At 57.1% G+C, this 57,671-nt stretch carries 42 protein-coding genes and 15 pseudogenes (1 of these 57 running past the window's edge); 11 read left to right on the top strand and 46 right to left on the bottom strand.

What is annotated here, in order from left to right; genetic code table 11:
- Positions 1 to 401 carry the 5' portion of a carboxymuconolactone decarboxylase family protein gene (locus NXC14_RS23495; protein ID WP_085780460.1) on the bottom strand. 136 nt of this gene lie to the left of the window's left edge, so the window shows 401 of its 537 coding nt (coding positions 1–401); its start codon is at positions 399 to 401; its stop codon lies off the left edge, out of view.
- 12 nt (positions 402 to 413) lie between these two features.
- Positions 414 to 1,739: an aspartate aminotransferase family protein gene (locus NXC14_RS23490; protein ID WP_085780604.1), complete on the bottom strand. Its 1,326-nt coding sequence runs from the start codon at positions 1,737 to 1,739 to the stop codon at positions 414 to 416.
- A 227-nt stretch (positions 1,740 to 1,966) separates the two neighbouring features.
- Between NXC14_RS23490 and NXC14_RS23485 the strand changes: the two genes are divergently transcribed.
- Positions 1,967 to 2,851 (top strand): MurR/RpiR family transcriptional regulator, encoded by an 885-nt coding sequence (locus tag NXC14_RS23485; RefSeq protein WP_085780459.1) that lies wholly within the window; start codon positions 1,967 to 1,969, stop codon positions 2,849 to 2,851.
- A gap of 381 nt (positions 2,852 to 3,232) precedes the next feature.
- Here the strand turns inward: NXC14_RS23485 and NXC14_RS23480 are convergent, their stop codons facing one another.
- The 3 genes from NXC14_RS23480 to NXC14_RS23470 form a co-directional block, all read right to left on the bottom strand.
- Positions 3,233 to 5,005 (bottom strand): ABC transporter permease subunit, encoded by a 1,773-nt coding sequence (locus tag NXC14_RS23480; RefSeq protein WP_085780458.1) that lies wholly within the window; start codon positions 5,003 to 5,005, stop codon positions 3,233 to 3,235.
- A gap of 18 nt (positions 5,006 to 5,023) precedes the next feature.
- A complete protein-coding gene (locus tag NXC14_RS23475; protein ID WP_085780457.1) occupies positions 5,024 to 6,118 on the bottom strand; it encodes an ABC transporter ATP-binding protein in 1,095 nt (364 codons plus the stop codon).
- A gap of 136 nt (positions 6,119 to 6,254) precedes the next feature.
- Positions 6,255 to 7,358 carry an ABC transporter substrate-binding protein gene (locus NXC14_RS23470; protein ID WP_085780456.1) on the bottom strand — a complete coding sequence of 368 codons (1,104 nt, stop codon included), beginning with the start codon at positions 7,356 to 7,358 and terminating at the stop codon, positions 6,255 to 6,257.
- Between the two features lie 581 nt (positions 7,359 to 7,939).
- On the opposite strand from NXC14_RS23470, the gene NXC14_RS33565 reads away from it, so the two are divergent.
- A complete protein-coding gene (locus NXC14_RS33565) occupies positions 7,940 to 8,191 on the top strand; it encodes a ribosomal protein L16 (protein WP_245362177.1) in 252 nt (83 codons plus the stop codon).
- A gap of 285 nt (positions 8,192 to 8,476) precedes the next feature.
- Here the strand turns inward: NXC14_RS33565 and NXC14_RS23460 are convergent.
- The 6 genes and pseudogenes from NXC14_RS23460 to NXC14_RS23425 form a co-directional block, all read right to left on the bottom strand.
- Positions 8,477 to 9,190, bottom strand: a pseudogene (locus NXC14_RS23460) (IS66 family transposase); the annotation flags it as partial.
- Positions 9,191 to 9,307: 117 nt separating this feature from the next.
- Positions 9,308 to 9,739, bottom strand: coding sequence for a transposase (locus NXC14_RS23450; protein ID WP_157131484.1), 432 nt, complete (start codon positions 9,737 to 9,739; stop codon positions 9,308 to 9,310).
- An 823-nt stretch (positions 9,740 to 10,562) separates the two neighbouring features.
- Positions 10,563 to 11,609, bottom strand: a complete 1,047-nt coding sequence (locus tag NXC14_RS23440) for a C45 family peptidase (protein ID WP_085780454.1) — start codon at positions 11,607 to 11,609, stop codon at positions 10,563 to 10,565.
- Between the two features lie 903 nt (positions 11,610 to 12,512).
- A complete protein-coding gene (locus NXC14_RS23435; protein ID WP_085780453.1) occupies positions 12,513 to 14,105 on the bottom strand; it encodes an IS66 family transposase in 1,593 nt (530 codons plus the stop codon).
- A gap of 73 nt (positions 14,106 to 14,178) precedes the next feature.
- Positions 14,179 to 14,523: an IS66 family insertion sequence element accessory protein TnpB gene (gene tnpB, locus NXC14_RS23430; protein ID WP_010003750.1), complete on the bottom strand. Its 345-nt coding sequence runs from the start codon at positions 14,521 to 14,523 to the stop codon at positions 14,179 to 14,181.
- Positions 14,423 to 14,857 carry a transposase gene (locus tag NXC14_RS23425; RefSeq protein WP_245362176.1) on the bottom strand — a complete coding sequence of 145 codons (435 nt, stop codon included), beginning with the start codon at positions 14,855 to 14,857 and terminating at the stop codon, positions 14,423 to 14,425. Before NXC14_RS23425 ends, tnpB begins: the two co-directional genes overlap by 101 nt.
- Before the next feature lie 586 nt (positions 14,858 to 15,443).
- Here NXC14_RS23425 and NXC14_RS23420 point away from each other — a divergent pair.
- Positions 15,444 to 16,670, top strand: a complete 1,227-nt coding sequence (locus NXC14_RS23420) for an ATP-grasp domain-containing protein (RefSeq protein WP_085780452.1) — start codon at positions 15,444 to 15,446, stop codon at positions 16,668 to 16,670.
- 371 nt (positions 16,671 to 17,041) lie between these two features.
- A pseudogene (locus tag NXC14_RS32650) lies at positions 17,042 to 17,291 on the top strand (transposase); the annotation flags it as partial.
- Between the two features lie 2 nt (positions 17,292 to 17,293).
- On the opposite strand, the pseudogene NXC14_RS23410 reads toward NXC14_RS32650, so the two are convergent.
- A pseudogene (locus NXC14_RS23410) lies at positions 17,294 to 17,671 on the bottom strand (integrase core domain-containing protein); the annotation flags it as partial.
- 89 nt (positions 17,672 to 17,760) lie between these two features.
- Here NXC14_RS23410 and NXC14_RS23405 point away from each other — a divergent pair.
- Positions 17,761 to 19,311 (top strand): annotated as a pseudogene (locus tag NXC14_RS23405) (ISL3 family transposase).
- Positions 19,312 to 19,441: 130 nt separating this feature from the next.
- Here NXC14_RS23405 and NXC14_RS23395 read toward each other — a convergent pair.
- The 8 genes and pseudogenes from NXC14_RS23395 to NXC14_RS23365 all read right to left on the bottom strand — a co-directional run.
- Positions 19,442 to 19,561 (bottom strand): annotated as a pseudogene (locus NXC14_RS23395) (ATP-binding protein); the annotation flags it as partial.
- Between the two features lie 3 nt (positions 19,562 to 19,564).
- Positions 19,565 to 19,660 (bottom strand): annotated as a pseudogene (locus NXC14_RS32645) (IS481 family transposase); the annotation flags it as partial.
- A 64-nt stretch (positions 19,661 to 19,724) separates the two neighbouring features.
- Positions 19,725 to 20,972 (bottom strand): ATP-grasp domain-containing protein, encoded by a 1,248-nt coding sequence (locus NXC14_RS23390; protein WP_085780450.1) that lies wholly within the window; start codon positions 20,970 to 20,972, stop codon positions 19,725 to 19,727.
- Positions 20,973 to 21,468: 496 nt separating this feature from the next.
- A complete protein-coding gene (locus NXC14_RS23385) occupies positions 21,469 to 22,422 on the bottom strand; it encodes a cupin-like domain-containing protein (RefSeq protein WP_245362175.1) in 954 nt (317 codons plus the stop codon).
- Between the two features lie 247 nt (positions 22,423 to 22,669).
- Positions 22,670 to 23,557: a MurR/RpiR family transcriptional regulator gene (locus NXC14_RS23380; protein WP_085780449.1), complete on the bottom strand. Its 888-nt coding sequence runs from the start codon at positions 23,555 to 23,557 to the stop codon at positions 22,670 to 22,672.
- A 561-nt stretch (positions 23,558 to 24,118) separates the two neighbouring features.
- Positions 24,119 to 25,186, bottom strand: coding sequence for a radical SAM protein (locus tag NXC14_RS23375; protein ID WP_157131482.1), 1,068 nt, complete (start codon positions 25,184 to 25,186; stop codon positions 24,119 to 24,121).
- Positions 25,173 to 26,615 carry a hypothetical protein gene (locus NXC14_RS23370; protein ID WP_198175539.1) on the bottom strand — a complete coding sequence of 481 codons (1,443 nt, stop codon included), beginning with the start codon at positions 26,613 to 26,615 and terminating at the stop codon, positions 25,173 to 25,175. The genes NXC14_RS23375 and NXC14_RS23370 overlap by 14 nt, the downstream gene beginning before the upstream one ends.
- Positions 26,616 to 26,962: 347 nt before the next feature.
- Positions 26,963 to 27,204, bottom strand: a pseudogene (locus tag NXC14_RS23365) (hypothetical protein); the annotation flags it as partial.
- Here NXC14_RS23365 and NXC14_RS32640 point away from each other — a divergent pair.
- Positions 27,183 to 27,385, top strand: a pseudogene (locus tag NXC14_RS32640) (hypothetical protein); the annotation flags it as partial. The pseudogenes NXC14_RS23365 and NXC14_RS32640 sit on opposite strands and share 22 nt — an antisense overlap.
- Before the next feature lie 15 nt (positions 27,386 to 27,400).
- Here NXC14_RS32640 and NXC14_RS23360 read toward each other — a convergent pair.
- The 3 genes and pseudogenes from NXC14_RS23360 to NXC14_RS23350 form a co-directional block, all read right to left on the bottom strand.
- Positions 27,401 to 28,225, bottom strand: a complete 825-nt coding sequence (locus NXC14_RS23360) for a LuxR family transcriptional regulator (RefSeq protein WP_085780446.1) — start codon at positions 28,223 to 28,225, stop codon at positions 27,401 to 27,403.
- A 390-nt stretch (positions 28,226 to 28,615) separates the two neighbouring features.
- Positions 28,616 to 29,341, bottom strand: coding sequence for a response regulator transcription factor (locus tag NXC14_RS23355; RefSeq protein WP_085780445.1), 726 nt, complete (start codon positions 29,339 to 29,341; stop codon positions 28,616 to 28,618).
- 576 nt (positions 29,342 to 29,917) lie between these two features.
- A pseudogene (locus tag NXC14_RS23350) lies at positions 29,918 to 30,699 on the bottom strand (IS3 family transposase); the annotation flags it as partial.
- A gap of 158 nt (positions 30,700 to 30,857) precedes the next feature.
- Between NXC14_RS23350 and NXC14_RS23345 the strand changes: the two are divergent.
- Both NXC14_RS23345 and NXC14_RS33560 read left to right on the top strand, forming a co-directional pair.
- A complete protein-coding gene (locus tag NXC14_RS23345) occupies positions 30,858 to 32,495 on the top strand; it encodes an MFS transporter (protein WP_085780444.1) in 1,638 nt (545 codons plus the stop codon).
- Positions 32,496 to 33,100: 605 nt separating this feature from the next.
- A pseudogene (locus NXC14_RS33560) lies at positions 33,101 to 33,306 on the top strand (IS66 family transposase); the annotation flags it as partial.
- 330 nt (positions 33,307 to 33,636) lie between these two features.
- On the opposite strand, the gene NXC14_RS23335 reads toward NXC14_RS33560, so the two are convergent.
- The 9 genes and pseudogenes from NXC14_RS23335 to nifH all read right to left on the bottom strand — a co-directional run bounded on the left by NXC14_RS23335 (position 33,637) and on the right by nifH (position 42,959).
- On the bottom strand, positions 33,637 to 34,629 hold the full coding sequence (locus NXC14_RS23335; protein WP_157131480.1) for an IS481 family transposase: 993 nt from the start codon (positions 34,627 to 34,629) through the stop codon (positions 33,637 to 33,639).
- Positions 34,630 to 34,678: 49 nt separating this feature from the next.
- A pseudogene (locus tag NXC14_RS23330) lies at positions 34,679 to 34,896 on the bottom strand (CCE_0567 family metalloprotein).
- Positions 34,896 to 35,381, bottom strand: a complete 486-nt coding sequence (locus NXC14_RS23325) for a NifX-associated nitrogen fixation protein (protein ID WP_085780443.1) — start codon at positions 35,379 to 35,381, stop codon at positions 34,896 to 34,898. Before NXC14_RS23325 ends, NXC14_RS23330 begins: the two are co-directional and overlap by 1 nt.
- Before the next feature lie 3 nt (positions 35,382 to 35,384).
- Positions 35,385 to 35,879: a nitrogen fixation protein NifX gene (gene nifX / locus NXC14_RS23320; RefSeq protein ID WP_085780442.1), complete on the bottom strand. Its 495-nt coding sequence runs from the start codon at positions 35,877 to 35,879 to the stop codon at positions 35,385 to 35,387.
- Positions 35,876 to 37,234 (bottom strand): nitrogenase iron-molybdenum cofactor biosynthesis protein NifN, encoded by a 1,359-nt coding sequence (gene nifN, locus NXC14_RS23315; protein ID WP_085780441.1) that lies wholly within the window; start codon positions 37,232 to 37,234, stop codon positions 35,876 to 35,878. The genes nifX and nifN overlap by 4 nt, the downstream gene beginning before the upstream one ends.
- Positions 37,235 to 37,243: 9 nt before the next feature.
- On the bottom strand, positions 37,244 to 38,728 hold the full coding sequence (nifE, locus tag NXC14_RS23310; RefSeq protein ID WP_085780440.1) for a nitrogenase iron-molybdenum cofactor biosynthesis protein NifE: 1,485 nt from the start codon (positions 38,726 to 38,728) through the stop codon (positions 37,244 to 37,246).
- A gap of 59 nt (positions 38,729 to 38,787) precedes the next feature.
- Positions 38,788 to 40,329, bottom strand: a complete 1,542-nt coding sequence (gene nifK, locus NXC14_RS23305) for a nitrogenase molybdenum-iron protein subunit beta (RefSeq protein ID WP_085780439.1) — start codon at positions 40,327 to 40,329, stop codon at positions 38,788 to 38,790.
- 122 nt (positions 40,330 to 40,451) lie between these two features.
- Complete coding sequence (gene nifD, locus NXC14_RS23300) at positions 40,452 to 41,954, bottom strand: nitrogenase molybdenum-iron protein alpha chain (protein ID WP_085780438.1); 1,503 nt, start codon at positions 41,952 to 41,954, stop codon at positions 40,452 to 40,454.
- A gap of 111 nt (positions 41,955 to 42,065) precedes the next feature.
- Positions 42,066 to 42,959, bottom strand: a complete 894-nt coding sequence (gene nifH / locus NXC14_RS23295; protein WP_085780600.1) for a nitrogenase iron protein — start codon at positions 42,957 to 42,959, stop codon at positions 42,066 to 42,068.
- 706 nt (positions 42,960 to 43,665) lie between these two features.
- Between nifH and NXC14_RS23290 the strand changes: the two are divergent.
- Positions 43,666 to 43,973 (top strand): annotated as a pseudogene (locus NXC14_RS23290) (IS30 family transposase); the annotation flags it as partial.
- Between the two features lie 63 nt (positions 43,974 to 44,036).
- Positions 44,037 to 44,740, top strand: a pseudogene (locus NXC14_RS23285) (IS6 family transposase).
- 57 nt (positions 44,741 to 44,797) lie between these two features.
- Here NXC14_RS23285 and NXC14_RS23280 read toward each other — a convergent pair.
- From NXC14_RS23280 to NXC14_RS34005, 5 genes and pseudogenes are all read right to left on the bottom strand, one after another.
- Positions 44,798 to 46,276 carry a radical SAM family RiPP maturation amino acid epimerase gene (locus NXC14_RS23280; RefSeq protein ID WP_085780599.1) on the bottom strand — a complete coding sequence of 493 codons (1,479 nt, stop codon included), beginning with the start codon at positions 46,274 to 46,276 and terminating at the stop codon, positions 44,798 to 44,800.
- Positions 46,277 to 46,369: 93 nt separating this feature from the next.
- Entirely contained in the window at positions 46,370 to 46,729 is a 360-nt protein-coding gene (locus NXC14_RS23275) for a Nif11-like leader peptide family natural product precursor (RefSeq protein WP_085780598.1), read from the bottom strand.
- 360 nt (positions 46,730 to 47,089) lie between these two features.
- Positions 47,090 to 47,611: pseudogene (locus tag NXC14_RS23270) on the bottom strand (IS6 family transposase); the annotation flags it as partial.
- Between the two features lie 43 nt (positions 47,612 to 47,654).
- Positions 47,655 to 47,834 (bottom strand): annotated as a pseudogene (locus NXC14_RS23265) (transposase); the annotation flags it as partial.
- A gap of 498 nt (positions 47,835 to 48,332) precedes the next feature.
- On the bottom strand, positions 48,333 to 48,563 hold the full coding sequence (locus NXC14_RS34005) for a hypothetical protein (RefSeq protein ID WP_348630263.1): 231 nt from the start codon (positions 48,561 to 48,563) through the stop codon (positions 48,333 to 48,335).
- Positions 48,564 to 49,401: 838 nt separating this feature from the next.
- Between NXC14_RS34005 and NXC14_RS23255 the strand changes: the two genes are divergently transcribed.
- Positions 49,402 to 50,157 (top strand): IS5 family transposase, encoded by a 756-nt coding sequence (locus NXC14_RS23255; protein ID WP_085780436.1) that lies wholly within the window; start codon positions 49,402 to 49,404, stop codon positions 50,155 to 50,157.
- Positions 50,158 to 50,211: 54 nt separating this feature from the next.
- Here the strand turns inward: NXC14_RS23255 and NXC14_RS23250 are convergent, their stop codons facing one another.
- The 9 genes from NXC14_RS23250 to NXC14_RS23215 all read right to left on the bottom strand — a co-directional run bounded on the left by NXC14_RS23250 (position 50,212) and on the right by NXC14_RS23215 (position 57,622).
- Entirely contained in the window at positions 50,212 to 51,309 is a 1,098-nt protein-coding gene (locus tag NXC14_RS23250) for an LLM class flavin-dependent oxidoreductase (protein WP_085780435.1), read from the bottom strand.
- Positions 51,310 to 51,586: 277 nt separating this feature from the next.
- Entirely contained in the window at positions 51,587 to 53,164 is a 1,578-nt protein-coding gene (locus tag NXC14_RS23245) for an SDR family oxidoreductase (RefSeq protein ID WP_085780597.1), read from the bottom strand.
- A 56-nt stretch (positions 53,165 to 53,220) separates the two neighbouring features.
- Positions 53,221 to 53,772: a nuclear transport factor 2 family protein gene (locus NXC14_RS23240; protein WP_085780596.1), complete on the bottom strand. Its 552-nt coding sequence runs from the start codon at positions 53,770 to 53,772 to the stop codon at positions 53,221 to 53,223.
- A 206-nt stretch (positions 53,773 to 53,978) separates the two neighbouring features.
- Positions 53,979 to 54,221, bottom strand: coding sequence for a ferredoxin (locus tag NXC14_RS23235; protein ID WP_085780434.1), 243 nt, complete (start codon positions 54,219 to 54,221; stop codon positions 53,979 to 53,981).
- A 35-nt stretch (positions 54,222 to 54,256) separates the two neighbouring features.
- The gene (locus NXC14_RS23230) at positions 54,257 to 55,435 is read right to left on the bottom strand and encodes a cytochrome P450 (RefSeq protein WP_085780433.1); all 1,179 of its coding nucleotides are present in this window, start codon (positions 55,433 to 55,435) and stop codon (positions 54,257 to 54,259) included.
- 202 nt (positions 55,436 to 55,637) lie between these two features.
- Complete coding sequence (locus tag NXC14_RS32635; RefSeq protein ID WP_157131479.1) at positions 55,638 to 55,865, bottom strand: hypothetical protein; 228 nt, start codon at positions 55,863 to 55,865, stop codon at positions 55,638 to 55,640.
- A gap of 444 nt (positions 55,866 to 56,309) precedes the next feature.
- Entirely contained in the window at positions 56,310 to 56,915 is a 606-nt protein-coding gene (locus tag NXC14_RS23225; RefSeq protein WP_348630262.1) for a transposase, read from the bottom strand.
- 99 nt (positions 56,916 to 57,014) lie between these two features.
- On the bottom strand, positions 57,015 to 57,407 hold the full coding sequence (locus NXC14_RS32630; protein WP_157131477.1) for a hypothetical protein: 393 nt from the start codon (positions 57,405 to 57,407) through the stop codon (positions 57,015 to 57,017).
- Complete coding sequence (locus NXC14_RS23215) at positions 57,389 to 57,622, bottom strand: transposase (RefSeq protein ID WP_085780431.1); 234 nt, start codon at positions 57,620 to 57,622, stop codon at positions 57,389 to 57,391. Before NXC14_RS23215 ends, NXC14_RS32630 begins: the two co-directional genes overlap by 19 nt.
- Positions 57,623 to 57,671 lie beyond the last annotated feature (49 nt).

Raw genomic sequence — 57,671 nt, 5'->3', positions numbered from 1 at the left:
GCAGCAATAGCTTGCTCGAGATGCGAAGGCAGACGTGCGCCGTCAAATAGCGCGTCGACAGCACCGGCAAGTACGCCGTCTTCGCCATCGGGAGTTCCAGCCATACTCCGGATTCGCGCATCGGAAATACCAAGGGCGCGAGCGCGGCTTACATGGTGGGACCACTCATAGGTGGAGCCCATACGATGTGCCGCGCGCAAAATCACGAGCTCGGACCGGACTGGTCCTAACGCACTATCTTTTACGATATGCTGCCGCAGCGGAGCCCACGCTCTCAGTAGCGCGGGATGATGAGCCATGGTGCGATAGACGTTCAGCGCGCCGGCGAAGCCCGTTTTCATGTCCGCGATCTCAGCGGGCCAGTTTTCATCGGCGATAGGCGGACAGGACGATGTTGTCATTACGCGAGAACCTCAGTCTACTACTGCGGCGCGGATGGCGTCGGAAAGCCGTTCGACAATCAAATCGATTTCTTCAGCCTGAATGATGTAGGGTGGTGCTAGCAGCACGTGATCGCCCTGCGCTCCGTCAATCGTGCCACCCATTGGGTAGCACATCAGGTCTCTGCGCATGGCTTCCTTCTTGATGCGGGAATGCATCTTGCGGGCCGCATCGAAAGGCTTCTTGGTATCTTTGTCGGCCACGATCTCGACGCCGCGGAAAAGACCACGACCACGGATGTCCCCGACATAGGGTGATTGTCCAAGTGCCTCATTGAGCCCGGCCTGGAGGCGCTCGCCCATCCGGATGACGTTTGCCATCATGTCCGGGCGCGTGATGATTTCAACCACCTTACTGGCTGCCGCTGCTGCTATCGGATGTCCGATATAGGTATGTCCATGCTGAAACAGACCCGACCCGTCGGCGAACGCACGGTAGATCTTTTCGGAGAGCAATACCGCTCCGATCGGCTGAAAGCCGCCGCCCAGTCCCTTCGCAATCGTGACCAGATCCGCGACAATGCCTTCCTGCTCCATAGCAAAGATCGTGCCGGTGCGTCCCATTCCGCACATGACCTCGTCGAGGATCAGCAAGATGCCATACTTGTCGCATATCTGCCGAACCCGTTTGAAATAGTTCGCAACCGGGCCAACGGCGCCCAGCGTCGCACCGACCACCGGCTCGGCGACGAAAGCCATAACCTTGTCCTCTCCGAGTTCAAGGATTTTGTCTTCCAGTTCCACAGCAAGACGCTCGGCATAAGCCTCCGGCGTTTCGCCCACCTGCAGGTCGCGGTAGGCATAGCAGGGAGAAACATGATGCGTTTCAGGCAAGATCGGTTTGAATTGGGCACGGCGCCAGGCATTGCCCCCTGTTGCCAAGGCACCGATCGTATTGCCGTGATAGCTCTGCCGACGAGCGATGATGTGGCGCCGCTGCGGCTGCCCGACTTCGACAAAATACTGGCGCGCCATTTTGAGAGCGGCCTCTACCGCTTCTGAACCGCCAGACACCAGATAGACATAATCGAGACCTTCAGGCGCAAGACCGACCAATTGCTCGGCAAGCCGCTCGGCGACGTCGGTCGTGAAGAAGGACGTGTGGGCGTAGCTGATCCGACCCATCTGTAGCTTCATTGCGTCAAGAACTTCTGCATGATTGTGCCCGAGGCAACTAACGGCGGCGCCCCCCGACCCATCCAGGTAGCTCCTGCCCTCGCTATCCACGACGTAGATGCCCTCCCCCGCAACCGCGGTTGGCAGAGTTGTAGCGATTGTTCGATGGAGAATTTTGGTCATGGTCATCTCGGGGTGCTTATCCGTCCGGCTTTCGAACGGTTCCATCCATTGATTTGCAGGTTTTGCCAAAATATGCAACAACTGTTTTATAAATTATGTTTTGACGCATTTGTTCTCCTTCTCTCAAGTTGTGGAGCGGTTGTGATGTGAGATAGCCACCAGCTGTTTGACTTTTTGGCTTCCGAGAGAGATGGTCCAGGTGAATTATGACATCGTATGTGAGGCAAATGTTGCAAAAAGGCCCATTACACGCTCGGATCATCGAGCGATTCGACGACATGTCCGAGCAGTTGCAGCAAGCGGCTCGGCACATATTGGAACATCCGCAGGAGGTGGCGCTCGTTTCGATGCGCGAACTCGCGCGCAACGCCGGCGTTCAGCCATCGACAATGACGAGGCTGGCGAAGTTTCTTGAATTCTCAGGGTATGAAGATTTCCGAGAGCAACACGCCGACGTCATCAGGGTGAGCGCCGACGGATTTGCGGCCAGGGCTTTACAAAGAGAAGAAGGGGCCGCGAATGGTGAGGGCTTGGCTTATAGGATGCTCCAAGGTCTCTCCGCGCAGATCGATCGGCTCCGCGACCCTGATACGATTTCGCGCTTGGATACAATGGCGGAGCACCTGGCAAAAGCAAGGCGGATCTTTGTTCTCGGCTTGCGCTCTTGCCATTCGGTCGCGTGGCATTTTCACTACGTCATGACCTTGCTCGGCGAAAAGACTATCCACTTGGACGGTCCGGCGGGAACAAGCGGCGACCCCCTCATCCGCGCAACTCATGAGGATGTGCTTTTGGCGATTTCCATCAATCCCTATTCGCTTCAGACGCTTGAGCTTGCCGAGGCCGCCCGTGAGAAGGGACTTTCCATTCTGGCGATCACCGACAGCGAAGTGTCTCCCCTGGTGACGATCGCAGCGCACGTTGTATTCTTTCCAACTGAAAGCCAAACATTCTTTCACACGCTGGCGCCGGCGCTGGCCGTCTCTGAAGTTCTATGTGGCCTGCTGGCGAGCCGAGACCGTGCGGCGGCGTTGAAAGAGTTGAAGCTCGCCGACCGCCATCTTTCTGCGATGAACACATATGCCACGTCCATTCCGCGACGGAAGATATAGCGGCATTGACGAGCCGGCTACTGGCGGAGTCGTCATCGTTGAGCGACCTCTCGCCTCGGCCACCGGGACCGACGTCACCTGGACGTCAGTCGATGTCCAATCAGAAAACCTCGAGGTTGCGGCCGAATTAATCCGCAAACTGGGATGACGGAAAAAGAAGCGCGCCGTTACGGGCGGGATGGACGTCTGATGCGCCAGTGAGCCCAGAGCTTGCCGAGAAAGCCACATTGATGCCGGCATCAAATCACGATGCGATGGTGAGATCCGTTACGCACTAAATTTGCCGGGCGATCGTCGAGCCAAGAGCCTGTCCCAGAGTTCGCTCTGGGGCAGGCAGTCTTTCACGGCCGCGAGCTACGGAGGCGGCATGAGTATCATGACTCAGGTCGCGGCGACCGGAGCACTCTTCAACGCCCCTCTCCCGCGCCAAAGCGTAAAATAAAGCGCAACCAGCCAGACGATTGGCAACATTGTCAACAAAGCGCCAACGGCAGCGATCGTCGGGTCAAGTTGCTGCTTCAGGTTTTCCAGCATTTTCAGTGGCAATGTGGGGATCGCATAGCCGCTGACAAACGACGTGATGATGACCTCGTCGAAGGACGCCAAGAACGCGAACAACGCGCCACCGATGATACCCGAGCGGATCAACGGGAGGGTAACCCGCATGAAGGTCTGGGTCGGCCCGGCGCGCATGCTCATTGCCGCCTGTTCCAGCTTCCTGTCGAACCCTGCGAGTGTCGCCAGAACGATGACAACGACATAGCCGATGGCTCCGATCGTCTGGCCCAGAATGATCCCGGTATTCGTTCCAACCAGCCCTAGTTTGGCCAGACCGGTATAGACGGCAACACCAACAACAATGACAGGAAAGGTGATCGGCGTCAGGATCACCATGGTCAGACCCGAGCGCAGCCGCGACGAGCACCGGCTGAGGCCAAATGCTGCCAATGTGCCGACTATGGTGGATACCACGCTGACAATCACGCCGAACTGGAAGCTGTTCCACAATGCACCGATCCACGAGGAGTCGTTGATGAACGAATAGTACCATCTGAGCGAAACAGCCTTAGGCGGAAACTCGAGGAACTCCCCTGCATTGAACGAGACAATAATCACAATGAAACCGGGCGCCAACAGATAGATGATAACGACCGCAAGGAATGCTGCCCCCGCAATCTTCGACCATGGGGTTGCCCGCTGCGCTTGATGGAGCTTTGCTGCCCAGCGTCGCGCTCGATATGGAACGAGAAACTCATTGAGATACCGGGACGCCTTGTCGAATGACAGCAGTTTACGTCGTCGAACGGTCTGCTCACTCGATACAGGCTGTCCATGCGTGCCGGCGAGATTTACGCCCGCTACGGAAAGAACCGCGAGCGCCATTGCCAACAGTATAAAGGCTGCCGCGGCGGTCGCCGCCATGTTCAACGATGTTGTAAGCTGGGAGTTGATGAGGGTTGAAAGCATGGTGTCGCCCAAGCCGCCCAATGCTTGTGGCGTAATGTAAAAGCCCAGGCAAACGACAAAAACCAATATGCAGCCGCTTCGAACGCCCGGGATACTAAGTGGAACGAAGACCCGGAGGAAGGCGGTGAACGGCTTTGCTCCCATGCTGCGAGCAGCTGCCATCAATGACGTATCAATGCTCATCATCACACTGACAATCGGCAAAATCATCATGGGCAACATGATGTGCACCATACCAACGTAAACAGCGAAACGATTATAGATAAGGGACAGTGGGCTATCGATTATGCCCGAATTGAGCAACACGCGGTTGATCAATCCACTGTCACCCAAGACGACAGTCCATGCGTAGGTCCGAACCAAAGCACTCGTCAGCCAAGGTAGGAAGACAAGCACCAGGAGGATTGGTCGTGCACGGCCGGCGATCGTAATCAAGTAGGCCGTCGGGTAGCCGATGATCAAACAAAGTGCCGTGGCTATGAAGCTGATCTTGAACGTCTGGATCAGGATCAGGACAAATGAGCGCTGTTCGAAAAAAGCGACATAATTCGCAAGAGACAGATTGGGCGGATTGAGGCTGGTCGCGAAAAGAAGGAACATGGGTATGCCGAAAATCGCAAACAGCACAGCGAACGCTGGCAAAGTGAGCAATATCGGCGTGGACCGGATTCTCTGAAGTGTTGTCATGGATGCTGTCCTTCCGCTTTACGCAGCGACAAACCGGACGTCGGACCGAAGCCAATCAAGGCGAACCTCTTCGCCCGGACGGAAGACTTGCTGGCCCGATGCGACGTGTTCGCGCGCGATGAGCGTCGCGCTCCCAACCCGCACCCGGTACTTCCTCAATGGTCCAGCATAGATCATATCGTCCACGATCCCCGAGACGGACTGTCTATGGTCCGCATCTACGCGCCTTGCTGCTGAAGGCGCAGAGATGCAAATGCGCTCAGGCCGAAGCATTGATACCATACCGGAAGAAGGAACAACGTCGGATTCAATCTTGAAATCAACGGATTCGAGGATATTTGCTTCACCCAGGAAGTTGGCGACAAAGCGCGTTTCGGGGCGATCGTACAAGGCCTCCGGTGTATCGATCTGCTCGATCTGACCGGCGCGCATGACAACGATGCGGTCCGACAGCGTGAGTGCTTCTTCTTGATCGTGGGTGACGCAGATTGTCGTTTTCCCAAACTCCTTGTGCAGCTCTTTGATTTCCACTTGCATCTGCTCGCGCAGGTTTCGATCGAGTGCGCCAAGTGGCTCATCCAGCAGCAAAATCGGTGGATCTGCAATCAAGGCGCGCGCGACGGCCACGCGTTGTTGCTGACCCCCACTCAATTGTGATGGAATGCGCTCGCCAAACTCACCCAGGCGAACGCGCTCAAGCATTCTTTTGACCCGCGACGCTCGGTCAGAGGCCTTGATGCCGCGCATTTCGAGGGGGAATTCCAAGTTGCGATGCACCGTGAGGTGCGGAAAAAGTGCATAACTCTGGAAGACAATGCCTTGGTCGCGGCGGTAAGACGGGACCTCGGACACGGACTTGCCCGAAATGAGGATGTCTCCTCCGGTCGGCGTCGTGAACCCGGCGAGCAGCATCAATGCTGTCGTTTTGCCAGAACCGCTTGGTCCAAGAATCGTAAGGAACTCGCCGCGCGAAACAGAAAGGGAGATATCCTTAACCGCAGCAACGGCCCCATACATCTTGGTAACATTGCGAAATTCAATTTGAGCGGTATCCGGAAGCTTCTGCAACACTTCGTCCTCGGCAGGAAGATTATTTTTCAGAGTCAAGTTCATACGATACTCCAGCAGGACTGATGAGCAACTTCGGCATGCAGTCCCGTAAGGCAGGTAGTGGGATGAGGCGGCGCTGTCCTTTGACGGCCCGAGCCGACTGGACGAGCGCCACCGATAGATCGTTGGGGACAGAGGATTATTGAAGAATCCACTCATTCCAACGCTGCACGAGCCGCTCTTTGTTCGACTTTCCGTCCGATCCAACCTCGGCATACCATTTGGCGTTCATAGCGAAGCTGATCGCCTCGTAATCGGGATGCGACGCAAGTTTTCGGGCAATATCATCAGGGATCAACTTAAAGGCGTTCTTGTTCGTTGGACCCTGCGCAATCAGCCTGGCAAACTCGGCCTGTCGGTCCGGGCGGCTCGTCAGCTCGATGAATTTTTGAGCATTTTCGGTATTTGGGCTGCCCTTCGGAATGCACCAATAGTCCGTTGTCAGCTTCGCCTGGTTGCGGTTGATCTCGATTGGCCCACCTTCATCAATAAGGGTAAGTGCGCGCGCGTCATAGGACTGCACGATGTCGGCGATGTTGTCTCGCATGATCTGCAGAACTTCCGACCCGCTCGTCCACCACTTGCGAATATGCGGCTTGATTTTGTCCAAGCTTGCGAACACGCGGTCGATATCCATCGGGTAGAGCTTGTCCATCGGAACGCCATCCGCGAGCAACGCTTCCTCCCAAGGTCCACTTCCATATTCGCCGGTATTGATTGAGCGAACGCCAGGAAACTTCTCGACGTCCCAGAACTCGGCCCACGTGGTCGGCCGCGGCTTGTCAGCGGGGAACTTCTTGGTGTTCCACACCATATTGATCGAATAAACGTATGAGGCAAAGCCGTTTGGCTGTTTTGCGTAGGCGGCTATTGCCTCCAACTCATCCTTCTTCCACGCGGAATAGTCGATCTTTTCAAGGTAGCCCTTGGCGGTGAGCGGATCGACGTTGGTTTGACCCAGGTTCACGACGTCTGCCGAAACGTTTTTGGTGTCGACCATCATCGCAATCTGTGTCGATGAGAAGTCCGCATTGACGCGCGTCACCTTGACTCCGGTCTCGGCCTCAAAGGGCTCCACGTAAGCCTTCATCACCGCATCGCCCCAGTTGCCGCCGCTCATGTTGACTTTAAGCTCGCCGGTAGATGCGGCCGTTGCGCGGCCGGCCGCGGAAGCTAAAGCACCTACCGCAATTGCCGTCGAAGTAGCCTGCATGAACCGCCGGCGATTTATCAGAATGCTCATTTCGTTCTCCCTCTGTTAGTCCCTTGCTCATGGCGCAAGGAGATCTCACTTCGTCAGCTTACCGCGAACACGCCGCCGGCGATGTGAGGCCAACGCGCGCGGGTTCCTGCGTTTCCACTCGGTCCCGCTTTCCACCAAGGAGGTGCCGCACAAACGGTTGCAGTGTTCGGGCAGCAGCCTCCTCGACCGCTACCATCTATTTCCTAGCGCAACATGATGAGGAATGCAACAAATGTTTTATAACGCTCAATATGCATCAACCGTATTATTGAGAAGTCGGACTCCGTGCTCCCTGTGACGGCGTTTTATCGTGCTCCAAGTGGCTCATTGATACGCCCGCGACTCATATGTTTCATGCGATTTCAAAGAGGCTGATTCAGCGGCGTGAACGCGATCGCTGATCGGCATCCACTCACTTCAATCGAATGCATCTTGTGCATGAATGGCCGAAGATGGTTGCCGAAAAGCTACGGAGTGCAGGTCTCGGGAGAGGTCGCATTGGGACCGATGTTGCCGGCGGTCCATTGCAGAAGGCATTCGCGCTGCTCCGAGAGGCCCGTCCTCTACAAGAGATCGCACTCATGCGCGAGATAGCAGGTTTAACCGACTGGTTACAGGATCGCTACCAGGAGAATATCCGTCCGGGGCGGCTTCTGATGGAACTGGACATGATGATGGGAGCCGAGTTCGCTCGGGAGGCCGCACGACGCCTTCCAGCGCAGGACGTCGCCTTCATCCCGGATGGGGATGACATGGCTGTGGTGGATCTGAACTATAACCTGAACGTCCAAGGACGATATTTTCCTCGTCTATTTGGAAGCGGTGAAACCTGACGGGACTTCTTGCTACCTACAGCAGGTCAGTTACGTGCGCGTCATAGGAAACTGTGGCTGCCTCGCCCCTGCAGCGCTCACCACAACAAGCTATCTGAAAAGCGGCCGCACTGCCCGCGCCAAGTGAACCGACCAGATTGGCGTTTATGTTGCGCCCCTGTCGGCGCGCATATTCAAGATACCGCTTGAGGGTTTGTCTGGAGGCGAGAGCACGAGCTTGGCCAATGTACCCGCTGACGGAGCACCGCCGCAGATCACGTTCCATCTCGGTCCTCACGGTTATTTAGTGAGCAACAGACTGTAGATCACTGCGCTGGCCTTGGCTCCGTCGGCGGTGTCGCTGAACAGCCACGATTTTCTTCCGGTGGCAAAAACTCTGATTTCGCGTTCCAGAATGTTGTTATCGATCGGCATCCTGCCGTCGCTGGTATAGCGTGTCAGGTAATCCCATTGGTTCAGGGTGTAGGCGACGGCGTCGCCGAGCTTGGTATCCGGCACGACCTTCGGCGCGATGGCGTCGAGCCACGCCTTTAGGGCGTTCAGGACAGGCAAGCTGTGCTGTTGGCGGAAACGGCGAATGCAATCAGCCGTCGTCTCACCGGCATCCGGGGTTTTGTCTCTTGCCTGCTTTTCGATCCGGTATAGCGGTTCGAAGAACCGGAGTGCCTGTTCCGGCGGTCCGCCTCCATTCTTCCGGGTTTTGAGAGCCTCGACGAAGCGCCGTCGTGAATGAGCCATGCATCCGACATGGGTTGCGCCATGCAATGTGCGCCACGCGGTGTAGCCATCGCTCACCAATATGCCGCGGTAGTCACCGAGGAAGGTCTGGGGGTGGATCTGGCCTCGGCCGAGCTGATAATCGAGCAGTACGATTGGCTGGTCACTATCCTCGCCACTGCGATAAGCCCACATATACGATGTGCTGGTGGCCTCCTTGTCCTTTTCCTTCAGGACCTGGACTGTGGTCTCATCGCCGTGAATGAGAGGCTGCGATTGCAAAAGGCAAAAACCGCAGGAGCAAAGGGATCCAGCGCCATCGTCTCCTGGACCAGGACAGCAAGGCTGTTGATGCCGGCCCGAAAGTCGATCGGCTCGCGATGCAGGTAAACCTTGAGATCAGCCCCAAGTCTGAACATGACCCAGCGCTCCGATGATTGCCGTCAATGCATCTACGTCACCGCATTCCAACGTCAGCTTCACGCCGTTCGGCAGTGACGCGCTCACCTTCGCTGGAGAGGGCAGCGGCCGGTTCCTCTCTGCTTTCCGAGGCAGCTCTTCACCAAACTCAAACTCGTCGCTGGCCGCGGTGATTTGCACCGGAATAAAAGACGATGTCGAAGACGGCGGCGACGCAAGCGGCTGGGTGTGCTTCCGTATCCATTTCCAAACGAGGTTCGCGTTGACCCCGTGTTCGCGCGCGAGTTTCGATACCGATGCGCCAGGTTCAAGGCAGGCCGCAATAAGGCGGTCTTTCGAACTTTGATCGAAACGGCGTCTCCCATTCCGACCGACCAGCCGCACGGCAAGTTTTTGACCTTCTTCCATCACTTGGTGTCCACCTATTTTGGTGGACACCTCATGCCAAAGCTCACTCATTGCAGAAGGTGCGGGGAAAATCGCGCTTACGGCGCGAGAGTCTGCGCGTATAGACCTGCGAGATCGCACATTTCGAAGGTATAATGTTCGGCAGCATCCAAGAGGTCGATCCAACCGATGACCTGGTTCCGCCAAACGACAGCGGTATTCAATACACCCACGAGGCCCATTTTGATGTTTCGTGGTCGGCAAAGTAGCGCTTCATGTCTTCGCTATCTCTGCCCAGAAAGTGACGACCAGCGCCGACACGCCTACTCCACTCGTCATCGGCGAGGGACTTCGTTCCTCCGAGGGGACTGTAATTGAGATCGGTCGAGTAGATACACCGCATAACGCCTGCAGCTCTATCAACCTTGAGGAGGGTAAAGAGCTTATGGCCAAATTCTTCCTGGAAAGCCTTCTCTGCCAATGGCATTAAGTCTTCGGAATTCGACAGGCCGCCGGCGCGCTCGTGGAATGCGACCAGCCGTTGACATTGATCGTCTCTCAGATGAAGCTCATATCATTCCTTGCAATTTTTCTGATCGGCTTCGTGGGATTTCTCACCTGACGGGGCCGTGAACAAAACCCAGTGCGGTTTCTTAAAGCGGCTGATTGTCCTATCCGGCAACGATTGGACAGTGGAGCGGGGCCGACCCTCATCAATGCCGATGTGCCGGCTGTCGCAGCGAAGCAGGCAAGAGATGCTCAGACTTTTCTCACCCGGATCTACGCACCCATGGGCCGCCGATCGCCGGACGAAGCTAGCGCTCCGCTCGGCGATCAAAGAGCCACATTAGACGACGCGCATGGTTCCGCTTAGTGCGTTTCGCTCGTCAGGAGTCGCATGTATCCTCCATTCGACGCGATCTGGGTAAAGTTCGAAAATGCTCGTCGCGAGAGTTCGAGACTCTTTCCAATTTTTAAAAATTGGAGTTGTCTCGTCGAACAGCACCGCCTCGGCCCCACCGCCTAGCGCGCCCTCCGCGATCATTCGATCCGCCGCTTCTTGTCGGTCGCGGGAGGAAGCACCAATGGTCTGCCTCAGCCCGCTGAATTCGCTAGAGAGCAGATGGTTCGCATGAGCTCGTGGCTCAGAAACCTTTACAACAACGCAGCCGGAGGCCGGCGCCTCGACAGACAGTACGGTGCGGGTCTTCGCATCCCCTAGAGTGTGATGAAAGCCACAGGACCGATCATTCCGCTTCAAAACGCCAACCGCTTCCTCCAGGCTTGTCATGCTGAGAATGGCACGGCAGAGAACCTGCCGTGGTATGCCAGGTTTGAGGTCGTTCGGCGTGATCTCGTTAATCGTCTGCACAAGGCCGCTCTCATTTAGGCCAAGGGTGCCGCCGGGGAGCATGCCGGGAGTCATAAAGCTGCTCCAGGCCGGCCCATCATCGGGCTCTATCTCGACCCAGAAGTTGGCACCGAGAAATTCGGGTTCACCGTCCTCATTATGGGCGATAACGGCCGGACCATCGCCTCGGGCTGGAATTAGAACAGTCGTGCAGCCCATTCCGGCAACGGCGTTTGGCCCCGAGGCTGCTTCTGGAATTTGCAGGTCGGCTTGGCAATTCAACAGGAATATGGTCTCGAAATCCTTGCCTGCCCCTTCTGCGATCCCCTCGAGTTCACGCACGCAGCGGGGAAAGACTGTACGGGCTGCGGCCTCTAGATTCTTCAGATACTCCGAGCCCCGCCAGCGGGCATCCAGGGCGCGAAATTGGTCAGTGCTAAGTCTATACTCGAGGAACCTTGTGGCATTGGCCTTTCCAAGCGCGCAGCCAATTGAAAAGGCATCGCCCTTGGCGAACAACCGCGTAATGGCATTTTTTGTCATTGAATCCTCTGCTTTCAGTCGCTGTCTATATTTTCTTACCGGCTGGCGGCCCTGCGATCTCGGATTCCGAGCAAAATCAGTCAGACCCGAGAAAGCGTGGTTGCCGTGCACGCTGCTACATAGACGCAAGAATTTCTTAACTTTGGGCGCTTCTCCCACCAGCCAATCCAACTCATTTGTTACATACTATATAGAAATGAGTCAACTGTTTCATTGCGTGGTAGATTTCATAGACTTAATTCGCAATGGAGGGGGTTCGCCGGAATGCACCAGAGGAAGCGCAGGTAAACGCATTCAAAGCAGGTACCTCCATAGGATCGCTCGGCAGCACCTATCGACGACGGCATTGGGCTTATTATTGATGAAGCAATAAGCTCGTTCCGCGGTAGCAGAGCTTGCCGTAAAAATCGTGTAGCGTCAGGTGTCAGCTGCCAAGTTGCTATCAATTCCGGATATCGCGGCCATCGAGGTAGCGCGCGTGCGGCTGTCTGGCGGGCTGCAACTTGCTGGTGCCGGTGCGGTAGGCGAAATCTGCGGCGTGTTGACGCCGCCGCGCGGGCGGGATGCCCCCATTTTGTGCGCACAGGGAAAAGTCTGCGCAGCATGCCGCCGGCTTCAACACGCAACTCGGGCTGTAGTGCATATGCTTCAGGCAACGGGCGACATAAGCAAGTTAGCGCTGTGGCTCGGTCAAGCCACTCTCCAGAGTACAGAGATCTACTCGGGTGCCGGCGAGCGAAAACCCGAGATGGTCGACGGTTTCGCGCAGCCTCGGCGGCTCTGAACACTGCTGCGAGCTCAATCCGGTCCACCATGAAACCAGCTTCCCCTGCCGCGCCATTGCCCGGCATGAAGAAAGGTGGTTCGGTTTCAACCCATACGTAAGCGGCAAGCCGAGGCCGTTCAGCCGGCGTAGTTCCACGGCATAAGTGCGTCGATTTCGCTGCTCGGCCAGCCATTGGCCATGCGCTCGAGCGTTTGGGTGAGCCAGGCGAGCGGATCGACGTTGTTCAGTTTTGCCGTCTGCAGCAGCGTCGCGATGGTCGCCCAGGTCCTTCCGCCGCCGTCGCTGCCGGCGAAGAGTGAGTTCTTTCTCGTAATGGCCTGGTGCCGGATCGCGCGCTCGACGATGTTGGAGTCGAGCTCGATGCGGCCGTCGATCAGGAAGCGCTCGAAGATGGCGCGGCGCGAGATGGCATAGCGGAGCGCCTCGGCGAGCTTCGATTTGCCGGAGACCCGCGGCAGGGTCTTTTGCCAGAGGGCAAAGAGGTCTGCGACGACCGCCGCAGAGGTTTGCTGACGCGCCGCGACACGGACCTCAGGGCTTTTGCCGCGGATGGTCTCCTCAATCTGCCAGAGCTTCGCCATCCGCTCGACCGTCGCCGTTGCAATCTCGGAGCTTTTGCCGACATGCAGCTCATAGAACTTGCGCCGACTATGCGACCAGCAGCCAGCCAATGTGACGCCGTCATTGCCGCCATCGGAGCGGACCAGCTTGTTATAGGCGGCATATCCGTCGACTTGCAGGATGCCGCGGTAGCCCTTGAGATGACGGGCGACGCACTCGCCGCCCCGACTGTCCTCAAAGCGATAGACGACCATGGGCGGACCGCTGCCGCCAAATGGTCGGTCATCCCTGGCGTAGGCCCATAGATAGGCTGTCTTCGTCGATCCGGACCCGGGAGCGAGCGTCGGCAAGGTGGTTTCGTCGGCGAAGATCCGTTCGGCTTTCTTGATCTCATCAAAGAGGTAGTCGGCCAGGATCTCCAGCTCAAAGCCGAGCTTGCCCATCCATTGCGCCATCAGTTTGCGGTCGAGCTCGACCTTGTCGCGGGCGTAAATCGCCTCCTGCCGGTAGAGCGGCAGGCCATCGGCATATTTGGAGACGGCAATCTGGGCGAGAAGTGCTTCCGTCGGAATGCCGGCTTCGATGATGTGTGCCGGCGCCGGTGCCTGGACGACGCCGTCCTCATTTTTGAAGGCATACTTCGGGCGGCGGGTGACGATGACGCGGAACTTCGCCGGCACCACATCCAGCCGCTCCGAGACGTCCTCGCCGATCAGCACCTTCTGCTTGCCGGCATGCTCCGACCGCTCCTCCGGCTCTATTACGACTTCGACCCGCTCCAGGTGGGGTGCGAAGCCCTTGCGCGGCCGCGGCGGACGTTTGCCTTCTGGGCGCTCGCGGCCCTTGTTGACCTGTGCCTTGATCGCGGCGATGCCGGTCTCGATCTCCTCAAAGACAAAGGCCTGCTGCTCGTCGTCAATGGGGGGAGAGCCGAGCTTTTCCGATCGCCGCCCGAAGCGGGCGCGATCGAAGGCCTTCAGGATCTGCGTCAGCCGCTCGATGCGCTCATCGGCATCGGCATTGCGCGCCTTGAGATCTGCGACCTCGCTCTCCAGGGCGTCGGCCCGCGCCGCCTTTTCGGCCATGGCAAGCACCATGGCTTTTAGCGCTTCTACGTCATCCGGGAGTTTGAGATCGGGCGGCGTCATCGACCCGACCAGAGCACATTTTGCTCCGGTTTTCCTGCCCTTTCAGGCCGCTGATTCACTTCGCCGCAGGGCTTTACCCAACAATCTCCGGCGGCTTGACCGGCACGGATCGAACCCGCTTCCAGTCCATGCCATCGATGAGCGCCAGAAGCTGGGCATGGTTGAGCTGAACCCGGTTATGACCGATGCGGGGCCAGCAGAACTGCGATTTTTCCAGCCGCTTGGCATAAAGGCAGACGCCGGAGCCGTCCCACCAGACGATCTTCACTCTATCCGCTCGTTTGGCCCGGAAGACGTAAAGTGCACCGTTGAACGGATCATTGCCGGCATCCCGCACCAGCGACAGCAAGCTGTCCGGGCCCTTGCGGAAGTCGACCGGATGACTGGCCAGGAACACCTTTACGCCGGAGGGGATCATGCCAACGCGCCGCGCGGATCACCCGCTGCAAGTGCGCCTCGTCAACATCTGCGCCGGCGCGCACGACAATGTCGCCAATGACAACCTCGATCACCGGGGCAGCCGGGCGCGCCGAGGCGACTTCGCCAGCCGAACGCGAGGCGGCATGGTCCAGAGCGTCACGACGACAGGCGAAGAGCTGCGACGGACGAATGCCGATCCGATGGGCGATCGCCGATACGCTCGCGCCCGGCTCCAGCGCCTCGGCCACCGCCTGCGCTTTGAACTCATCCGACCAGCGCCGGCGCAATTGCCGTGGAGCACCCTCAAGTCGCTCGGCGACCGCTTCGATCATATGGAAGGTTCTAGTTCCAGAACTAGGCGCAGACATAGAAGCTCACTTCGGCTCACAACGTGCGCTACCGATATCCGACCGCTAACCCTCTACGCCAGACGGGGTCTCCTTGCCGCTTACACCCATACGCCTATGCCACCTCGTGCAGGGCGAGGGCTCTTCAAAACGATCTGCGCCTCGATACCACCCGGCCGGTGCCAGTGAACCTCCAATGTACTCCCTTTGCTCGTCCATAAGAGGCGATCATACATAGGGTGGCGAGAACAACGTGGCTGTCAAACAGAAGGCCTGGAAAAGCCAATAGCGAAGCCATGCCGAAGCTGACGTTGATAGCACTTCAAGCGAGCGATCCAAGTAACTAATGGCGGCTCTCTTGCCACTCAGATGATCTGTCGATTTGATTTAGCCTTTGAGACTACGAGTCATCTGTGGCGTGCGCATGCGATATCACCCTAAAAATATTTACAAGATCTTTGCAACTGCAACTGCCTGGCAATGGTATCATCACCAACTGAGGCTGGGCCGGTGGCAAGACCGACGCCATTTTGCGATCAGCCAGGTATCCACAACAGAGGATGAAAAAGCAATGAAAAAAAAGGCGCTCATTCTGATCGAAGGCATCGGACCCGGTACTGGTCCGCAATACGTGCAAGCGGCTGAACATTTAGACCTTCATCCGATTACTCTGTCGTCCACCAAGGTTAAATATGACAATCTTTCCGGGGACAGGATAGAAGTGCTTCAAGTGGATACTGGCAATCTCGGCGCACTGATTCGCGAATGTTCCCGACTGCAGGAGAGGTATGAAATTGCTGGTATCACCAGCGCTGAGGAAAAGGTCTATGCGACCGTGGGAAAGCTTTGCCGACATTTCGGACTACCCGGACCGAACCCTGATTCGGTTGAACAATGCTGCGATAAATTCATTCAACGTAAACTCCTCGCAGAAGCCGGCGTTCCGATACCCGCGTACCGCTTGGCAACGACCGCGGCCGAGGTTGAGATCTGTGCCGCCGAAATCGGCCTACCGGTGGTTCTCAAGCCAGCCGTCGGGGGTATCGGCAGCATTGGTGTTAGACTGTGCCGCAACATCGACGAATTGGTGCAACATACGGCTTTTTTGTTGCATGCTAAACAGCTATGGCGGTCCTCGCCGAGGATCCTAGTCGAAGAATTTGCACACGGCCCATTTTACGAAGCTGAGACAATGGGAAACGAGGTCATCGGAATTAGTACCGCGGAGTTCGATAACCCGCCACTCTTTCTATTTCGGGAGAGCATCTTTCCGGCCATGCTGACTAGTGCCGAGCAGGAACGCCTCAGCAACGTAGCGCTAAGCTGCTTGGAAGCTCTCAGTATCGGTTGGGGGCCTGCGAATATTGAGATGCGGTGGACGACACGTGGCCCAGTGGTCATCGAGGTCAACCCCCGTATCGCGGGTGGAACATACCCTCGACGGGTTCAAATGGCCTACGGTGTCGATCTCGTCGCCGAACATGTCAAGCTTGTCATCGGCGCCGAGTGGGACTTGCGCAGAAAGTATCGGCAGACCTCAGGTGTGCGGTTCTTGATCCCGGATCGCGATGGCACACTCGACTGGGTTGTTGGTGACATTGAGGCGGCTGCCGTATCGGGCGTCGCGGAAATCGATCTGTACGTTGCCCCCCCCGCGTCGATCGTCAGGACAGGTGATTACCGAGACCGCATCGGACACGTCATAGCCGCGTCTCCTAGCTTCGCTCAGACGAAGGCCATACTTCAGCATGCGGCCAGCCTCATCAATTGGTCGATCAAGCCCTTTTCTGACGCTTAGCCAGTCAAAGCCCGCGTCTCTATCACTCCAACTGTCAACCTGTTCCGGGTGGACGTTGTCGGACCTGAGAAACGAGTCTGCAGCGCTAGGGCACGCCTGCGGAATGCCCTTCTATATGGTCAGGCAGGCAAGGCGGTGCGCCGCGATACCTGTGACAGCAACGCCTTGCCGGACAATAACGAAGGTGGGAGCCGAAGCGGTGATCCCTTTCAACTGACCTTGCCCCGTTGAAATGATCCCTTTTGAAGGAAGCTCTGGCCTATTGCGATCTGAGTGATCTGAACTGATCTGAACTTTTCAAACTGGATCAGTTTTGGTCAGAGTTTCCGGTGCATTTTCCTGGCTGGGAAGGAACGGAAGACGATAAAGGCATCGCATTTTCGGACGCCCAGAAGGCGTTCATTCTGAAGCAAGGCGACGAAGGTGTGCCGGTCGCAGAGATCTGCCGCGAGGCGGGGATCAGCCAGGCAACCTATTTCAACTGGAAGAAAAAATATGCCGGCATGTTGCCGCCGGATGAAGAAGCTGAAGCAGCTCGAGGACGAGAACGCACGGCTGAAGAAGATCGTCGCGGACCTGACACTCGACCGCGAGATGCTGCAGGATGTCATCCGCCGAAAGCTCTAAGTGTGGAGCCTCAACAGGTTGTCGTTGGTCAGACCGAGCCTGCTGATTGGTGTATTATATTTTAGGCTGCCATGGGGTCGATGCCAATTGTAGCGATGGAGCCATTTCGGCAGTTGGTCGGCTCGCATGTCCGAGGTGGGGTATGCGACGGCATAGGCCCATTCCCGAAGCGCGGTCTGAATGAAGAGTTCGGCCTTGCCATTGGTTTTTGGCGTATAGGGTCTTGTTCGGACGTGCTTGAGGCCAAGTTCGCGGCAGGCGCGGGCAAATTCGCCTGAGGCATAGTAGGGACCGTTATCGGTCATGACGCGCTCGACGGTAATGCCCAGGTTATTATAGTAGGTCAGCGCTGCCTTGAGAAAGGCAACCGCGCTGTCTGTCAATCGGCGTCCAAAATTGGCTCTGACTCAGTTTTGATGCAGTTGTGACGATGCTGCTTGCTGGTTTCCATAAAGGAATCAGCATGAGCACCAAGTTTCGCCCCTCTGATTTGGTACCAACTGGCTTCATCGCCGAGCGCATCACCCACATTGACGATGAGACCTGCATCTTGCTTTCCCGCGCCGGCGCTACCGCGGCGTGTCCGGCATGCGGACGAATGTCGCGAACGGTTCGAAGTCGCTATCGCCGCCAAGTCGCCGACCTTCCTCTCTCTGGGAAACGCGTCAGGCTGCCCGTGCAGACACGAAGGTTCGCTTGTGATGCCGTGCTCTGCGGCAGGCAGATATTCGCCGAGCGGTTTGGCGATGTGCTGCCGCCCTATGCCAGACGAACTGGGCGTCTTGAGCATGTCGTCCACCATTTGGCGCTTGCGCTTGGAGGACGCCCGGCGGCGCGTTTTGCCCAGCGGCTGATGCTTCCCGTCAGCAACGACACCTTGCTTCGCGTCATCCGCAGGCAAGGACCACCATCGTCGACCCCGCCCTCGGTGATTGTCATCGACGACTGGGCTTGGCGGCGCAATCATCGCTACGGCACGATCGTGTGGGACCTGGAGCGTCGGCGGCCGGTCCGTCTGCTGCCGGATCGTGAGCCGGCGACGGCGGAAGCTTGGCTACGGCAGAATGCCCAAATCCAAATCATTGCCCGCGATCGTGGCGGCGCTTACGGGCTGGCGGCCGCAAGGGCATTGCCCGATGCAGTGCAGGTCGCTGATCGATGGCATTTGATGGAGAACGCCAGCCGTGCGTTCCTGGACGCCGTTCGCAAATCGATGCGGCAAATCCGCAAGACGCTCGGAGCAACGCGCGTCAATCCCAAGCTGCTGACTGCGGCCGAACGCCTTCAATACGAAGGCTATCTCCGACGCGAACAGACCAACGCGGCCGTCATGGCGCTGACAAAGGACGGCATGACGATCAAAGAAATCGTGCGCCGTACCGGTCATAGCCGCGGCTTGGTCCGCCAGGTGCTCAGAGGGCAACGAATCGATGTCTTTCGGTCCAGAGAAAGCTCGTTGGAGAGCTATCTTGAATGGCTCGACGCGCAATGGGCTGCCGGCAAGCGGAACGGCACTGAGCTATGGCGGCGTTTGAGAGCAAAGGGTTTTCGCGGTTCGCGCCGGGTCGTGAGTGAATGGGCCACGCGGCGGAAGCGGGCCGACAAGGCGGATGCGGAATCGTTGACCCGCACCCCCTCCAGGACGATCGCTCGCCTCTTAACAACCAGCAGAGACAACCTGACGAAATCCGAGACCGTTACCATCGCCGCGATCGAAAGCGGTGTTCCCTTGCTCATTACGGCTCGCGATATCATTGCCGACTTCCATTTGATGATCCGGCGCAAGGCGGAAAGCCAGCTCGCGTCGTGGATCGACCGTGCCCGCGACAGTCTGGTTTCCTCCTTCGGGAACGGCGTGGTGAAAGACATTCAGGCAGTCCGGGCAGCGATCGTCTCTCCGTGGTCCAACGGACAAACAGAAGGGTAGATCACCAAGCTCAAGCTGGTAAAGCGCCAGATGTACGGACGCGGAAAGCTTTATCTTCTTCAAGCTCGCCTGATTGGCGCAACATGAGAGAATTGCACCAAATCTGCGTCAGAGCCCAATTTTGACCCCCTTTTGATGTAGATCAGCGCTTGGCCTGCCCGGCGCTGGCCGGGGTTGCAGAGGGTAGGCCAAGTGCGGGTGATGGGGTTCTTCGACTTCAGCTTTGAGAGCGGTTCTTGAAGCGCCAGGACTCGTTTCCGGTTTCGACAATCTCGCAATGATGGGTCAGACGGTCGAGAAGTGCTGTCGTCATTTTGGCGTCACCAAACACCGTCGGTTAACGCTTCGAAAGCGTCCTCAGGCTCTCTTGACTATGTTGTATCGCTCGACGGATTGCCTCTGTCGTCGTGGCGCTCCCATGAGGAACCTGGCCCATAACGCATCCTTTGATTCGACAAGGATGCCCCATTAAAGCCTGGGATCAAACATCTAAACATCATCTAGCCGTCGCGATCAGACGGTTTCTCGGGGAATGGCGCGATCGACCACCCGATTAAACTCACAGCTTCCTCGAGTATCGCCTCGGTCCGGACGAGAGTGGGTGAAGCAGCGATCACGTGCCCAATCAAGTCTCGATCATCGCCTTTCCTGGTAATCTGCATACCTGGTCTCACGTACAACGCGACCTCTGCCACGCCGTCCTCGGCCGCTGCCCGGCGATCGCCATCTATCCAATCCAAGATGCCATCTCGATTGGGGACCAGGAATTGTAAGGCCGCTGTCTGCAAGTGCCGTTTTGGCGAAGCCCATTCTTGACCTGTCAGGAGCTTGATGTGCCCGGTGATGAGATCAACGCCTAATGCGAGCTGGATCAGCTGCGGCGTGGAGCACCCAGGAAGCCGAGGATTGATTTCAATGACAACTGGCCCGCGTTGAGTCCACCGAACTTCAATGTTCGCTGGACCCCAATCGAGCCCAACGGCTCGTAAACAACTTAGCGAAACACTAGCGATTTGCTGATATTGGTCATCTGGAAGAGGCGCTGGAAAGATACTCTTCCGGGCGACAAAATGCGGCGGACGACCAAACTCTACCGAACCAATAGCAACGACTTCATTGCCCATTGTGTCAACACTGAAATGTGGGCCGACAACAAATTCTTCGATCAGGATTTTTTGCGAAGAGCATGAAGCGTACTTGGTGCACAACAGACGGGCCGTATGTTCAGCCAACTCATCGGCGTTGCGACACAATTGAACACCCGTGCTTCCGCTTCCTACAACGGGTTTGAGAATGACCGGCAGGCCGATTTCCGCAGCAAAATTTGTCACGTCCACAGCGTTCGTTGCCACGCGGTAAGCAGGCGTGGGGACGCCGGCGCATGTGAGGAGTCGGCGTTGCGCGGACTTGTCGGAGCACCTTTCGATCGAAGCGGGATTTGGCCCGGGCAAATTAAAGTGGCAGCAGAGCTTGCTGACCGTGAGATATATCGATTCGTCGCGACCAGCGAAACCGGTAATGCCAGCGATGCAATATGACGACTGCAATTCGTAGCATTTGCGGATTAAACTATCGAGATTGCTCGTGTCAATTTCTATAACCTCAGCCTTTAGCCGCGCCAGGTATTCATAACCGGTCGGGTCATCAGTCAAGGTGATTGGATGAAGTCCAAGGCGCCGCGCTGCCTCGACGTACAGCGGCCCATTACTCCGATGACCTTCTATTAAAATAAGTGCTTTTTTTGCCATTTGTATCTTTCTCTAATCGTTTGCTCCAATTTCAACCCAATTAAATAAGACGTGGATATAGATAACCGGCCGTCTAGTTGTGGCGTCTTGCTTGGCCGGAGATGTCTACCGATGCCCACACCAGGTCCTGCAAGTGCCGCCTAAGCCGCTTTATCTGCCGCCCGTGCAGGTGTACCTTCCAGCCTATAGTGTGTTGTCGTTCGCCCTTGCGTGACGCGCTGTTCCTAGATTCACTCGACCGTCGTTAGCGGCAGCCCGGTTGAGACATGCATGCTGGCTAAGACAGGTGCAGATTGCCTTTCCTCGGTAGGGCGCCTAATGCGGTTGCATGTCGAAGGTCCGACTTTCGTTTTCTACGCGCTCCTGAGAATCGGAGACATCCCGACCACAACAGCTTCCCGAGAAAGCAGATTGAAATCCATAGGCGCACGATGATCGCCCATGTCGGACGAACCAACTGAACTGTCACTTGCTCGAGCTGCTGCGGCTCCTAGGCTCAACTTACATAGCTCAGGTATGGCTGGTACAACGGAAAGGTGATGGCCTCCGGCACATTGCCAATTTCCCCTAGCGCGGTGACAGCATTGTAGAAAACTACCTCCTTCGGCATGCCCTTGGCTGATTGCGCCAGCGCATCTAAAACGCTCCTGGTTGTTTGAAAATCGATATTGAAGGATATCGAAGGCGACAGGCTGCGAACATGATGAAGTGTTCCCGGCGGCATATATAGCATGTCGCCAGCACCCACCGTCACGACGATGGGCTTCGCTTGCTTATACAGCGGAAATTGCACGTAGTCTGGTTGCTCGGGGTCGACGTCGAACCACCGCCAACCGCGACGGCCACAGTAGGGGGCCTGTCTGGGCGGGATAATGGTGAACTGCTTCGAACCGAATATTTGGAAAAACAGGTTGTGGCTAAGCAACGTGTCGAAGTGGAGCGGGGTAACCGTTCCTTCCGGACCCATAAAAAACTGCGAATATCTCCACCAATGCCGACGATAAGACGGACTGATAAAGTCTACTGGAAAGGGCCGGCAGTCCTCCGCCAAACTCTCAACTAAGCCGAGCAGTGGTACATCGTGGCAGTACGGCACTGCTCTTGCATTCGATGAACTGGCCTCAAGTGACGGGTCCATCAAGAAACGGGCATATTTCGCTAGCTCCCAAGACGCTACCTTGATGTCGCTACCGTCGAGCGATTTAATTGGCACTGTCAGCGATCCCGCGACTTCAGCAATATACTCTGGCGACCAACGCTGGCATGCGCTCCAGGCTGAACAGCCGCCGCTTAAGACAACCGGCCGCATTGCGTCTCTGTAATCGGTCGCAAATTCCAAGTTTGAGAGTTTTGTGATAATAGGAACCGATGACCAACCTGAGTCGCGTAGCGGCGAAGACGACAGATCCGCTGAAAAATCCGAGAGTGTCACTGCTTCGACTTCAATCATCTTGATCTCGCTTGACGCTTGGAACGGTTCACTGAAGCTCTGCGAGTGAAGAGGTAATTAGCTCGCGCTACATCATATGAGCTTTAGGCAAACAGGTAGTTGAGTTATGCAATCTCCGTCAGTTTTTATGAGGATATCCGGTATTCGCCCATTCACAACTATCGGTCCTGGTAGTTGTCCCCTTAAGCCGAACTCGTTATGCCGCCCTGATTCGGCGGGAGACGGACCAGATTGCGAAAAGCCGAAGTCATATTTTGCGCTTGCGTGATGGCCTAAGGACGTATGTACCAAACTCTGCGAGATGTTCCTGGTTGGCCGTTAAAGCATCTAGTGCGCAGCTACCGCGCCTAGCCGCGATCAGTCCCACAAGGCATTCCACCACGGCGATGGCCGGAGTCACGGTGTGAAAGAATGAAGGCGTTTCAATCTGAACGCCGATTACGATCTCCGAAATCTTAGCGATCGGAGATAAGTCGCTGTCCGTCAATGCGATTAATTTCGCGCCATGGGAAACAGCGAAGTCGGCGACCTCCATCGTGTGGCGACTGTATGGACTGACTGTAATTGCGAAAACAACGTCTCCTGGAGCGACTAATCTGAGTGCATCGTTCGCCGTGTCTCCTGAACCGTCAATCAATATAGTTGGAGACCCAAGCATTGAGCCGACGTAGTGCATCAAGTGGGCCGCAGGAAAACTCGACCGGAGGCCTATACAAAAGACTTGGTTCGCCACCGCCATGAGGTCAGCGGCTGCCGCCAGCGCGGCAATAGTGGCTGGACGGGTGATCGCGCTAAGATGGCTCTTCAAAGAATTAATTGTGCCGCCGATGAGGACGCCATCGCCCTCAACTTCTCTTCGTGCTACCAGTTCTTCCACATGACCCGAGAAGGCTTCTGCTCCTTCCCTGAAGCCGTGGGCGAATAGTTCCTTCATTTTATCAAAGCCGTCGAAACCAAGGCGCTTGGAAAGCCGCGTTAGCGTTGCCGGAGGCACTTGTGCTCGGCGCGCCTGCTCCCTCATTGAAAGAAGTGCGACTTCAGCAGGATGCTCAATCAGCCAACGAGCCGCAATCTGCAATTGGGGCGGCAAGCCGTCGTACCTAGCCTTTATGAGACGTGCGATAGGGAAATCCATTATGGTTCACTTCCTCGAATTGACAAAGCAATAGCTGGGAATCAGCAAACCCAATGGGGAGTAGCAATCAAACTCAACCACTAACGTTCCGCGGTACGCGGATATGAAACAAACATAAGGAGGGCGGCGACGCACAAGAGAATAACCTAGGTGCCATTGTTTCGGACTGCAAAAGATCATGTCAACGGCCGCTAGTCATGAGATGATTCGAATGCGCAGGCGCTTGATCACCATGGCGGCTGCTCTCCGCAGTCTAGCTGATTTAACGTTTGAGATGAACTCCACCTTTTCAGGTCAGCCGGGGACGGGATCGAAAGCAGTTCGCATGGGATTTTCTCGGCAATCATTGCTGGCACCGATTGGGAGACGCCGTATCCACCAGAGCGTGGAAACGAGGTCAACCGACGACGCATATTCCTGATGTGCTTTACGTGCTGTTTAACGAGTTTCATTGCGCTGATGTAGGACGTAGTGCCTTTGCACGAGAGAGCAAGGCTGCTAAGGGCTTCTCACCGCCTGGGATGGCTAATGGCACTAGCTTTGTGTAACTCGTTTCCGCCATCAAACTAAGTTAGTTGGTGCGTCACGTAATTCATCTAACCAGCAGGCGCCTTCGGAATATGGGCGCGAAAAAATCTTGCCAATCTTCTCTGTGCCGGTGCTATGATGATAGCGCATGTACAGTCGTCCATCGGCGCCAAGGTCGAGGATCTCAATCTTTCCCGTATAGTGCGACATGATGTATTTAAAGGTCTTTTGAATTCCGCTTAGACGATGATTGGCGCCGTGTACAATCTCAAGGGCTCGTCGGAATGGAACCTGAAAATGCGACGCGCCCTTCACCGGCCTGCCCTGAAAAAGATAGTATGGACGGACGCCAATTTGATGGCATTTAGCGAACGTTGCAGCCAAGATTTCCACGCTATCATTAACCTTTCCTAGGAGCACTGACTGATTTAGGAACTGCACGCCGTGCTCGCGCAATAAATGAATGTTTCGATCCGCATCGGCAGAGATTTCGCCTATGTGATCGAAATGTGTGACAACTACTGCGGCCTTGCCGGCACTTTGGATTCGTTCAAATAGTGTCACCAAAGCGGGATCCTCGAATCGCTTAGGCTCATATGCGATCATCTTTGTGCCAAACCGGATGGACTCCAAGTGCTGGAGCGGCAGCAGATGATCAAGGATTCTATTGAGCTTGGCGGTGCTAAGCATGAACGGGTCGCCCCCTGAAAGTAACACGTTCGTCATCTCCAGGTGACGCCGGATGTACTCGGCAATCTTCTCGAAGTCCACTGCGGTTTCGTCAGAGTCCTTTCCGACGATTCGCTTTCGGAAACAGTACCGGCAATATGAAGCGCACTTGTCAGTCACCAGCAGCAACCCAGTTCGGGGATACTTGTGTTGAAATCCTGGGACTACCGTGTTGTCGTGCTCTCCACTTGTATCCAAATTTCCGGGACTGCCGAACTCATCCAATGACGGCTCTACGATGTGTTTTAACTGGTCATAATAGCCACTGTTGGTGATGTGTTCACGATAAAATCTTGTGACATGATAGCGCGTGATATCGTTGGCTTGCAGTTCATCGTCAGTAACAGTGCGCTGACCTTCAATGAAATTCATGATCATGGTCCCGTGTGGCTGATCCGCGTCTAGGGGCGATGACGGGATAGCGAGGTCGCCGCTCCTCGAAACTAACCAGCGTGTTCAGCTCACCGTAGCTACTGCGGGCACGGGCACTCGCGGCATCCCAATCCAGCTGCGCAAATACTGCCAAAGTACGCAGGTCCTGAGAGCCGTCCTTTTTGGGAGGAGGCTCCTCCGCCAGAAGAGGGGATTTTTTCTCGCCCCTAAGTGCCACCGCACAGACCCGCTGCTCAAGGTCGACTGAGATCTGCGTCAGCGGCTGCCCCAGATAGCGCATAATATCTTGCTCAAACAGCTTGGTCGCGTAAATAGGTTTCTGCTGGATTACGCCACCGACTTCACCAAATTCAAGCGCAAGATCTGGTCGCCCCGGGTAATCCGCAACGAATACTAACTTCACCTTAAGCTCCAGCAAATCCACAGGCGTCGCATAGTAATTGCAGGCAGTTATAGCTGGAAACATCGCGGCATAGCCTTTGATGGGGAGCCCGAGGACGGACTCAACAATCTGGCCGAACAACAGTTCCTGGACCGCGATGGCGGAAAGCGCAACACGCACCAGCTTCAGCAAGGTCTCGAACGTGGATCCTTCTGAAAGCTCAAATCGGGCAAAGACAATCGACCAGCTCGATAAGATTGTCGCGAGCAATTTGGTCCCAGAACATCTGCTTTGCGCCTTGAGCCACGCTGCCAGCGGCTCGTGCAACACAAGGTCGACGTGAGCACCCTCCCCATTTTGTCGAAGTGGGCGCGACCGGCCCGTCGGCAAAATGAGCCCCACTAGAGCGCTTAACGGCCTTCCAGCCGGTTGACCTTCCAACGGTACACGCACAAGCGCACGACGCTGCCAAATGTCGTATTCCGCGCACTGCACCCGCAACGGCGACAGCTGCTCGGCGCGGTTCTCGTGGAACGCAGTGTTGGTCAGAGAGAATTCGCGCATTATTCTACTACCTAACTGATGATCCGAGATGTTGTGCACGGTGATCAGCGGTAGGTGGTCGTCCACTGCCAAGCCCAACAGGCGAGCACGGATCAGCCGTCCGGTGTCCAAGTTCAACGTCATCTGCGCTCCGTGACCAATGAGTTCAGCCACAATCGCCTCGAAATCCGCCACCGCCCTCAAATCGTCGCGGTTTACCCTCAGGCCGACGTTCGCCCGAAATGGCTCTCCGTCAACCAATCCGAACGGGGTGCGCAATGGTTCGTGGCACGCCACCAGCAGGTCCAGTTCAGACTGAAGAACTGCCTCATTAGGCTTCCCGTGAAGACTTAGCCTCACCTGAACCTGTTCGGCTGGGAAGGCGTCAGCGAGACGCGATGAATACCACAGCCCGTGCCGGAGGAATGACAAAGGCGCTCGCCATGACGGCGGCGCAGCTTCAATTGGTGGGGCGGCGCTCAACGGGGCATTCTCGCTTGAAATTGGAGGACCTGAGCAAATGACCATAGTAAACACCTTCGGTCGGAGACGGCAGGATCGCCACGGTCGCAATTGACCTTGTTGTTTGCCCTGCATTCTGCGTGCCATCGCAACCAGTCGAGCAGCGGCCCAAACCCAAGGGATTTGCGCGCCGCAATGGTAATTTTGCGTTAGGTATGTCACGTTCAGGACACTAGCTTGTCGAAAAACAGACGCACGCTGTTATCGAAATCCAGCGACTTACATCAACGCATAGACAACCATGCTATCGGCAAACGGCCGAGCACAAATTAAAAGGCGCTTGCAAATCTCGCGATTAGACGACTGTCTTACCGTAGGCATCCGGTGGGGAGCGCAACTCGGGCGGCTTGAGCGTTCAGCATCTTGGGCGTCCAGTCCATGGAAGCAATTGCTCCAGCAGACTGATCGGCGCGTCCAGAATGTTGGCGAGCCAGGCATGTGGATCGACGTCGTTGATTTTTGGGCTCATGATTAGCGCGGCCATGGATGCGGCACGATGAGCACCGCGATCCGGCCCGGCAAAGAGCCATGACTCGGTTCGATGTAACGCATCTTAGATGCGGGATTTTCATCCTTCTGGCCGGTAAGGAGGCCGGTCTGAATGGCGAGACCTTTTCGAATGATCTGAGAGAGCGTGTTGTCGGGGCGGTAACGCAGGAGGGACTGTCGTGGCTGCGTCCAAACGCTTCGGCATTGGCATCAGCACTGCGATCGATTGGGTGCGGCGGTTTCTTGGAGGATAGCTCCTACAATTCGATAATGCCAAAATCTACTGCTTTCATAGCAGCGACTATTCTGCTGGTTACATCGAGCTTTTGCATAGCATTTTTCACATGGAAGTCGACCGTATTGTGAGATATTCCTAATATAGTGCCAATATCCCAGGATGATTTACCTCGGGCCACCCAGGAAATACATTCCTTTTCTCTTAGGGAAAGGCTGGGGGTGCCAACTGCACAGCTTGAATCCACAGTGGCAACCTTTGAATGGAAATGTAAAGCAGCAAGTTGCAGGTAGGTGATTGTTCTGTTGTCGAATTCGAACTCCGAAGGCTTAGCAAAGCTCATGACGGCAAAGCTCGATTCTGGACCATGCATCGGAACACTGATGCCTGACCTCAAGCCGAAACTCGCGGCCTCGTCGAGTACGAGCCTCTCGATTTTAGTCGTGCTTGCGTCGCTGTATACTTCACTCCAACGAAAGGCGCGCACCCGCTTTCGGCTCTTGTTGATGATGGGGTCTATTCTGTCATAATCCATTTCGGAATAACGTTTCAGCCACTCATCAGGATAGTTCAGCATCGCTTTCTGACTGCATCGAGTGGGAGTTGAAAACTTGTGGTTCGGTTTTAGAGGACGATAAGCAACCCATGGACAACCGAAATTTAAAGCAAAATCAGACAACGAGTCAAACAGCTGTTCGGAGCGGGCAAGTCCATCGGTCTGGTCGAGAAAGCGGCATAACTCTACAGCCTCCGTCTCGGCCTTCGACGGGACGAGAGAAAACGAGTCGGACACTCTTGTTGCTAGCCCTCTAGCTTTAGCGGCCGCATTCGTGTGTGGGCCTTCCATGGTCGCTCCTTAAGCGCGCCAAATGTTGTCACTCGTGCATGAAGCTCTCCAGCTGTCGGGTACGGTTCAGCCGGCTTTCTGCGAGCAAATAGCACTTCACGCAAAGCTTGCGCTTAGGATGTCACATCAGGACGGCAGGCCGAGACCAGCGACGATAGAGCTTCAAAGATCGTGCCAATTGGAGGCGACATCCTCTGTGAACAATGCTCTTCGTGTTTTCCAATGACATAGGCTATGCCGCGGCAGCATCAGCTTGATATTCACCACTTGTCGGATCCGACAAACCCGACAGTAACTGTAGGTTTCCAGCGTTTTTGTCGTCATCCCAATTTCCATACACCGGTTGATCTGAACCCTTCAAACTGGACCAGTTTTTAATGCCTGCTATACTTAATCAGAAAGAGCGTAGCCGACGGACCATACGGTGCGTATTAGACGCTGTCCGCCAGCCGTATTGAGAGCCGCGCGCAAGCGGCCGATGTGAACGTCGATGGTGCGGGGCCCAACATGAACAGCGTGCAGCCAAGCGGCGTCCCGCAGTTCATCTCTGGAGTACACCCTATGCGGACTCTTCATGAGATGGTGCAACAGGCGAAACTCGATTGGAGCGAGGTGGATCGTGCAACCGTTCCGTCGCACGCGATGTCTACTGACATCCAGTTCGAGATCGCGAAAGGTCAAAGATTCTGGGGAGCAGGGGGCGAGATTCCCATTCGCGTCGTGCCAGATCGCACCAATACTTGCCATAAGGATCTCGGGCGAGAACGGTCTGGTGAGGAACCGGTCCGCGCCGGCATCGAGCATATCTTGCCCGCTCGCGTCGTCACCTTCGGCCGCAAGCGCGATAATCGACATTGACCGCGTCCGTTTGTTCAGGCGGAGGCCTTCACAGAGTGTCTGCGTCTTGACACCGGGTATACGTGATTCGAGAAGCAGCAGGTCCGGCGCCTTTGTCTCGAGGCGCTTCGCAAGCGCCTCGCCACCGCTCACACCCACAACAACAAGGCCCTCGCTTCTAACTGTATATTCCAGGAACGTACGAAAGCTATCATCTGCTGCAGCAATCAGTACCGTTGGCGGTGGCGGGAAATTCGGGTTACTAACCTCATTTGACATCGTGTTGATTCTTCAGATGTGCGTACAAGCGGTCGCTCCTATTTTCGTGCTGTTTTTAGATGCGAACAGCAGTGTGCTGCGACGGATCAGCCCACGGCGCTTTGATTGCTTAGACTTGCGTGCTCGTTTTTCGGCCAACACTATCGTCAATGTGCCAGTTCGTGGTGCGAGTCGTTACACCTTTTGTAGGCTCCAGCAGTCGAGCCGAGGCAACAATGCATCGGTTGATCGTGAATTTGAATTGATCAATCCCAGATCCCGCTCATCAATCGCATCTTCCAGATGGCGCCAACTGCGATCATTGGTCCGGGACCAGGCATTTGCGAGCCCAAAGTATTGTCGATGGGTTGTTGTCATGGGAGCGATCCCTCCTAGGCCTTGACGGGTATCTGCTTGATCATGCATGTACCATGCCGAAGTCGGCGCCGTTCTACGAGCTGTTTTCGCGTGTATGGCGCCTTGGAAAAGTCGGACTGACCTGCTACTGAACTTTCATCCAGCCGCGACTAGATGTGGAGCCTCAATTGAACCGCCCCAAACGTTGGACCAGCGAAGGCTGGAGTTTTCCGGCTTCTTTCATGGAGGCGGGCTGGTTGCGCTTCCCGAATTTATCAGCGATATCGGCACCTTGTTGCCGATCGCGCCATGAGGCCGTTCTTCGTTATAGTATCTACGCCAATCCTCCATCTTTTCGCGGGCATCCGCAAGGGTCAGAAACCAGTGTTGGTTCAGGCATTCGGCGCGGAAGCGGCCGTTGAACGCTTCTATAAAGGCGTTGTCGGTCGGCTTGCCTGGGTGTGAGAAGTCCAACGTGACGCCCTTGGCACAGGCCCAGAGATCGAGATCGCGAGACACGAACTCGGTCCCCTGATCGACACGGATCGTCTTGGGATAGCCAACTTTCACCCGTTCCAAGGTTTGCACGACATCTTCACCTCGATAGCTCTGACGCGGATCGAGCACCGGCACATAGCGTGAGAAGGTATCCACCACCGTGAGCACTCGTAATTTCTTGCCGGTCGCGAGTTCGTCGTGAACGATGTCCATCGCCCAGACATCGTTCGGACCGACTGCCATTTGCCGATCTTCCCTCAGCTTGGCTTTGACCTGCGTCTCGGTGTCTTATTACGCAATTGCAGGCCCAAGTCCCTGTAAATGCGGTAGGTCCGCTTGATGTTGGTACTCCAACCCTCGCGTTCCAACAGTACCTGCACACGACGATAACCGTGGCGGACACGGGTCTCACAGATCTCACGGATACGACGTTCCAGACCGGCCTGATCGGCACGACGAGAGGTGTAGCGGTAGGTTGACCGATCGAAGTTCAGCGCCCCACAGGCACGCCGGATCGAGATCGCATTCTGGTCTTGCCGTATTGCGTCTTCGTAAGGTTGGCCGACCTCTTGCATGTAGCTTCTCCGACGCTGGCGGTGAACGTCGGCACGACAAACGACCCACCACCATGACACTATTCGGCCGAAACCAAGTCGTCCCGCCGAAAAGAGCCTAAATCGACATGGACCCGATTCATAAGCGAGCATTCTGGGGCCTGTTGTTGCCGCTGAAGAATTCGACGTTTCGTTCGCTCTTCCTTGCGTCCCAGCTTTCGAGCCTCGGTTGGCTGATGCAAACGGTGGCTCTCAGCTGGCTCATGGCCACCGTTTCCACCTCGGATGTGATGGTTGCTCTCGTCCAGGCCTCGTCCGCTCTGCCGGCCTTTTTTCTGGCGATCTTCGTTGGCGCTATCGCGGACAACTATAGCCGGCGCATGGTGATGATCGTCGGACGAAGCCTGATGATGACGGCCTCGGTAATGCTAACGATCCTCATGGCCTTCGGAATTACCGATCCATGGATGATCCTCGCATTCACTTTTCTGGACGGTTGTGGCATCGCGCTCAGCGATCCTGCCTGGCGCGCTTCTCTCGGCGACATATTGGAGCGCCGTCATTTACCGGCGGCCGTCACCCTTCTCAATGTCGGGTTCAATATGGTCCGTAGTGTCGGCCCTGCCCTTGGCGGGATCATCGTTGCCGTGTTCGGGCCGCTTTTAACTTTTGCGCTGACTACCTTAGGCATCGTCGTCCCCCTTGCAGCCTTATGGCGAAACAAATGGAAGGTGCAGGTGTCGCCTCTTCCGCGGGAAGCGCTCACGACAGCGATCTATGACGGCTTGCGGTTCACGGCGATATCCTCTGAAATCAAGGCGACCATAGTGCGCGGGACGCTGTTCGGGTTGGCCGGCACCTCGGTATTGGCGCTCCTGCCCCTGATTACTCGGGACCTTTTGAACGGCAGCCCGATAGCCTACGGCATACTCATGGGCGGTTTCGGCGCAGGTGCACTCGTAGCAGGATTGGCAAATCCGTCGCTTAGACGCGCCTGCACGCAGGAACTGCTGATCGTGCTTGCTTGCGCTGCATGCGCGGCATGTGCCTTCGCACTTTCGCTGACGCCTTCCCTCTTCATCGCGACAGTCTGCCTTGCCTTCGGGGGCGCAGGCTGGCTGACAGGCTGGTCTGGTTTCGGCGTCAACGTACAACTGGCAAGCCCGCGTTGGGTGGTAGGTCGCACCATCTCCATCTATAGCGCCTTCACCTATGGGGGCATCGCGGCAGGCAGCTGGCTGTGGGGAGCTATCGCGGAAAATCATTCTCTCTCCATGGCATTGGCATGTTCTGCTGCCGCATCCTTGGCGGTCGCGGTCCTTGGGCTCAAGCTGCCGATCAGCAACCGCCTGGAGTCGGAACTCGATGCCTCCGACACTTTCGATGCGCCAGTGCCGGCACTCGATCTGAAGCCGAGAAGCGGCCCAATTCTGGTGACAACGGAATATGCGATTGCCGAAGAGAACGCCGCTATCTTTCTTGAGATCATGCGCAGACGGCGGCATGTTCAAAGCCGAGTTGGTGCACGCCAATGGACTCTCACGCGCGACGTTCAACAGCCGTCACGGTGGCTCGAGACTTTCCGGACGCCGACCTGGGCCGATTACCAGCGCCTTCATCACCGCCTCACGGCAGCCGACAAGCGCTTGGACGACGAGCTCAAGGCTTTGAGCGTGGCATCCGACCTCCCGCGAACCATCATTCTGGTCGAGAGCTACACGGCTGCGAGCAAATCCCCGCCCGTTCCCTACGTTTCACAGAAATAAGCCAACTGTCTTGGTTCCAAGCGGCCATTCCGATCAACCGCTTATTCGATTAACACACTGATAATTCGCCCCCTGCAAATCGCATCCCTGCGATGGATAACCCAAGGCATAACGTTTGAAGAGGTCTTCCCAGATCGAAGGCCGAAAAGTGGCCGAAATCGGCCGATGCGGAGACTGAACCGATGACGCCGTCGGCGAACTTGTCATAACGCGTCAGATCGAGGAGATTGGTCCTCATTTCCCCTTCGCCTCCGCGTACGCACAACGCCTCGGCCGATTCCTCTCACTTACAGGATCCGTCAGAAAGTAAGCGCGAATTTCTGTGGACCGTCTGAAGCGCAGTGCTCTGAGGCATAAAGTGTCCACCAAAATAGTTGGACACTAAATCAGGGGGTGCAGATGCTGCTAAACTGCAGGTGCGGCATGTTGGTCGCGACGGCCGCCGTAGATATGATCCTAAAGCCGTTGAAAGAGTGCAGCCTTATCATCGCGTGTGACCAGCCTGTTCAGATGAATCAGCGCCGCAAGATTAACGCGTGCCATGCCTATTGCACGCCGGCACACACCACAGGATCGTCGACATGGGCTGAATGAAAGGGAGGATGGCTACCGGAAGAAGATCATGGCTGTTCAGCGACATCGCTGACTGAATACAGCGCAGTAATCTGCAGTTTGATGCTGACTTGTCGCGCCTGGTGGCGCCGATCCACTCACCGGGCTGCGCCATGTGATCACTGAGTTCCCAGCTGACGAGACCGCCGACATCGGCGACCTGCTACCGTGCAACTTCTCGAAAACCTCTGCGGCCTAATGAGGGGCTCTCCCCGCTGACACCATCCGCAGGTGCGTGTCATGTTCCCTCAGTGTCGGTTTGACATAGCCGCCGATCTTCGCCGGCAGCAGGCCTTTACCTGAACGATCGAGCTGTCCGATCCGTACCGCTGTCGCAGCCAATATGCCGAACCGCTCCGCTGCCTCCCGAAACCGTCATGCCATCATTCAACGCTGTAGCAATGCGCGTTCGCAAATCCAGAGAAAGAGGTCGCACCATCATTGCTGGGCTCCACACCAGCTATGATCTTGAATCCCAAAAACAAAGGCAAGGGAATCTCAGCACGATTCCGATTAGCGCTGACAGACTCTAATTGTTTAGTCCCGGGAAATGATGGGTTGGATCGAGGTTGAATCGTTCGGGCTCGTTTGTCCAGCATTTGCAGATGTATTCGTAGGGTGTGAGGCCTTTGAGGGTCTTGAGGCGGCGACCGAAATTGTAAGCTGAGATGAAATCAGCAAGGTGCTGGCGGAGTTGATCGTGGCTCTCGTAGTAATAGCGTTTGACGGTGGCCTCCTTGATCGTCCGGTTCATCCTCTCGACCTGGCCATTCGTCCAGGGGTGTTTCGGCTTGGTTGTTCGGTGTTCGAAATCAGCCTTGGCGCAGCCATATTCGAAGGCATGTGCCCAGATGATTTCGCCGGCCGCCATCGCTTCCTTAATCAGGGGGACGGCCGAGCCGCCGGCGCCGGGCGTGGTGAACTGAATGCCGTTGTCGGTGAGAACGGTATGGACCTTATAGGGCACGGCCTTGAGAAGGCGGCGTAGAAAGTCTGCCGAAACGGCTGTTGTCGCCTTCTCACGCAGCTCCACGAAAGCAAACTTCGAGGTTCGGTCGATGGCGACGAACATGTGCAGTTTGCCTTGTTCGGTGCGCACCTCGGCGACATCGATATGGAAATAGCCGATCGGATAGGCTTTGAACTTCTTGCGGGCAGGCTTGTCGCTGTCGACATCGGCAAGCTTGGAAATGCCGTGGCGCTGGAGACAACGATGCAGCGAGGACCGGGTCAGATGCGGAATGGTCGGCTGCAGCGCGTAAAGGCAATCGTCGAGAGGCAATAGCGTATAACGCCGGAACGCGACGATCACTGCTTCCTCCTCGATCGACAGAACCGTCGACCTGGGGTCTTTCGGACCGGTCACCAAGTCAGTCGTTGAAGTTCGTTTCTTCCATTTGGCAACGGTCTTCTGATTGATCCCATACCGTTTCGCGAGAGCCCTCAGGCTCTCTTGACTATTTTGTATTGCTCGACGGATCGCCTCTGTCGTCGTGGCGCTCCCATGCAGAATTTGTCCCATAGCGAATCTCTCCAGGCTTGCGAGAAGATTGCACCATCAAAATCCGGGATCAAACATCTAATGCGCCAAGCTCTCTCGTCGCAGCGTCCAACTCAGCAAAAATGTCGAACTTCTTCTCGGCGACCGCCCTAATCTCCGACAGTTAATCGAAAGGTCCTCGGCAAGAGCGTGCAACTCCATTGTGGCGGCACGCGCCTGCAGCTTGCGGACCTTCTTCCGCAGTTCCTCACGGTTCGACCTGAATCCTTCCTTAAAAGCCGGGCCCATCACGCACGCGCCACGTCAGGATAGGTTTCGATAACTGCGATCGCATCCTCAACCATTTTCGTGCCTGATTCAGAGAGCCTGCCAAGCGTTTCAAAGCCGAACCGGTGGACATCGCGCAGGGTCTTCGACAGAACAACCAACCGTCCCGTCGTGAGAAGCACGCGGCCAAAGCCCTCATGGCTGATCGTCATAATCGGCGATGCCAACAGCCCTGTGCGCTCCTCGATCACAAGTCCCACACAACTATAAAAGTTCTGGAGCCTCCACAGCACATCCGGATCGGGATCGCCGATGATCGGGATCTCACGGCGCTGCTCCTTAGTGAGGATGAAGTCGGCCAGCAGGTCAGGCTGCGATTTGCCTTCCCACGCCCCATGGGTATCCTGAGCCCGGATGAGCCTGATAAGGCATTCGAGGAAAGGGGTCGCGAGATCCCAATCCTCATTGTCAGCAGGGCCATCGGTAATGCTTGTCATTGTGGCCATGTCTTAGTCCTCCTCGTCGAAAGGTTTCTTTTCGGTGGCGCCTGCTTCGGTTAGCACCTTGCGCAACCATGGGGGCGGCGCTGTTCTAAGCATTGTCCGTGTTCTCGACAGCACGTCTTCTATTGATTGAGGGTCGGGTACTTTGATCGGGTGGATTTTCGCCGAAACAACCTTGGCTGCCGAAGGCCCACCGATCGCCAGACAGAACAACAGGTGACAGCCTTTCAACGCCTCCACCTTCGGGGCAATGCGATCGTCACCCTCGGTGCGGTGCTTTCCGCTCTCGTCGGAGACCTCTTCGAAGGACAGGACTTCCACGAGCTCCCAGTCGTCGGCACTCACGTCATAGACGGCGAAACGTTTGGCAGAGCCGAAATGGGCGTCGAGAGATCTCAGATCCTGGGTGGCGATTGCTACCCTCAATGCACCGACTTTCCGTTTCGGAGCTGATGAGCGAACCCTGTCAGGGACGATGGAAAGGCGACGGGCACCGGTCATCTGGGCGTTTCTCGGTTGCGAAAATGATCAAGTGATGCGGGAGACGCGCAATGTCTGGCCTGGAAAAGGTTGGCAACATCGAAGATCATGTCGCGCGTTCCCTGATAGAGAATTGTGAGCTTGTGCTGGCTGCCCAGCCGATCGAAGATCGGAAAGCCAACCCTCATTAGCGGGACGCCAAGCCGCTCGGCTGCCTGACGGCCGTGGGAATGAGTAACAATCAGGTCAACGTTCGCGAGACGCGCCATGCTCTCGAGATCGGAAAGATCGCCAATTTGGACGGCGTCTGCCGGCACCTTCGTAAGAATGCCACTAGTGCCCGTGGTCGACACGGCGGCAACGATGTCAGCACCCATGCCCTTGAAAAAAGTCGCAAGTTGAAGGAGGTGGTCTGGCTCTGCGGCTATCGCGATGCGTCTGCCCCCGAAATGGAAATGGCCGTCGAGCAGCGCGTCCTGCAGTTGCGCCCGGCGACGGCGGATCGAGACCGGCACTGGGTTGCCGGCAATCATCGACAGCATACTCATAAAACGATCTATCACCTTCATACCGACAAGCTGCTCAAAGAGCGCATAAGGCACGCCGGCTTTTGCCTGCAGCGCCTCAGCGGCCCCGCGCATATGCTCGCCGATCGCGACGGCCTGGAAGCAGGTGCCGAGCTCCCGGATTTCGTCAATTGCTGTGCCGCCATAGGTGGTGGGCACCCAACGGTCGTCGGGTACAGTACCATCGAGCGAGCCGGAAATGTCCGGCAGGATTACCGGCTTCAGACCAAAGCTTTCGACCGTTTCGCGCAGAAGCTCGATATCGGCGACCGTCAAATGCCATCCTGGCAGGATTGCAATCTTCTTCTGATCGCGCCTCTGCTCGCCTGGAGTGGTGATGCCCTCGATCAGAGAGGTGACGGCCTTAGCCCATCCCTCTTCAATCGCTCCCTCGAAATCCGGCGTGCTCGCCAGCACGATCTCCGTACCCGCGAGCTCATCGGCACGATCCCGCTTGATCTTGGCGAGATCGCCTGCGAAATCTTCGCCGCGGGTTTCCACCAGGGCTGTCGTGCAAATTCCGATCAACGTGGGTTTTGCGCGCCTCTTGAGATTGAGGATTGCCTCTTCCAGATTGCCTGCGCCACCGAGGATCGTCGCCACTCCGTCCATCGCCGTGGTCTGCAAGGGAATGGCCTCTTTGAAATGACGCACGAACAGCACCAGCGCGAAGCTGGTGCAGCCTTGACTGCCGTGGAACAGCGGTATTGCACCCCCGACTCCAAGATAGGCCAAGGCCGCGCCGAGCGGCTGCGACGACTTCAGCGGATTGACCGCTGCGGACTTGGTCTGGGGAAGAATGCATGCCATCAGCTTTCCTCACCTTATGGAAGCAACCGGGGCTGGTGACGACGGCGGGCTTGCAGGATGGAAAGTTTCGACCTCGTTTTGACTGCTTGGCACACCTTCCGTCTTGGGCTGACACTCCCACGGTGCCGGCTCCCGCACCTCAGTCCAGATCGGGTTGTGAATGGCAAGATCGATCTGCCGAACGAGCTCCACCATGCCGTCATAGCCGGCATAGGGGTGGTGGCGTTCCTGGTTGATATCAAGCCAAGGTGTCTTGGCCTTCAGCGCGATGAATTGCGTGCGCCCGCCAGACAGCATGATATCGGCTTTATCGTCCGCGAGCATGTTGTAAAGCTCGCGCGGCGCCATCGTTTCGAACACGTGGTTTTCGTCTTTCAGGAGTTGCTTGATGCGCTCCTTGTCTTCAGGCGTCGATTTCTTGATCGAGGTACCGACGATCTCCATGCCAACCTCCATCAGTGCATGGACAACCGACCAAGACTTCACACCACCGGTGTTGAGTAACACGCGCTTACCTTCGAGCCTCGGCCGGTATGCAGCGAGTTTCTTCCAGGCAACCGCCTCCTCCTCCTCGATCAGTGCCTCGGTGCGCTCGAGGATCTCTGGTTCCGCACCCTTCGTCACGAGCAGTTCGGCGATCTGCCTAAGTGCTTCCGAGGTGTCACTAATGCCGTAGAAGGAGCCTTCAAAGAAGGGGATGCCCCAACGTTCCTCCATTTTGCGTGCGAGATTGACGAGTGCTGTCGAGCACACCAACATGGACGCCTTGGCACGGTGCGCAGAAGCAATGTCAAGATATCGGGCGTCGCCTGGAATGCAGGCCCGAACTCTGATCCCGAGCCGGTCAAGAAGCGGTTTCACCAGCCAAAACTCGCCGGAGAGGTTGAACTCACCAATGATATTGATGTCGTAGGCGCTCGCGTCATCGGGCTCTACCGTGCCGATCACATAATCGTGCAACGCCTCACCGGCGAGCTTATTGCCAAGGTTCTTGGAACCGGCGAAGCCCGGCGCATTCACCGGCACGACCGGCAGCCCGAATTTTTCCGCAGCGCGCTTGCAGACCGCCTCGATGTCGTCGCCAACGAGCGCCGTCACGCAGGTCGAATAGACGAAGATTGCCGGCGGAGCATACGCCTCCTTGATCTCACGGATCGCTTTGAAAAGTTTGCGCTCGCCGTTTCCCATCACCACGTCGAGTTCGGTAAGGTCGGTCGTGAAACTCGTGCGCCAGAGCGTCGGACCTGACGAAGCCGATCCGCGGTTGTCCCAGGAATTGCCCTCACAGGCGAGAGGCCCATGGATCAAGTGAGCCACGTCGGTAACCGGCTGCAGCACGATCTTGGCGCCGTCGAAAGCGCAGCCGCCGGCTGCCGCCCCGGGGATCAGCGGCTTCGAACAGCCGTTTTTACGCGCCTTGGAATCCTTGCTGCGGTTCTTCTCGCAGGCGGGCTCTTCGAAGACATCCTGAATTTTAGCCTTGAGCGACGGCATTGCGCGTGTCTCCAAATTCGAATGAAGTCGGCCGGCCTGAGCAAGGCCGACCGCCGCTCCTAACGGGTCAGGTCGTAAGAATAGTCCGTCACACCCGGCTCGCTGGTCTCGCGGTCGAGCTTGTCGAAGATTGTGTCGAGGATCGTCGTCAGGACGCGCAGTCCACCCTGGTAGCCCATGAGCGGGAAACGGTGGTGATGGTGCCGGTCGAAAATCGGAAAAGTCAGCCGAATCAAGGGTGTGCCGGTATCGCGCTCGAGATACTTGCCATAGGAATTACCGATCAGCAGGTCTACCGGTTCGGTGAAGAGGAGCGAGCGCAGCGCCCACAGATCCTTGCCCGCCCAGACCTGGCAATCCTTGCCGAAGGGCGAGGATGCGAGCAACGCCTGCATCTCGGCTTCCCAGGCCGACGTGCCGTTGGTGGCGAGGCAGTGGGTCGGCTCACCGCCGGTTTCCATGACGAACCGGGCAACGGCGTAGACGAAATCAGGATCGCCGTAGATTGCGTATTTCTTGCCGTGCAGCCAGGCCTGACTATCTGCCATGGCGTCGACGAGACGGCCGCGCTCCAGGCCGATTGTCGGAGGGATTTCCCTGCCGGAAATCTGCGAAACCTTCATCAGGAATTCGTCGGTCGCCTGGACACCCAGCGGATAGTGGAGCGAAGCCGTAGCCTGACCAACTTCCTTGCAATATTCCAGCGTTTTGCGCGTGTTATAGTGCTGCAGCGACAGTGTCGTTTCGGCATTCAATGCCCTTTTCACATCCTCGATCTTCGTGCCGCCGTCATACATTCGGTACATACCGTCAGACGGCGTGTCGAACTGGTCGGAGGCATCCTGGATGAAGATGTAGACTACGCCCATCATATCGAGCAGGCGCTTCAGTTCGCGGTTGTTGCCGACGCAGAAGCCGTCGAAGCCGGGAATGATGTTGATGGCTTGAGCGACTTCCTTTCGCTCGCTGCCTGTCCAGAAGTGCTCCAGAATGCCCTTGATCATGCCATCATAGCCATCGACGTGGCTGCCGACGAAGGCGGGGGTGTGAGCGAAAGGTACATCGAAGTCGGTGGGGACCGACCCATCGTTTTTTGCGTTTTCGATGAAGCTGCGGAGGTCATCTCCAATGACTTCGGCCATGCAGGTGGTGGAGACGGCGATCATCTTCGGATCGTAGAGCTTGTATGTATTGGCGAGCCCGTCGATCATGTTCTTCAACCCGCCGAACACCGCGGCGTCCTCGGTCATCGAGGACGAGACCGCCGATGAAGGTTCCTTGAAGTGACGCGACAGGTGCGAACGGTAATAGGCGACGCAGCCCTGGCTGCCGTGCACGAAGGACATGGTTTGCTCAAAGCCTGCGGCTGCAAAGACCGCACCGAGCGGCTGGCAGGCTTTGGCCGGGTTCACGACAAGGGCTTCGCGGCCCAGGTTCTTTTCGCGATACTCCCAGGTCTTCGTAAAATCGGATTGATCGGCAACGACCTGATCCGGGTGTGGACATTCGAAATTTGCCTTCTTCTCGGCGAGCATCTGCCTGTATTCCGGCTCGCGGAACAGGGGAGCATGGTCGAGAATATTTTCCGCCGACTGCGGCATGGTAGGTCACCTTTCTTTTCATGCGCCGCACCGGTGGCGGCAAGGGATGTCATCTTTCACGAGTGCTGATCAAGTCCGACGGGAGAGCCTGGCCTGCCCCTGCTCCAAGACAGGCCAGGTCCTCATTCGGCCGCAACCGCCTCAGGCGGCGCGGCCTTTCCCTTCCAGGGGACATTGTAGAGATCCCAGACTGGATTGTTGATGGCGAGATCCATGTCGCGGGCAAAAATCGCGAAGCCGTCATAGCCGTGATATGGGCCGGAATAATCCCAGGAGTGCATCTGGCGGAAGGGGATGCCCATCTTCTGCACCGGATACTTCTCCTTGATCCCGGACCCGACAAGGTCGGGGCGAATGCCTTCGATGAACTTTTCCAGCTCGTAACCGGTCACGTCGTCATAGATCAGCGTACCCTTGTTCACGTAATGGCCGGTGCGCTGATAATCGTCGTTGTGCGCGAACTCGTAGCCGGTCCCGACGATCCGCATGCCGAGGTCCTCGTAGGCCGTAATGACGTGGCGAGGGCGCAGGCCGCCGACATAGAGCATGACCGTCTTGCCTTCGAGGCGCGGCCGGTACTTGTCGATGATGGCGTCGACCAGACGCCGGTACTTGGTGATGACAGCCTCAGTCTTGTCGACGATTTCCGGGCCGAAGTGCTTGGCTATAGCGCGCAGAGAGGTTTCGATCTGGGACGGACCGAAGAAATTGTATTCCATCCATGGAATGCCGTACTTTTCCTCCATGTGCCGACAGATGTAGTTCATCGAGCGGTAGCAGTGGATGAGGTTGAGCTTGGCCTTTGGCGCGCGCTCGACCTCAGCGAGCGTGGCATCACCCGACCAGTTGCCGACGACGCGCAGCCCAGCTTCCTCCAACAGGATGCGCGTGGCCCACGCATCGCCACCGATATTGTAGTCGCCGACGACGTTGACATCATAAGGGCCGGTCTCGAACTCGACTTCGTTCGTGTCGAAAACCCAGTCCCGGATGGCGTCGTTGGCGATGTGGTGGCCGAGCGATTGCGAGACGCCGCGGAAGCCCTCGCAGCGCACCGGCACGATCGTCTTTTCGTGCTCCTTGGCCTTCTTGCGCGACACTGCCTCAATGTCGTCGCCAATCAGTCCGATGGGGCATTCCGACTGCACGCTGATTCCCTTATTGAGGGGGAAAAGCTGCTCGATCTCGTCGATGACCTTTTCGAGTTTCTTGTCGCCGCCGAACACGATGTCCTTTTCCTGAAAGTCCGAGGTGAACTGCAGCGTCACGAACGTGTCGATGCCCGTCCGGCCGACGTAGTAGTTGCGACGTTGCGACCAGGAATAATGACCGCAACCGACCGGCCCGTGCGAGATGTGGATCATGTCCTTGACCGGCCCCCATACCACGCCTTTGGAGCCGGCATAGGCGCAGCCGCGGATCGTCATCACGCCCGGAATGGACTTGATGTTCGATTTGACGTCGCATTCGGAAAGGGCCTTTGACTCGTCGTCGGCCTCGTCGCCGCTCGTTGCGACGCTGAGGTGCTTCCTGCGGCGCTTCGCCGCCTTGTCTGGATATTTCGCTAGCACTTCCGCAATGAGCTTCTCATGCAAAACACTGTCATTCTCGTAATCAAGGCTCATAGGCCCCTGCCCTTTCAAGATTCGGGTTACGTCGTCGTCGATGAAGCGTCTTTCGTGGAAGGGCGCGCCGGGTGGTCCAACGGCCGACGCGCCCTGTCGACAGCGGCAGTTTTATTGTGCCGCAACTACCGCTGTTTCCTTGGCCTGTAGTTCGGCCAGCATTTGCTCGTCGGTCTTCATGATGCCGAAGTCGAGCAGCATGTCTTCGAGCTCTTCCATGGTAATCGGGGTCGGAATGGTCCCTTGGCCCGAATTGGCATGGATCTTCTCGGCTAACGCGCGATATTCCCCGGCCTGTTTGGAGTCCGGCGCGTACTGGATCACCGTCATCTTCCTGAGCTCGGCGTGCTGGACGATGTTGTCACGCGGCACAAAGTGGATGAGCTTGGAATTGAGCCGGGCAGCCAGCGCCTCGGAGAGGTCGAGCTCGCGGTCCGTCTGGCGCTCGTTACAGATCAGGCCGCCGAGCCGCACGCCGCCGGAATGGGCATATTTCAGGATGCCCTTGGCGATGTTGTTGGCGGCATAAAGCGCCATCATCTCACCGGACATGACGATGTAGATCTCCTGGGCCTTGTTCTCGCGGATCGGCATCGCAAAGCCACCGCACACCACGTCGCCGAGCACATCATAGGAGACGTAGTCGACATCGTCATAAGCGCCGTTCTCCTCGAGGAAATTGATCGAGGTGATGACGCCGCGCCCGGCGCAGCCGACGCCCGGCTCCGGACCGCCGGACTCCACGCACTTGATGCCCTTGTAGCCGGACTTCAGCACGTCCTCGAGTTCGAGGTCTTCCACCGAACCTTCCTGTGCTGCCAGATGCAGAACCGTGTCCTGGGCTTTGGCGTTCAGGATCAGGCGGGTGGAGTCGGCTTTGGGGTCGCACCCGACGATGAGGATTTTCTGACCGAGGTCGACCAGCGCTGCGAGCGTATTTTGGGAGGTGGTGGACTTGCCGATGCCCCCTTTGCCGTAGAATGCGATTTGACGCAAATCTGACATATTGCCTTCCTTCTTTCGTTCCATCCGTCGCGCAGTAAAAAGGTCGGCAGCTCGCGCCGCCTCGCAGTACAGCTTTCAAAACCGGTGCCAACGGGGCTGATCGAGCCGAAAAAAGGATCTTGTTATTGTTGTTTCAGCCATTTAGTCCCAGCTAGTGACGGGAGATGGCCAAACAAGCCTGTGTCGCCGACCAGACAAAGCCAACAGGCGGTGTCGTGATCGCACCGCTGGGAACAAATTCGGCTCCGCGCGAGAGACGACGAGCGTCAGCAGGATCAAACGAGCTTTGATGGAGACAATCGCACACCCGAGTTCCCAATGGACAAATGGTGTATCTTTCGATCGCACAATGCCGGGGAGTCTAAATCGCGAACCTGCATTGGATAGCCACATCGTAGCGCCCTGTGTGGGTCGCTCGCCAACCGCCAGGCCACGGCAAATTTTTCCGCGATACCGCTTGGCTCCAAAACCGCCGAGGAACGGCGCAATCATAATGGCTCGGCAATCCAGCCGGCGTCGACAAAATGCTCCAAAGGCCGCAGGAAAGGCAGCCACTTCCCAGAGGCGAAGCAAAAAAGAGCCTTAGTTCCGCGGGCCACAGAGGTTCGACGACGATATGACTCGGGAGCGGACGAATCTTGCGTCCGCCATGAGGCAACCGTGAGCGCCGTCCGTGTCTGTGCCGGGACGACCTCGGCCATCGGGAGGCGATCTCCTGATCTTCCGGCGCAACCTCGGTGAAGTCAATGTCACCTCGCTGGTCGAGCGCAAGAGCCGCTACAGGGTGATGATCAAGAATGGCAGCCGCCTCTCGGCCGCTTATCGGCAAGATCGTCGATGCGTTCGCACCGCTGCCCGCCTTTGCCCCGGGCAAAGCGTCACCTTCGACCGCGGTACCGAGTTTGGCGGTATGGAAGACGGACTCGGCGCCAGGAGCTGGTTCTGCGATCCAGATTACCGTGGCAGAAAGGCAAAGTAGAGAACACCAATAAACGCATCCGCCGCTTTGTGCCAAGCAATAAAGACGGTGCTGTCACATTGATTGAGCGGTAAGGAAATTGAGGTAGCAGCGGGCCCATGACCGTGAGTGCACCGACCTACAAGAACCACCGTTATCCGATCGAAATCGTAGCCCGTGCTGTCTGGCTCTACTTCCGCTTTAGTCTGAGCCTGCGCGATGTCGAGGAAAGCTGTTCGATCGCGGGATCGTCGTTTCCTACGAGACCATCCGCCGATGGTGCCGAAAGCATGGCCCTGATTATGCGCGCCGCATACGCCGCAAGGCGCCGACGAAAGGCGATGTCTGGCACCTCGATGAAGTCGCGGTGCGCATCAACGGTCAGAAATGCTGGTTGTGGAGAGCGGTTGATCAGGATGGATATGTGCTCGACGAGATCGTCCAGACGCGCCGCAACACCAAGGCGGCCAAGCGCCTGCTGACGCGACTTCTGAAGAAGCAGGGCATGCCGCCAAAACGTATGATCACCGACAAATTGCGCTCCTACGGGGCGGCCAAACGCCAGGTCATGCCGAACGTGGAACACCGCTCGCATAAAGGTTTGAACAACCGAGCGGAGAATTCTCACCTGCCGTTCAGAAAACGGGAGCGAACGCCACAGGGTTTCCGGTCGGTCGGCTCATTGCAACATTTCGTGTCGATCTTCTCCGCCGTCCGAAACCTCTTTGTCCCATCCCAGACCAACCGCTCCGCAGTACAAATTCGAACCCATCGACGCCAGGCCATGGCCGGGTGGGAAGCCGTAAGTGCGCGGCCTGCCTGAAAAGGGCCGTGTCGGCTCACGTGGCCACATGTCAAACAACGTGACAACGCCCACCGCTTACATGCGCCCCGTCACCCTCTCGCTCGGCTGCTCGGCGAAGCTGTCGTCGAGGTCCTCGTCGATTACCCCGGCCGCGTACAATTGATCCAGTAGATCGGCGACCGCAAGGGCGGTCACTCCGTCAGCTATGACCCGCACTGCCAACTCCGACGCTGTGCAGTCACCGCGTCGGATCAGATCGCCAACCGAGATCGCACCGGCATCATCATCTACACGATGTTCGACGTTGCGTGAGCGGAGGTGGAAGTGCCGGTCCCCGGCCTCATATTGCAGGTCTTCGCGGAAGCGGATGGGCAGGTTGGGAGGTGGGCTCTCGTGCATATGCTCTTCGATGATGCACTGCAGCCCCTCCCGGAACTCGTTGGGCGTGCCGAAGAAGCGTTCGGCCACTATACGGTAGCCGAGAGGCCAGCGTTCGCTACCGGGTACCGGCGTCACCAGTTGTAAACGTCCTTGCCGCATGTTGACGAGGAAGCCGGAAACGCAGGCAATCGTCGTGTGATCGCGCTCGAGCAACTCGATTGAACTGTTGTTGTCGGCTGCCCGAAGCTTCTCCTTTCGCGCGCGCGTGCGCCCCGCAAAAGCTTTTGCGGTCAAGGCCTCCTTGCCTTGCAGAATGAGCTCGACCCCCATCAGGTCCTCGGGCGAAAACGCCGAATGAATCTGATCGAGGTGGTTCGTGGTCAGCACAGAGAAACGATTCGTTACGCCGCCGTAGCGTTTGAACAGTTCGAGCACGCGCCTGGTGAGCGCCTCATCCCTGAGCGGTGCGGCCGTCGTCGTTTGTGGCAATGCGCCGGTGATTTGATGGAAGTCGAACAGAAAGCGGTCGTAGTCCGGATTATCCATCGGATCTGTGGCCCAGTAGCAGAAGCCAGTGCGGGCTGCCGAACCAAACATCTCGCTCGCGACACCGATGACACCGCGCCAAATTTCGGCATGCTCCTCGCAATACTCATAATAACCCTTGAAGCCGCCGGCAGACAGGCCGCAGAACCAGCAACCGATCGTGCAGCCGTCGCTCAGCTCGAAAGCAATAACGGGGTGCGTGACCGACGGTGCTGATCCGCCCAACTCGCCGTTGCAGCGCCTGATCTGACGCTCTCGCCAAGCATGGAAGCGGGGGTTGACCATTGGCATCTCCCCCTCGGAGCGCAGCATGTCGCGATGGCGCAACATCTCGCTCATATACTCGTCCCACATCACCGCCAACGGCCACGAGGCACATTCGGGCTTGAACCGGTATTTCATGTAGCTATTGCGCCAGAGCGGCAGCATCTCCATAGGGTCAACTTCGATCCCGTACCGCTCAGTGACCATTCGAGGGTTGTCGCCGCTCGCCGAAAGCGCCGCTCGGAACGACATGTCGCCGACCAGGCGCTCCATGAAGCGCTTGATGTGTGCCAGTACGTGAAGTTGCTCTCGGGTGCGTCGGTCAAAGATCTTTCGGTAGTGTTCGGTTGCAGCGTGCGTCATACGGCTCCCTCGATGGCGGCGTTCGCGAGTGGCCTGAGTCATGAGACGTCTCATCGACCACGAGTGGGGTGCGCCCCCGTTCAGAGTGAGCGGTCAGATCAGGACCGCAACGACGAATACAACGGCTTCGACCGCCTCCAGGACAGACGTAGCGGCTTCCGCTGCCTCGACAGCGGTGGTAACGACCGCAGCCGTCTGCACGGCCATCGTTGAGGTCGCAACGTTCGGATCATGCTTGCCGCCGAAAGTCGCACCGAGCGGCTTGTCGATCAATTCGCGTTGGCTTCGAGATTGAATATAATTCTTAGCCTCATCGAGCGTGAAATTGTATCCATGGTTCTTTGCTATAGCCAGAACCGACGCGAGGCCCGTGGCATTCGGTTTTAACTTCTCAAGAAAAGCACCGTCTTTCGCCAGACCGTCGACGAATCGTTCCACCTCGGACTGCGGCATCATTGCACTCCTTGATTTTTTAAAACGACTTAGGTGTCGGCGGCCAGATGTTGCTCGCCCCACCTGGAGTCCTTGTTTACCTGGGGTACTAGCATTTGTCGTGCCAACCTGATTGAGAGGTGATTTGAATTGCGTATTTTGGATGAGCACCCACGCAGGTGGTCGACAGTGCGAGAGCTTTTTCCGGGTTCGCAACACCGCTGTCGTTGGGCCTGGCAACCGGCGAAATCGCGTCTCAGGAGGCTGTGTAGTTCGCGGCCAATGGCCGCGCGGGCGATCGCTTCAAACAACCCCGGTAGGTGTTCTCACGGCGTTGTCACGTTGTTTGACATGTGGCCACGTGAGCCGACACGGCCCTTTTCAGGCAGGCCGCGCACTTACGGCTTCCCACCCGGCCATGGCCTGGCGTCGATGGGTTCGAATTTGTACTGCGGAGCGGTTGGTCTGGGATGGGACAAAGAGGTTTCGGACGGCGGAGAAGATCGACACGAAATGTTGCAATGAGCCGACCGACCGGAAACCCTGTGGCGTTCGCTCCCGTTTTCTGAACGGCAGGTGAGAATTCTCCGCTCGGTTGTTCAAACCTTTATGCGAGCGGTGTTCCACGTTCGGCATGACCTGGCGTTTGGCCGCCCCGTAGGAGCGCAATTTGTCGGTGATCATACATTTTGGCGGCATGCCCTGCTTCTTCAGAAGTCGCGTCAGCAGGCGCTTGGCCGCCTTGGTGTTGCGGCGCGTCTGGACGATCTCGTCGAGCACATATCCATCCTGATCAACCGCTCTCCACAACCAGCATTTCTGACCGTTGATGCGCACCGCGACTTCATCGAGGTGCCAGACATCGCCTTTCGTCGGCGCCTTGCGGCGTATGCGGCGCGCATAATCAGGGCTATGCTTTCGGCACCATCGGCAGCGGCTGGGTGTGTTTCCTGATCCATTTCCAAACGAGGTTCGCGTTGACCCCGTGTTCGCGCGCGAGTTTCGATACCGATGCGCCAGGTTCAAGGCAGGCCGCAAAAAGGCGGTCTTTCGAACTTTGATCGAAACGGCGTCTCCCATTCCGACCGACCAGCCGCACGGCAAGTTTTTGACTTTCTTCCATCACTTGGTGTCCACCTATTTTGGTGGACACCTCATGCCAAAGCTCACTCAACTGCAGAAGGTGCGGGGAAAATCGCGCTTACACCTCATTTACCATAACGCCGGGCCGGAGGCTCTCTGAAACGGTCTGCGCCTTGACGTCGTGCGGCCAACGCCGATGAATCTCACGCCCAGACTTCTTGGTCGTGAGAACCTCCAATGTGGTTTTCGTGGAGAAACTCCCGGTGCTCGGCGATTGAAGGGCCGATCACAGTTTGAGGCGCTGCGGGCAACGTCGGAGAGGAACACCGGTTGCAGGCAACCCAGGACCGCGACGCTCTGACGGCGGTCGAGTCACCCGCTTCACCGACGACGGTCGCACCGAGGAGAGGAATATCAAGTCCTCGAACGCTGGATGAGCCCGATCGCCCTCGATAGAAAGCTTATTGGCTGGTTCCAAAGCCGCGGCCCACCACGAGGCAACCAGCGCTCGTTGATTGACCCAGTCTCCGGCTCAGGTAACTCAGCTCTCATCAATGAGCCCACAGCTCGCAAGAGCTGAGACAAAATCGTGAACGTCGCATTTGGTCACGTCGTACTGTTCTGACTTAAGTTCGTTCAGTATGTTTGGTATTGTATGCTCACCGTCGAGTTTCGAAATCAAACCGGGAACCCAAGGCGGCGGAGATTGGATGATCTTTCTTGATTTCCTGGAATCCTTCTCGATCCAGATACTCCCGTCCTCTGCTACCACCACCTGGTAAGAATTTTTTAATAATGGTCTAAAGTAGTACACGAGGCGCCTCACTCAAAATGAGGGTCAATTTCGTCGACGATTTACAGCCTCGACTGGCACAACGTCGCCCGTGTCGCTGTCCCGCGTCTCCTTCGCCGATGAAAGAAATGAGCTTTTCAAGCTCCGAAAATAGAAGTTTCTTCATGCTCTTTTCCTCCTTTTAAGGTCTCCCATGTGGCCCAACCATGGCTCGTCACTTTCAAGCCCGCCAAAAAGCATCCTTCGAGACGGCTTCGGAAGCCCGGATGAAGCCCCACTTAGCCGACGCTCGACCCTCGGCCGGCCCTTGCGCTCCGATCCCTCGCAATGATGGAGATTCACAAACCGTGCCAGTTGCCCAAAGAAGCTCCTAAATTTTTTCGTTTGTTCGATGCCAAGGTGCAACTGCATCAACAAGCTCAAACAAGATCGTGTCGGATTGGGCGCGTGCGCGCCAATCAACCGCAGACGAGAGAGAAACCTCCAGGCAACTCGAGCGGCGGTTTGGGTAGTTGCGCGTGATCTTGAGGCGAGCCCAAGCGGATGGCCCCCCTTGTCGCTCCTCGCGGCTGCAATTTGACCTTTAAAACTGGAAAACCGCATAAGGAGCAGACCCCCTGACGTAATATCGTGTAATCGATTTGGCATCAGTTCGCGTCGGGCGCGATAGCACCAGCAAGGCCGAGATGGCGATTCAGGAAAGGCGCTCGCCGCAATCTCTTCAGACCAAAGAACAGGGATCTCAGGGACCATCTAGGCTCAGGACCTATTAATTTGACTTGAGATGTGGTTCAGGTCTTCCGAGAGGGAGGCCGTGATGGGTGATTTGTTTTTGCTGAGCGAGCGCCAGATGGCGCGGATATCGCCACATTTCCCGCTTTCACATGGTGTCGCGCGGGTCGACGACCGGCGGGTGGTGAGCGGGATCGTCTACGTGATCCGCAACGGTCTCCAGTGGAAGGACGCGTCGGCGGGCTATGGTCCGCACAAGACGCTCTACAACCGCTTCGTCCGCTGGAGCCGGCTGGGCGTGTTCGACCGCATCTTCGCCGGGCTCGCCGGCGAGGGGCCGAAGCCGGAGCGCATCATGATCGACGCGACCCATCTCAAAGCCCACCGCACGGCGGCGAGCCTGCTTAAAAAGGGGATGTTCCCCGTCGTATTGGGCGAACCAAGGGGCGGGCTGAATTCAAAGCTCCACACCGTATGCGACGGAGACGGACGGCCGATTATCCTGCTTCTGTCAGAAGGTCAGATGAGCGACCATAAGGGCGCACGTCTCGTGCTCGACGCCTTGCCTCCCGCCGATCACCTGATTGCCGATCGCGGATATGACAGCACCTGGTTCCGCGAGGAACTCGAGGCTAGAGGCATCGAGCCGTGCATCCCATCATCGAAGAGCCGCAAGATACCCTTTGCCTACGACAAGGTCCTCTACCGCCAGCGCCACAAGGTCGAAAACCTGTTCGCCAAGCTCAAGGACTGGCGGCGCATCGCGACGCGCTACGACCGGTGTGCTCACACCTTTTTCTCGGCAATCTGCATCGCAGCCGCCGTTATCTTCTGGCTTTGATCAATGAGTCCTGAGCCTAGCGTGTAGCGAGGATCTATTGCTGTTATCTCCGACCTAATTCGATCGAAGATCGCTCTGCCAAGGCGGCAATTTTGTCGCTTCGAGCCGATGACCCAGTGATTTCTCAATCTCCGGGATGATCTTATCTCCCCATAGTTCGATTTGGCGCAGCATCGTCTTCTGGTCGAAATCTCCCATTTGGGTCTGGATTGCGATCTGGTCCGGTTTTACGGTGTCTATCTCTTCCAGTAGCCGATCGATGACGCGATTCACGCTACCGATCGGCAGGTTTTCGCGCATCGTCTCGAAGGACAGGTCCTGCTGCGTCGGCGTTTCACGCAGCAGATAGCCATCCAGGCTTTGCTGGCGGCGAAGATGCAGTGCCTCCGAAAGCCGCCGTTGGAAACGGGCATTGTCGAGATAGCTGTTGATCTCCGCCTCCTCATCGCTTGCATAGCAGCAGCGCAACAGCGATATCTTGGCGTCTGTAGCATTCCTACCTTTGGAAATTGCTGCTTCTTCGATGCGTTCGCGCAGCACGCACAAACTGTCCAAGCCGTCGTGGAATGCCGTGACGAGCAGGTTGTGTCCCTCACGATAAGCCCGGCCCATGCTATATCCAGACGCTGTAGCGATCCAGATTGGCAGTGTTGGCCCCTGGACTGTGCGGACGGAAATCGCTGTTGGAGGTATCTTCTTATACCGCCCGTCGTGCTCGAAGATCCTCTGACTGAGGCCCTTGACGAGAATGTCGAGACATTCCGAAAAGACAGCCGGCGCCTCATCGACATTGACGCCGAAGCGCTCGAACTCGAACTGCTGGTATCCAGAGCCGACGCCGAGCTCGAGCCGGCCGTTCGAAACGATATCGGCCAATCCAATCTCGGAAAGCAGGCGAAGCGGTTGATAGAGCGGCAGCACACAAACGGCGGTGCCGAGGCGAATGGTGCTCGTCAGGGCGGCGCAGTGCGCCACCATCATCAAGGGCGACGGAATCAGGCTGTAATTGTTGAAGTGATGCTCGGGGAACCACGCGGTATTGAAGCCCGCCTGCTCTGAAAGAACGACTTGTTCTATGGAGTTGCGGATGATCTCGTCGGACGATTGATGATAGCCGCGTCGAGCGGCCAAGAGGAATGTTGCAAATTCCATGATGTTTCCTTGTTAACCGCAGATGAGCGATTAGAGGTGTGCCACCTGGAAGTGGCTTGTCGATTATCCTCCCTAAACCGCATTCGGCTCGGCGGCGCTGCACGTCCGAAAAACCTCGAACAGGCCCAATGCGGGCGTTTCGCTTGTGGCGCCCTCGATCGGGAGCAGCGCTTCGGGAGCATCGTGCAGCGGGAGGTGGCTCTCCTAGGGGATTTTCGGCTCCGACGGGCCGCAGCCGGCCGTAGTTGCATAGTCGACGATCATTGCGCTGGCTCCGCTAAATGTTCTGATAGAGTTCGCCGGCGAATGCCGCATCGCCGGACGAGGTCCAACCGCCGTCCACGTAAAGGGTAGAGCCGGTCACGTAGGATGCGTCAGACGATGCAAGGAAGAACGCTGCGTCAGCGACCTCTTCCGGCTGTCCCATCCTTCCCATCGGAATGCGCCGTCTGGTTGCTTTCGGGTCGATGTGGCCGAGCTTTTCCAACTCAGCGACGCCCGGCGTGTGTATGTAGCCAGGAGCGACGCTGGCTGTGCGAATGCCAACTGGCCCGAGTTCGGCCGCCATGCATTGCGTCAGGATCTCCATCCCCGCTCTGGAGGCATCGTGGGCATGGCGCGGTGCAAAGGGCAGGAATGTGTTGATCGGTTCCACATTTAAGATCACGCTTCCCGGACACATTACCTTGATCGCCTCGCGCGCGCAGGTGAAGGCGCCGGTCAGATTCACATCGATGATCGGCTCGATCCCTGTCGGTATTTGTTCGGCCTCTGACACAAAAGTGTCGACTACACTATTGACGAGGACGTCCAGCCGGCCGAAGCGCTCTCGCACCTCCTCGAACAGCGCCACCACATCGCTTTCGACCGCGACGTCGACCGCCCTTGAGATATGATTGCCGCCAAGGGAGCCGGCAAGCTTTGCCGCTGCGGCGCCATCTTTGTCGGCAATGACGACAGTGTCGCCGTTATCGGCAAAGCGGCGGACAACGGCAGCGCCTATGCAGTCCGCGCCGCCCGTGACAAGCGCAATCCGCGCCCTGGAGTGCCCGGCAGGAGGGAAGAGTTCGGCTCTTGGCGTTTCGGATACTGGCGGGTGCGGGTCGCCCGGCTGGTTGAAACATCTCCAGCCGCCGTCGACGGTCAACACGGACCCGGTGATGTAACTCGCTTGCGGGCTGGCGAGAAAGCGCACCACTCGGGCAATTTCGTCTGCACGCGCCATGCGTCCCATCGGTACCCGGCGGCGCACCGCGGCGAGGTCTAATTCGCCCGCGCGCTCAAGCTCCAAAACCATCGGTGTGCGCACGTAGCCAGGTGCTACCGCCGTCACGCGAATACCGCACGACGCAAACTGCCACGCCAGCGATTTCGTGAACGAGATCAGGCCTGTCTTCGAGGCGGCGTAGGCGTTGCGTTTGGGGTTGCTGAGCACGCCCGCCATCGGGGCGAGATTGACGATGACAGCGCCGGGGCCCATCCGTCGAGCTGCCTCGCGGGCCATTGCGACGGGTCCGATCAAATTTGCTGCCAAGACCCGTCGGAAGGCGTCGATAGCAGTATCAACGGTCGCAGCCATAGTAGGGCCCATGGCCGCGTTGTTGATGAGCACGCCGACTTGGCCGCATTGTCGTTCGATCAATTCATAAAGCGCACGGATATCCTCCTCTCGCGAGACATCGAGCTCAAGCCCAAGATGGGCGGGCCCGAGTCCATCGGCCAGTTCAAGCACGCCCTTGCCGGGCAGGTCTACGGCAACGACAGTGTCTCCGTCTGCGGCAAGAGTACCCGCCAGGGAACGGCCTATCCCGCCTGCAGCGCCTGTGATGATGACAATGCGTCCTGCTTGTTTCATGAGATAAAAGTTCCCTGACCAACGGCTGGCAATCTCCAGGCATGAAGCCTGATCGATCAAGCCTCAATTTGACCTTCTTGAAAGAATGCAGTCTTCCCCAATGCGTAGACGGGGTCGTCGGGAAATGATGCCCCAATCGGCTGCCGGGCACCGAACTGCTCAGTCTCGGATGCCGCGGCCAAGGTCTGTTCCTCGACCAGATCATAGACCACCGTCCGTTCGGCAATTCTCCAATCTCTTCCCCTCTTCGAGAACAGATCGCAATAGCGGCCGCAGATCAGGACCTGACTTATCCGTCCGGCACCGTCCGGTGCGCGTTGCAGCGCGGCGAAGTAACTTTCGACGGCGGCTTCTTCCGGGTTGTTGAACTCGATCAAGATGTTCGTGATCTGATGGATGTTGCGCGGTCCAGTCTTGAAGACGTTCAGCGCGAAATCGATGAAGCCCGCGGCGGAGCCGCAATAGGCCCCGTGATTGTCACGCGCATCGGGCCAGTAGGCACTGCGCAGCGCCGCTTCATCGGCGCGGTCTATTCCACGGCAATACCGATAGAGGCAATCGCGGATCGCCTCGCGGTCCAGCAATTCGGTAATTTTTTTTTGTTTCATCGCTTTATCGCAAATCTGATATTGTGGCGTTTCGCCCATCCAGTGACGTTGCCGGGGTTTCCATTGTTGGCGGTTAATGTAAGGCAAACCCTCTTGCCGCTTCAGCATGTATGTGAACAGCTGCCCTGGAAGTTGATACCGCTGGGAGAGCTGCGGGTACCGTGTCTGGACAGCGAGGCGCCGTCGTGCACCAGTGACGTGCCATTTTACCCCCGACAGTGTTGATTAAACAAAAGGCGATCAAGCAACGCATCGGAAGGGCAGTCGATCTCCAGCGCACGTTCGGGACAGGATCGAGCGCCTCGTGACGCGAGCAGTTCGTCCCTCTCCTCAACACTGATCTCCCCGGGCAGTATGTAGCCTTCGTCGTTAAGCTTGAATATCTTGGGCGCTTGGGCCCAGCATCGAGCATGACCTTGGCATTTGGCAGAGTGCACGATGATACGCATGCCGGTACCTCCATGTATTTCCTTCTCTGAAATTATCAGGACCAGTCCAGGATCAGATTCTCCATTCCGAACACATGGCCTCCAAAGGTGATGGGCGCGGTACCCTCCTTGATACGGAAATCGGGAATGCGCGACAGCCACTCCTCCAGGCCGATGACGATCTCTCGTCGGGCAAGGTGAGATCCAAGACAACGATGGGGACCGTAGGCAAAAGCGGTGTGACGATTGTCTTCTCGGGCCAAATCGATCGTGTTGGGGCATTTGAATTCCGCCGGATCACGATTGGCAATCATTGTGGCGCAGGAAACATAGTCCCCCTTGCGGATCGGCGCGCCTTCGAAATTGACGTCTTTCGTTGCCACACGGATCATCTGCACGGTCGAATAGGCCCGCAGCAACTCTTCGGCTGCAGGCACGATTCGATCCGGTTCACTCCGCAGCAATTCCTGCTCCTTAGGATTGCGCGCAAGATAGGCCAGGTCAAATCCTATCGCCGTTGCGACCGTGTCCAGTCCGGCGACGAATAGGAGCACGCCCATCCCGCGGATTTCCTCGTCTCGCAACGCGCGACCATCGACGTTTGCCTGCACGACGAAGGTCATGAAATCGTCGGCCGGTTCATTGCGGCGCAACGCTGCAAGTTCGTCGATAAACGCCAGAATCGTCCGCGCGGCTGCCGTTCGTTTGATACCGTCGCCGTGGAGCAGGTGCTTCCCCCAGTCGACAAATGTATCGAGGCGCTCATCGGATATGCCAAGCAAACGAAGGAAGATACTGACCGCAAAAGGAAAGGCGAAGTCCTTCATGACGTCGCAGCTTGTGCTCGACGCGGAGGTCTTGGAGATGACCGCGATCGCTCGATTGCGGATAGCCGGTTCAAGCTCCGTTACCCGCTTGGGCGAAAGCAGCGGGTTGAGAAGTGAGCGAAATACGCCGTGAGCCGGCGGGTCAAGTTCAAGCGGGATCAACGGCCAGTTTTCGCCGAGCGCGGAGGCGAAAAGGCTCCGATGGCTGGAAAAGGTTTCGGTGTCCTGCAGCAACCTGCGCTGGTCCTGGGCGCGAGTGATGACCCAGGTACCTCGGCCATCGCGCGTGTTGCAGGGAGAATAAAAGATCGGCGGCCCATCATGGACGCAGGCGACAGCTGCGTGCGGATCCCCGTTTGGCGTGCGTTCCATGCCGGGCGAGGTGAACAGGCTGAAGTCGTTCACCATTTCGGGCGGGACATGTTCTGGAACCCTGTGGCTCGCCACTGCATTTCTCCTGCTGTCAAAGCCCCTTCGGCGAAATGCCTCGTCGGCGAAGAAGGGATGAACAAATCGTTTAGCGCGACACTTCCAACCTCAGATCGCGCGACGAGCGGACGATCCGTGATGCATACGATCAGATCGCCATTCGCTGGAAAGTCATCGCTGGTTATCGGCTGAGGTTGTTGGTCGCCTCGCCGGCCCGCATTGAAGCTTCACGGAGTTCCTCCCCTCCGGCAGAGAGCGATCTGAGCAAAACAAAAATTTTCATTTCCTTCCATTGCATGGCGGTCACCAAAGAAATGGATACCGGTTGACAGCTCTTGCTGCCGCCTCGCAGCCAGATCTTCCAAAATTCGTGCCAATCAATCGATTCAGCCAACAAAAAGATGGTCAATTGTTTACAGTCACTTAACTCGACGCAGAACAAAGATTGGCTGATTGGGCCGGTGTCGCGAACCTAACAATCCCGACATCATGTGTCGGATCGATCTCATTCATTGAAATGTGAATACAATTTCCAGCCACCACAGCCAATAACCAGAAAGCTGAGCGCACCGCATACGGATGGGCTGATGTAGTGGCCCCGCTCCTCCGCAATGTCCTTTTGCACTCCCGAATGGGCCCAAAAGCACCTGAATCGATGTCCACGCTTGCAATCCGCGGCGATTCCTGCGCCTGAGCTTCAGTTGGTCGATCGACAATGCCAGGGCGCGTCCAGCATTCCTTGTTGGCTGCGATAGGAAATGCAGAAGGTGTTGCTTCGTCGCTCCGGATTGACGAAGCAGGGACTGGTTCGACAGGCAGGCAGTGCCGGGTGGCCATCGCCACTTCTGGGAGATCAGCCGTTGGTCCGGCGGTCGCCTTGCAGGCACGCTTGGTCGGCGATGTTCTGCGCCCGAGCACTGCCAGGTTTCGCGATGTCGGACGTGACGTGATCGTTCGCAGGAGATCGGCGAACTCCCAGCGCAGGCCGATATTGGCGCGTGTCCTCCTTCCACGACAGCATTGCCATGTACCAGTCGAGGTACTTCGTGGGAAGCGGTGGTTGAAGCCCTTGTAGGCTTTCTCGACGCGGCTGAAGAAGCTCTCGATCACGTTCGAATTCGTGCTGTCGTCCTCCTTGGTATCGCAAGCTGTGGTTCACGCGGGTCAATTGAACGAGCCCAATGAAATCGTCGTATGCCCTAATGCTCGTCGGCGACCATGAGCGCTTCGGATCGAGATGCTTGGCGACGGCCGCCCAAGCGTCCTTGCCGCGCTCGTCCATGATCACACGTGTCAGCGTCCGGTTTGCTGCTGTCGGTTCGCCTCCCCTTACATGCGCTTTCCGTTCTGGTTCTCCTTCTTGGGGCCGTCCTTGCGTCTTCCTTCTTGTTCGCCTTGCGAAGGACACTGCCGACGTACTTGCCGTCGATCTGCACCGTGCTGTGCAGCTTGATTGCATCACACTGAGGCTGTCGGCCTGGCGGAGCTTCTGCAGCAGGACGTATGCCGTCTTGGACTGGAAGTTGAGTTTGCGGCTCAGATGGAGCGCTGCAATACGCTAGGCCGCAGTGATCTCCTCCCAGATCGCCATGATGGTCTTCTTGAACGACAGCTTGCGGTTGGCGACCACGCTCCCGGATGTCACCAAGAACTCGGCGCGGCACACCGGCTCCGAGCATCGCAAGCGGCGGTCGGACGCTGTGCGGCTCCAGGCGGCCGCAGCGCGGGCAATATGGCTTCCCGCCGTTCTTGGCCCAGCGGAAGTCGGCGAACAGGCCATAGGCGTCGTCCTCGAGAGCGACCAGATATTCTCGGGATTGAGATTGCGGCCAACAGATGCGCCTTCTTCCAAACGGATCGTGACGGAGCCAACAACGATCTCGGGACGGCTGGCTTTCTTGATCGGCAGGTCCGCAACGGGTGGATCAACAATCATCGCTGCGAACTCCACCGCGTCCTCGGCAGAACCAACTTGCCCTGCCGCGCCATCGTACGCCAGGTGGACAGATGGTTCGGCTTCAAGCCATGTCGCTCTGCGACTTCATTCACCAATGCTCCGGGCCGCAGACTTTCCGAAACGATCTGCGCCTTGACCTTGTCAGGCCAATGCCGGTGAGCCTCGCGTCCAGGCTTCCTGGTCGTGAGAGCCTCCAATGTACTCTCCATCGAGAAACTCCCCGCTCATCCATGGAAAGCCGATCACAGATCAGGGCGG

This window comes from Rhizobium sp. NXC14 (assembly GCF_002117485.1).
Taxonomy (GTDB): Bacteria; Pseudomonadota; Alphaproteobacteria; order Rhizobiales; family Rhizobiaceae; genus Rhizobium.
Note: the sequence above shows the minus strand (reverse complement) of the source record. Positions and strands in the feature narration are given on the sequence as shown.

What these genes read in the sequence shown, in the direction of transcription:
- nifK (WP_085780439.1), bottom strand. Translation starts at nt 40,329, where the DNA reads ATGCCGCAGTCGGCGGAAAATATTCTCGACCATGCTCCCCTGTTCCGC.
- NXC14_RS23280 (WP_085780599.1), bottom strand. Translation starts at nt 46,276, where the DNA reads ATGACGCACGCTGCAACCGAACACTACCGAAAGATCTTTGACCGACGC.
- NXC14_RS23485 (WP_085780459.1), top strand. Translation starts at nt 1,967, where the DNA reads ATGTTGCAAAAAGGCCCATTACACGCTCGGATCATCGAGCGATTCGAC.
- NXC14_RS23345 (WP_085780444.1), top strand. Translation starts at nt 30,858, where the DNA reads ATGGACCCGATTCATAAGCGAGCATTCTGGGGCCTGTTGTTGCCGCTG.
- NXC14_RS23435 (WP_085780453.1), bottom strand. Translation starts at nt 14,105, where the DNA reads ATGACGCCGCCCGATCTCAAACTCCCGGATGACGTAGAAGCGCTAAAA.
- NXC14_RS23425 (WP_245362176.1), bottom strand. Translation starts at nt 14,857, where the DNA reads ATGATCGAAGCGGTCGCCGAGCGACTTGAGGGTGCTCCACGGCAATTG.
- NXC14_RS23490 (WP_085780604.1), bottom strand. Translation starts at nt 1,739, where the DNA reads ATGACCAAAATTCTCCATCGAACAATCGCTACAACTCTGCCAACCGCG.
- NXC14_RS23380 (WP_085780449.1), bottom strand. Translation starts at nt 23,557, where the DNA reads ATGGATTTCCCTATCGCACGTCTCATAAAGGCTAGGTACGACGGCTTG.
- NXC14_RS23235 (WP_085780434.1), bottom strand. Translation starts at nt 54,221, where the DNA reads ATGCGTATCATCGTGCACTCTGCCAAATGCCAAGGTCATGCTCGATGC.
- NXC14_RS23335 (WP_157131480.1), bottom strand. Translation starts at nt 34,629, where the DNA reads ATGGGACAAATTCTGCATGGGAGCGCCACGACGACAGAGGCGATCCGT.
- tnpB (WP_010003750.1), bottom strand. Translation starts at nt 14,523, where the DNA reads ATGATCCCCTCCGGCGTAAAGGTGTTCCTGGCCAGTCATCCGGTCGAC.
- nifX (WP_085780442.1), bottom strand. Translation starts at nt 35,879, where the DNA reads ATGACCGGTGCCCGTCGCCTTTCCATCGTCCCTGACAGGGTTCGCTCA.
- NXC14_RS23420 (WP_085780452.1), top strand. Translation starts at nt 15,444, where the DNA reads ATGAAAAAAAAGGCGCTCATTCTGATCGAAGGCATCGGACCCGGTACT.
- NXC14_RS23480 (WP_085780458.1), bottom strand. Translation starts at nt 5,005, where the DNA reads ATGACAACACTTCAGAGAATCCGGTCCACGCCGATATTGCTCACTTTG.
- nifH (WP_085780600.1), bottom strand. Translation starts at nt 42,959, where the DNA reads ATGTCAGATTTGCGTCAAATCGCATTCTACGGCAAAGGGGGCATCGGC.
- NXC14_RS23240 (WP_085780596.1), bottom strand. Translation starts at nt 53,772, where the DNA reads ATGAAACAAAAAAAAATTACCGAATTGCTGGACCGCGAGGCGATCCGC.
- NXC14_RS23355 (WP_085780445.1), bottom strand. Translation starts at nt 29,341, where the DNA reads ATGTCAAATGAGGTTAGTAACCCGAATTTCCCGCCACCGCCAACGGTA.
- NXC14_RS23375 (WP_157131482.1), bottom strand. Translation starts at nt 25,186, where the DNA reads ATGAATTTCATTGAAGGTCAGCGCACTGTTACTGACGATGAACTGCAA.
- NXC14_RS23255 (WP_085780436.1), top strand. Translation starts at nt 49,402, where the DNA reads ATGGGTGATTTGTTTTTGCTGAGCGAGCGCCAGATGGCGCGGATATCG.
- NXC14_RS23475 (WP_085780457.1), bottom strand. Translation starts at nt 6,118, where the DNA reads ATGAACTTGACTCTGAAAAATAATCTTCCTGCCGAGGACGAAGTGTTG.
- NXC14_RS23215 (WP_085780431.1), bottom strand. Translation starts at nt 57,622, where the DNA reads ATGGAGAGTACATTGGAGGCTCTCACGACCAGGAAGCCTGGACGCGAG.
- NXC14_RS23385 (WP_245362175.1), bottom strand. Translation starts at nt 22,422, where the DNA reads ATGATTGAAGTCGAAGCAGTGACACTCTCGGATTTTTCAGCGGATCTG.
- NXC14_RS23225 (WP_348630262.1), bottom strand. Translation starts at nt 56,915, where the DNA reads ATGCAATCAAGCTGCACAGCACGGTGCAGATCGACGGCAAGTACGTCG.
- NXC14_RS23230 (WP_085780433.1), bottom strand. Translation starts at nt 55,435, where the DNA reads ATGGTGAACGACTTCAGCCTGTTCACCTCGCCCGGCATGGAACGCACG.
- NXC14_RS23390 (WP_085780450.1), bottom strand. Translation starts at nt 20,972, where the DNA reads ATGGCAAAAAAAGCACTTATTTTAATAGAAGGTCATCGGAGTAATGGG.
- nifD (WP_085780438.1), bottom strand. Translation starts at nt 41,954, where the DNA reads ATGAGCCTTGATTACGAGAATGACAGTGTTTTGCATGAGAAGCTCATT.
- NXC14_RS23325 (WP_085780443.1), bottom strand. Translation starts at nt 35,381, where the DNA reads ATGGCCACAATGACAAGCATTACCGATGGCCCTGCTGACAATGAGGAT.
- NXC14_RS23440 (WP_085780454.1), bottom strand. Translation starts at nt 11,609, where the DNA reads ATGACAAAAAATGCCATTACGCGGTTGTTCGCCAAGGGCGATGCCTTT.
- NXC14_RS23360 (WP_085780446.1), bottom strand. Translation starts at nt 28,225, where the DNA reads ATGGAAGGCCCACACACGAATGCGGCCGCTAAAGCTAGAGGGCTAGCA.
- NXC14_RS33565 (WP_245362177.1), top strand. Translation starts at nt 7,940, where the DNA reads ATGCGCGAGATAGCAGGTTTAACCGACTGGTTACAGGATCGCTACCAG.
- NXC14_RS23275 (WP_085780598.1), bottom strand. Translation starts at nt 46,729, where the DNA reads ATGCCGCAGTCCGAGGTGGAACGATTCGTCGACGGTCTGGCGAAAGAC.
- NXC14_RS23250 (WP_085780435.1), bottom strand. Translation starts at nt 51,309, where the DNA reads ATGGAATTTGCAACATTCCTCTTGGCCGCTCGACGCGGCTATCATCAA.
- nifE (WP_085780440.1), bottom strand. Translation starts at nt 38,728, where the DNA reads ATGCCGTCGCTCAAGGCTAAAATTCAGGATGTCTTCGAAGAGCCCGCC.
- NXC14_RS23245 (WP_085780597.1), bottom strand. Translation starts at nt 53,164, where the DNA reads ATGAAACAAGCAGGACGCATTGTCATCATCACAGGCGCTGCAGGCGGG.
- nifN (WP_085780441.1), bottom strand. Translation starts at nt 37,234, where the DNA reads ATGGCATGCATTCTTCCCCAGACCAAGTCCGCAGCGGTCAATCCGCTG.
- NXC14_RS23470 (WP_085780456.1), bottom strand. Translation starts at nt 7,358, where the DNA reads ATGAGCATTCTGATAAATCGCCGGCGGTTCATGCAGGCTACTTCGACG.